Below are 57,671 nucleotides of genomic sequence, written 5' to 3'. Positions count from 1 at the left end.
TAGGAAGAACTTTACTTTCAGTTACAACCTGTTGGATCATACTAACAAAGTGGTTATAATGTAGATAAATTTCATCGTATTCTTTATCAATAAAGTATCCTACTACTTTATTAGTAATTTGTTTAACCTGAGTGAAACTTGGCTCATCTGGTATATCTCTATAACTATCAACTACATTATAGCCATTTTTTCTAAAGAATTCTGCCCCATAATTACCTATAGCAACAATACCATACTCGCTATTAGCATGTCTTTCATTAACAGTATTAACAAAGTTTCTAATAACGTTTGAGTTGAATCCTCCACATAAACCACTATCACTAGTAATTACCACATAAAGAGTTTTCTTAGCTTCTCTTTTTTCTAACATCGGGTGTTTAATACTAGAACTTTTACCAAAAATTGTTCCCATCACCTCTTGCATTTTTTGCATATATGGATTAAATTTTTGTGTATTTGATTGTGCTTTTAAAAGCTTAGAAGTTGAAACCATCTCCATCGCTTTTGTAATATGACTAGTTTTCTTAGTAGAATTGATTTTGTTTTTTATATCTCTTAGTGACGCCAATTAGTTCACCACCTTTACTCTACTACTTATCATCTTAAGCAAAAGTTTTTTTGAATGCAGCGATTACTTCATCCATAACTTCTGTTGCTGGTAAGTCTTTTGTTTCAATAATGTGCTTAACTGCTTCATTTTCATGAGCATCTAAGTATGAATATAATTCTTGTTCAAATCTGTGAATATCTTTAACTTCTACATCATCTAAGAATCCGTGAGTTAAAGCATAAAGAATCATAACTTGTTTTTCTACTGGAATTGGTTTGTGTAAGTCTTGTTTTAAAACTTCAACTGTACGTTTACCACGTTCTAGTTTTTCACGAGTCGCTGGATCTAGGTCAGAACCAAATTGAGCAAAGCTTTCTAACTCACGGTAAGATGCTAAGTCAAGACGTAAAGTACCTGATACTTTTTTCATCGCTTTAATTTGCGCAGATCCCCCTACCCTAGATACTGAAAGTCCGGCGTTAATCGCTGGTCTAATACCTGAGAAGAATAAATCTGATTGTAAGAAGATTTGTCCATCTGTAATTGAAATTACGTTTGTTGGAATATATGCAGAGATATCACCTGCTTGAGTTTCTACGAATGGTAGTGCTGTGATACTTCCTCCACCGAAATCTTCATTTACACGAGCAGCACGCTCTAGAAGACGAGAGTGTAAGTAGAATACGTCCCCTGGGTATGCTTCACGACCTGGTGGTCGTTTTAATAGTAATGATAACTCACGGTAAGCTGCTGCTTGTTTAGATAAGTCATCATATACGATTACTACATCTTTACCATTAAACATGAATTCTTCTGCCATTGCAACCCCTGCATAAGGTGCGATGTAAAGAAGTGGTGCTGGTTGAGATGCTGATGCTGTTACTACGATAGTGTAGTCTAAAGCACCGTGTTCTTTAAGAGTTTCTACAACACTACGTACTGTAGATTCTTTTTGTCCTATTGCTACATAGATACAAATTACATCTTGTCCTTTTTGAGCTAAGATTGAGTCGATAGCAACTGCAGTTTTACCTGTTTGTCTGTCTCCGATAATAAGCTCACGTTGTCCACGACCGATAGGTACTAATGCGTCAATCGCTTTAATACCAGTTTGGAACGGAACTGATACTGATTTACGTCCCATAACCCCTACTGCTGGAGATTCGATTGGACGACGTTTTGTAGTGTTAACTGGTCCACGACCATCAACTGGTTGTCCTAATGGATCAACTACACGTCCAATTAATTCTTCACCTACAGGAACGTCCATAACACGTCCAGTACGACGAACTTCGTCTCCTTCTTTAATATCAGTAGTTGGACCTAAAATTACGATACCAACGTTTGTGTCTTCAAGGTTTTGAGCAAGCCCCATAACCCCAGTTTTAGTGAACTGTACAAGCTCACCACTCATTATTTCATTAAGACCGTATACACGAGCAATACCGTCCCCTACTTCTATAACTGTACCGACATCTGTTGACTTAACTTCAAACTGATAATTTTCTATTTGTGATTTTAGTAATGAACTAATTTCTTCAGCTTTAATAGCCATTTATGTCCCTCCTTGTTTCAACTTCTTCTAGATTGAAGAAATTTTTGATTTTATAGCATTCAATTTAGCCTTAATAGTAGCATCAACTACTTTATTGTTGTAAGTAAGTTTTAAACCACCTAGAAGACTTTCATCTACAAAATTATCAATTTCTACATTTTCTAGTTGTAACTCATTTTTAATTTTTTCTTTTAGATTTTCTAACTGCACTTCAGTTAAAGGTGAAGCTGATTCAGCTTTAACAACAACATTTCTTGAATGTTTATTAAACAATTCAGTATATTGTTCTAAAACGAAATTAATTAATGAGATTTGCAGGTTACCTGCTAAGATTTTTACAACATTCACAACATATTTATTTACTCCTGCAAATGATGCATCAATCAAGTTAATTTTTTTTATTTTTTCTAAATTAGGGTTGTTCATCAATGTAACAAAATCAGAGTTCCCATTAACAACTTTTGCAACTTCTTTTAACTCATAAGAAACTTCTTCTAAAGTGTTATTTTCTTTTGCAACTTCAAATAATGAATATCCAATTTTATTAGCTAATACTGACTTACTCATTATTTCACCCCTACCTCTTTAATGACTTTATCAACATATTCACTTTGTGTTGAGCCATCTAATTCTTTTTCTAAAATTTTCGAAGCTACAAGCACTGATAAATCTGCAATTTGCTTGTTGATTTCTTCAAGCGCTCTTTTCTTCTCGTCCTCAATGTCTCTTTGAGCATTTACTTTTAATTGTTCTGCTTGTTTACGCGCTTCTTCAAGAATAGCTTGTTTTTCAACCTTAGATTGTTCACGAGCATCTTCCATCATAACTTTGATTTCTTGTTGCGCATTTCTTAATTTTTCCTGATTTTCTTCAAGTAAAATTAGTGCTTCTTTTTGATTTTTAGCAGCATCATCAAGTTGACCTTCAACTAATTTTTGACGCTCATCTAACATATCAATAAGTTTGTCCCAAGCAAATTTTTTCAGTAATACTAATAAGATTAATACAGCTACAATATTAATAGCCATATTTCCTAGATTAAAACCTTGATGAGAAGAGTGTTCAGTAGCTAAAAATACTAAATTTTCCATTTACTAAATGCTCCTATTCTTCATAGTTCTTTTGTTTACAGTATTGCACTAAATTATTTAGCTAAGATAACGAATGAAATAACGATAGCTAAGATAGGTACTGCTTCAACAAGTGCGAATAATACGAAAGCATTTGATTTTAATCTTGACTCTAATTCTGGTTGGCGAGATACACCTTCGATGAATTTACCGAATAAAAATCCGTTACCGATACCAGCACCAACTGCTGCTAAACCTGCTGCTAAACCTGCTCCAATTAATTCTACCATAATTATATTTTCCTCCTTGGATAATAAATGAATTTTATTAATTATTAGATTTTTGCACATATAGTGCGTTTAAAAAGATTAATGTTCATCACTAATTTTATGTGATAAATAAATAAATGTTAAGACAGTAAAGATATATGCTTGGATAAATCCAATGAATAGGGAGAATCCTTTCCATACTACTAATCCTGCCATACCAGCTATTGCACCAAAGAATCCTACTGTTGTAAGTGTAGCTAATAGTGCTAATAATATTTCACCTGCATAGATATTACCGAATAAACGCATTGAAAAAGTCATTAAGTTTGTGAACTCTTCAATAACTTTAAATGGCGTAATACCTATACCTGAAGAAGTATATGTACCAAAATAGTGTTTAACACCTTTATACTTAATCCCTGCAAAATGAGTAAATGCAATAATCAATAATGCAAGAGAGAAAGTAAATGTTGGATCCGCAGTTACAGAGTTGACATAGACGACTTCATTGTAACTAACTTCTATTAATACACCTATAGTATTTGCTACTGCAACAAGTGAAATAATTGTTAGAGCTGTTGCCCATAATCCTTTACCATATTTTTTCCAGTTAACATTACCTTTGATGACATTATCACTAACGAAATACGCAAGTAATTCAACCGCATTTTGACGTTTACTATCTGGTCTTAATTTTATTCTACTAGTTAGAAACATCACAATAACAAAGGTAAGTAATACTGTTATTAAAGTTGTGATTACACTAGGAATATTAACCGTTATATCATAGCCAAATAATTTGGTAATAAGATATGTGTGTTTTTCCATATATTCCCCTCACCTCTTTTCTTAAGTAACTTTTAGATTTCTAAATCTGTTGTAATATAAAATTAGAAATACATAATCATATTATAATATGATTTTGAAATATTTGCTAGCGATTTCTTAAATTTTATATGAATTGATTAAAAAATAATCTTTTATTTTGTTCCAAAGATTCTGTCTCCAGCATCTCCTAATCCTGGTACAATGTACCCGTGATCATTTAGTTTCTCGTCAAGCCCAGCGATAAAAATATCTACATCTGGATGCGCTTCGTGTAATGCTTTTACACCTTCAGGTGCTGCAATTAGACACATAAATTTAATATCAGTAACCCCACGTTGTTTTAATGAGTTAATTGCAGCAATTGCAGAACCACCAGTTGCTAACATTGGATCAACAACGATGAAATGACGTTCTTCTGGATTGCTAGGTATTTTAACAAAATACTCATGTGGTTGTAGAGTTTCTGGATCACGATATAATCCAACGTGACCTACTCTTGCAGATGGAATTAAATTCATTAAACCATCTACCATTCCTAATCCTGCACGTAGAATTGGAACGAATACAACTTTTTTACCTGCAAGACGTTTACAAGTAGTAGTTTGGATTGGAGTTTCTACTTCAACATCCTCCAGTGGAAGGTCACGAGTGATTTCATAAGCCATTAAAGAACCTACTTCATTAGTAAGTTGTCTAAAGTCTTTAGATCCTGTTCTTTTATCTCTAATGAAAGATAATTTATGTTGGATCAATGGATGATCAAAAACATGAACTTTTGACATAATTTATAGTTCTCCTTTGTATTGTTATTATATTTATTTTACTCTAATTATTTCATTTTAACAAGGGATATCCGAAAATATTTTACTCAGTTCAATAAATATTTTTTTATTAGTTTTGTTATATTACTAGACTTATACAATATAAAATATTACAATAATAAAAACAATATTTATGGAGACTTTATCATGCAAAGAAAAACATTATTAGGAATATTTTTACTTACTAGTATTTTATACTATGTTATTCCCCTACTTTTTTTGAAATTTTATAGTGGCACTAGCGATAAAGCTGGGTTCATTTTAATCTTAGTTTATGGATTTTCTTCATTTGCAATTACATTATTAATAACCCACTTATTGCAAAGAACAATTTATACACCACTACTTAGTATTATTCTAGCACTTCCGCTATTTTTCATCTTCAACTCAAGTGCTTTGGTTTTAATACTTCTTATAATAGTATTTTCTTTTGTTGCCTATGCTTTAACTGCATTAATAAAATAAATAAGGAGATCATATGACAATTTTCAAACGTAATTTTCTAATTGCAACTGGTATATATTTACTTTTTTACTTAACACCGATTTTAGCTAATCCTTTCATGGCTTTAAATCTTTTAGAAGCTGCTGTCGTTGGTGTTTTAATTTTTGGAGGATTCTATCTAAGTTATATCTTTATGTACACTAGTAAAAGCAAACTTGATGAACGTACTAAGAGTACTATAATTACAGTATTAGTATTGTTAATTGCATTGTTAATATTTTTTAATCCTTTTAAATTTCCTACTTTATTTAATATTATTATAAATAGATACTTAGCAATACTAATTCTTTTGCTAATATTAATTTTTATAATATTAATATCAAGAAAGATGAGTAATTCTATAATCATAATTTTACTTTTTGCACCATCGATTATCCAAGGATTACTCATGAGATTATCTTATAGAGCAATGTTATTCTATATCGCTAATCCTAATTTTAATTTGTACTTAATTGCCTCTATTTTTATTGGATATTATATTTATAACAATAACAAAAAATAGCCGAACATATAGAAGATATCATATATCTTAATTTATATGTTAAATCCGCTTCTATAAATATAAAAAACTGATAACCTAGATTTTATTTCTAGATTATCAGTTTTTTATTAGTTATCAATTTCTACTTTTAGTACTTTTCCTGATACGGCATCTACTACCACATCATATTCTAATCCATTCGCGCGAGCTTCTACTTCATATATGTATAAAGGCACTCCATTATTTTGCATTGCATAATCATCCTCATACTCAGGTTTAATTTTTACAAAATTAATATTCTGCTCTGGCGTCGAGATAGCTTCAGCGACTATCGAACGAATCTCCTGTGGTGATTTTGCGTTTTGTGTGTTTTGTTGAGTATTATTGTTATTATTATTTTGAACATTTGAAGGCTGGTTATTATTTTGTGGATTACTATTCAAACCATTATCTCCATTGTTGCTATTGACGTTATTGTTTCCATTATTATTATTATTTTGAGCTAACTGATTTCCGACATTTATTTTTACATTTGAGTATGCTTCTTGAATTTTAGCTCTTTGTCCTTCTTCATACTTGTCATATGCATAAGCACCTACCCCTCCCGTTACTACTACAGCTAACGCTCCAATAATTAATGGTTTTAAAAAGTTTCTTTTTCTTTTAGTTTCTGTCATTTTTCGTTTTCCTCTTTTTTCTTTATATTTTTATTATACATTTCCTTTATGAATCTTAGATGAAGATTAAGATATTATTTTTTCTAATCATCAATTTTCACTTTTAATACTTTTCCTGAAATGGCATCTACTACTACATCATACTCTAATCCGTTAGCTTTTGCTTCAACTTTATAAACATATAAAGATACTCCATTATTTTGAGGTGCATAATCATCCTCGTATTTAGGTTTAATTTTTACAAAGTTAATATTTTGTTCTGGCACTGATATTGCATCTGCTACAATTGAGCGGATTTCTTGTTGTGATTTAACATTTTGAGTATTTTGTTGTGCATTATTGTTCTGAGTATTATTATTTGAGCTATTATTTTCACTATTGTTATTGTCATTTGAATTAGTTTGATTTCCTGTATTCAACTTAATATTAGAGTAAGCATCTTGAATTTTAGTTCTTTGAGCAGTTTCATATTTATCATAAGCATAAGCTCCAACTCCACCTGTAACTACAATAGCTAACGCTCCGATAATTAATGGTTTCAAAAAGTTTCTTTTTGCTTTTTTAGGTTGTTCATTATATTGGTTATCATTTTCGATAGTTTCAACATAAGTTTCTTCAATTGTTTCGATTTCGTTGTTATTAATATTTTTTGTCATTTTTAATTTACCTCTTTTTCTTTATATTCTTATTTTATATTTCTTTTATGAACGTTAAATGAAGATTTCATTTTTGTTCTTTTCTTTTGATATTTTTATTATATCTTTGTTTTATGAATGCTAAATGAAGATTTCATTTTTATTCTTTTCTTTTGATATTTTTATTATATCTTTGTTTCATGAATCTTAAATGAAGATTTTCATTTTTGTTCTTTTCTTTTGATATTCTTATTATATCTTTGTTTCATGAATGTTAAATGAAGATTTCACTTTTATTCTTCTCTTAAGATATTTTTATTATATCTATGTTTTATGAATCTTAAATGAAGATTCATATTAATTTATAATTTTCTAAAATATAAAAAAGGAGTGACTCAACAAAATCGTTTTTTACAAAATTACGATTTTCGAGTCACTCTTCCTCATTTTTTAAAGATTAACTATAAATCTTGTTCCTTTTGGCTTATTATCTAAAACAGCTATTTTACCATCATGTAATTCCACTATTTTTTTCGTAATAGATAACCCTAACCCCGAAGAATTATCCTCTGTCGTAGTTCTAGATTTATCTACTTTATAAAATCTATCCCAAATATGTTTTTTCTCATTATCATTTATTCCTATTCCGTCGTCTGCAACTTCAAGTATTATTCTATTTCTTTTTGCTAAACAAACCTTTACTTCTGTTTGAGCATACTTCAAGGCATTAGATAATAAGTTATCTATCATTCTCATAATTAACGCTTCATTAGCATATACTTTGATATTGTCTTCTATATTTATAAATAACTTTATATTCTTATTATCAAATAATATTTTATAATCCTCTAATGTAGATTTAATTTTATCAGATAATAAAAGTTCTTCTTTTGGAATCTCTAAACGACTATCTAATCTAGCTAATTCTAGTATTTGATTTATCATTGAAGTCATTCTCTTACTCTGTCTTTCAATAACATCAAACGATTCTTTAGCATCTTCAACAGAATCTGTATATTTTGCTCCATATTCACTTTCTGCCATAATTACAGAAATCGGTGTTCGAAGTTCATGAGAAACATCCGAACTAAATTGACGTTCTCTTTTTGACGAATTTTCTAATGTTTCTAACATTTCATTAAATACTTTTCCTAATTTATGCACTTCATCCGCACCATCTTCAATAGAAATTCTTTTACTAAGGTCATTACTCTTTGCAATAACATCCGCAGTTTCAGTCATATCTCTAACCGGTTTTAATGAACTCCTAATAATTAAATATCCACCATACATTATTACTAATATAACAAAGGGACTTCCTATACTTATAATTAACGGTAATATCCAACCATTAATATTATTAGTAATTTGTACGACTCCTCTTACATATTTTCCATTTCCTAAACGGGCTGAACTTGTTTCCGAATCATAGTAAAAATATTTATTATTATTAACATCTTTATATTCAGAAATTACTCCTAAACTAAAATCATTAACTTTGAAATTTCTAGGTACAGAACCAGCAACAAGATTACCATCTTTATCATAAACAGATAAGGTCACTCCATCTTCATACGGGGTAAACTTATTAGATCCACTTGAGATTTCAGATACCTCTTCTATCAATTTCTTTTCACTATTCTTTCCAACAACACTATCACTAACTAAAAATGTCCCGACTATCAGCGATCCAATCAATAAAACTATAAATGTTGTGTACCATAAAGTGATTTTAAAAGTTAATGATACTTTTCTAAATGGAAATATCGATAATTTCTTGATTCTATTTAACAAAGTATCCTAACCCCCTTTTAGTGTAAATAATAGTCTTATCTGTACCGTTATCTAATTTTTTTCTAATATTTTTTATTATAACATCTACTATATTAGAAGCCCCGTCATAATCATAATCCCAAACGTGGTTAAGAATTTGATCACGACTTAATATGCTTTCTTTATTTTTCATAAGATATTCTAATACTTCATACTCCTTACCAGTTAAGCCAATATTTTGACCATTTCTCAACACTTGTTTTTTCGAAATATCCAAAACAACATCGTCAACTCGAATAACATTAGTTGCTAAACCATAGTTTCTCCTCATTAAAACTCTTATTCTAGCTAATAACTCATCAAACTCAAAAGGTTTAACGATATAATCATCAGCCCCACTATCAAGTCCAACTATCTTATCTTCCAACGTATCTTTTGCTGTTAACATTATAACAGGTGTATTGTTTTTACTCTCACGAAGTCTCGCTATAAACTCATAGCCATCAACATTTGGCATCATTATATCTGTAATAATCAAATCATACTCACTATAACTCACAAAATCCAATGCTTCCCCACCATCAAAACAACTGTCCACACTATAATTATTTTTCTTTAAATGTTTAGTAATTATTCTATTCAAATCGCGTTCATCTTCAACAACAAGTATTTTCATAACAATCTCCTTATACTAAATTTCTACTATATTTTACTTAATTCACAGATAAATGTAAAACAATAGTTATCAAATTCTATAGAATTTTAGATTTACATTTATTAACAAAGTCAGTATATATTATATAAATGAATTTAAAATGAAAAAACGACCTAAAATAGCAATTTATAAAATCACATATCTAAGTCGCTTTCGTTACTTTTATTCACTTTCTTCTAAATTATAAAGTAACTCGTATAATGCTTTTGCATCTAGTTTTTCTTTTTCTTCTTTACTAATATCTCGAACTAACTCTCCACGGTGCAACACAATTATTCTGTTTCCGTATTTCACCGCATCTTGGATATTATGAGTAATCATTAAAGCTGTTAAGTTTTTCTCTTCAATTTTTTCTCGAGTAAGCTCCATTATTTTTTTCTGTGTTTTAGGATCTAACGCTGCCGTGTGTTCATCAAGAAGCAAAAGTTTAGGTGTTGTCATAGTCGCCATTAAAAGCGCAATAGCTTGACGCTGCCCCCCAGACAATAATCCCATCTCACTATCTAATCTATCTTCAAGCCCTAAGTCTAAAGTTGCTAGTAACTCTTTAAAAAGTTTTCTATCTTCTTTAGTAGTTCCTGGTTTAAAACCTCTAACTTTACCACGTCGTAGTGCTAAAGACATATTCTGTGCAACAGTCATACGAGGAGCTGTTCCATCAAGTGGATTTTGGAAAACTCTACTAATAAATCCAGCTCTCTTATGTTCTACTATATTACTTACATCTTTTCCTTCGATTAAAATTTCTCCACCATCTAGTGAGAATGAACCCGCTAAGGCATTAAGAAAAGTTGACTTCCCTGCTCCATTTCCACCAAGAATAGTAATAAAATCACCATCTTTTATTTCAAGACTAACATTTTTTAAAGCATGTTGCTCTCTAATAGTTCCAGGAAAGAATGTTTTATCTATTTTATTAATTTTTATAAATGACATTTTCTACGCATCCTTTCTCTTAGCTTTTAATTTTAATTGAGGTAGAGTTAAGAAAATTGCAATTACTAAAGCTGAAACTAATTTAAAGTCATTAGCTCCAATAATATTTAATTTTAACACTCCAACTAGCAGTAATCTATAAATTATCGCACCACAAATTACACAAACTAATCTTGACGTAAAAGCCACATCTTTGAAGATTACTTCCCCAATAATAATTGCTGCTAAAGCTACTACTATAACTCCAATACCACTATTTACATCTGAATAACCATTGTTTTGGGCTAAAATCGCACCAGCTAAAGAAATAATTCCATTAGCAAGCATTAATCCTAAAATCGTCATTGTTTTTGTAGAAATACCTAATGCTGTCGCCATTTTCTCATTATCTCCTGTTGCAATTAAACTCTGACCTAATTCCGTTGAAAAGAATAAAGACATAGCAATAATAATTAATCCAGAAAGAATAATTCCAACAAATACAGTATCATAATGAGTTGGTAAGTTTAATCCTTGAATTTTACTAAAAATTGTATCTTTATTGATTAAACTTAAATTTGGTCTCCCCATAATTCTAAGGTTCACCGATAATAATGCAGTCATTGTTAAGATTCCTGCAAGTAAACTTGGAATTTTACAAACGGTAATTAAGAATCCCGTAACAAGACCTGCTAACATACCCGCCACTATCGAAATCAATGTAGCTATAATAGGGTTGATCCCATTATGTATACAAATAACACAGACAGCAGCTCCTAAAGGATACGCACCTTCTGTAGTCATATCCGCAATATTTAATACTCTAAAACTTATAAACAATCCAAGCGATAATATTCCCCACAGCATTCCCTGTGAAATCGCTGAAATAAATAAATCCATTCCGCACCTCTTTTATTTATATTTCTTCTAATTTGGTTTTATATAATTTAGAGCGACTCATAAACAATAATTTTTTCAATTGATTTGATGAGCCGCTCCTTTTTAATTATTTATTATCTTAATAGCTTCCTAATAATATAATATCAATATTATTATTTTTTATCCACTACTTTTGCTTTATCTTTAATTTCTTTTGGAATTTCAATTCCTAATTGTTTTGCTTTTGCTTCATTTAGGTAAATTACACCTTCATTAGCAAGTACGATTGGCATATCTTTAGTATCTGCGCCTTTTAATACTTTAGCAACAACTTTTGCAGTCTCAACACCGATTTGATATTGGTCAACACCTAATCCTAAAAGTCCTCCATCAGCTACCATTGTATCTGCAGATGGGAATACAGGGATTTTCTTAGCGTCTGTTACTTTTACTACTGTTGCCATTGCACTAGCAATTGTGTTATCGATTGGAACAAAGATTGCATCTGTTTGTGAAGCAAGGCTTTCTGTTACTTGTTGAATATCATTTGTGTTTGCTACTGTTGATACCTTAACTTCTAATCCTAATTCTTTAGCTAATTTTTCAGCTTCTTGAGCTTGTTTTACAGAGTTATCTTCACTAGCTGTATAAAGAATACCAACTTTTTTCATGTTAGGTAAAACTTTTTTCATGATTTCAAGTTGTTGTTTAATTGGAGTTCTATCACTAACACCAGTAATGTTATTTCCTGGTTTATTTTCGGCTTTAATTAGTCCTGCTTCAACCGGATATGTAATACCACCCATGATGATTGGTTTGTCTTTAGTTGCATTTGATAGTGATAAAGTAGCTGGTGTTGTAATACCTACTAAAATATCGTTATTATCTGTAACTAATTTTTGACCCATACTTGCTAAGTTACTTTGGTCACCTTGAGCATTTTGAAGATCAATTTTTAAGTTCTTACCAACTTCATATCCTTCTTTTTTAAGTCCATCTTCTAAACCTTTATAAATTTGGTCAAGAGCTGGGTGACTAAGTAATTGAAGTACCCCTACTTTTACTTCTTTATTATCAACTTTTTTAGTTTCTTCACCTTTTTTACTAGAGAAGAACCCATAACCTAATACACAAACTAATAATACCGCGAATGCTACAAAAATTTTATTTACTTTCATTTTAATAATCTCCTTTTACTTTTGTCTATAATAATATTTTTTGTAATCAAATTTTAGAAGCGTATCTATATAAAAAGACCACTAGCGTATATCTAGTGGTCCTTACGTATAATTTTTAATAATAAATATAAAAAACCACCTAGATATTTCTATGTGGCCTCGATTTTTTCATCACAAATAATCCACATAGATACTTACTTCTCACCTGAGAGTCGTATCTATGTTAAAAAGAAACAAGATCGACTCAGTATCTAGTGGCTTTGCCAACGAATATTTAATTGTAGCGTGTCAACTTGATACAGTTTCATAAATCTTTTTTCTCCTTTACATTTAATTCTTGGTTACATTATAGCAACTCTTTTTTTTATTGTCAATATGTTTTTTCAAAAAAAATATAAAAAATTCTGACAATTACGACTAAAAGTCACATAGTAGAACATATAACAGCCTTACAAAAAGTTTATTGGAAATAATTTTCAATAAAATATTATAAATATATTAATACAACTTTATCACATATTTCTACAAAGATTGTAGTTCTATATTTCAAAGAAAGATTTTTGAAAGCTATGAAAATAAGTCGTTTTCATAGCTGAAAAATTAATATTTTAAAATTGATACACCTCCTTAATCGTTGATAATACTGTTATATATAGGCGTAATATTATCACTAACAAATTTTATTTTATATGAAAATAAAATTGAAAATATATCATTTTTATGAAAATTTTCACTTGAAAATCTATTTTCATAGGAGTATGATAGATATATGTTATTTAAAAAAAGTTAGGAGAATTTTTATGGATAGCAATACAGCTATAGAAAAAGAAAAATTATTTAACAAAGGATTTATTACAATTACTACAATTAACTTTATTGTATTTTTAATTTATTATTGTTTTGTAGTAATTACAGCAAAATATGCAACCTCACAGTTAGGTGCTACTGCTGCACAAGCAGGTTTTGCCGCAGGTATCTATATTATTGGTACACTTGTCGCACGTCTTTATATCGGTAAAAAATTAGAAATCATTGGTCGTAAAGAAATCTTACGTTTTGGTGCTTTAGTTTATTTAATTACAACAGCTGCATATTTAATTTCATCAAATATCATTATTTTAGATACAGTTCGTTTCTTAAACGGATTTGCTTATGGAACTATTTCTACTGCAGCTAACGCAATTGTTACTGCTTATATTCCTAAAACACGTAATGGTGAAGGAATTAATTACTACGGTTTAAGTACAAGTTTAGCAGCTGCTATTGGACCATTCATCGGTATGTTATTATTACCTATCACAGGATTTAATGCGGTTATAATTCTAGCAATTGTTCTATCTATTGCTGTAACTGTAGCTTGCTTCTTATTCCCTGTTAAAAATATCGAATTAAATGAAAAACAAAAAGAATTATTAAACAGTTGGTCTCTAAATACATTTATCGAGTATAAAGTATTATTCATCTCAATAGTTGCATTCTTAATCGGTTTAGCATATTCAAGTGTACTAGGATTCTTATCAATTTATGCTGATAGCTTAAACTTATCTACTGCGGGAGCTTTCTTCTTTGTAGTATATGCACTTATTATTACAGCTACTCGTCCATTCGCAGGTCGTATCTTCGATGCTCGTGGTGAAAATGCTGTTATGTATCCAAGTTTCGTATTCTTAACTTTAGGTTTATTAATGTTAAGTTTCACAAATGGTAGCTTCATGTTACTATTCTCTGGTGCCTTAATTGGTCTTGGATATGGGACATTCATGTCAAACGGACAAGCTGTTTGTTTAAAACTTGTTGATTCTACTAAAGTAGGTATTGCACTTTCTACTTACTTTATCGGATTAGACCTTGGTCTAGGATTTGGACCTTATGCTCTAGGTACTGTTCACGGAATTCTATCATACAGAGGAATTTATATCCTTTGCGCAGTAATCACAATTGGAGTAACTGTTCTTTATGCAATGTTCTATAAAGGTAAAGAAGTACGTGTCTTAAAAACTAAAACTAGTCGATAGTAATATAAATAAAATCATTAAAAAAAGTAGCCCTCATAAAGAGCTACTTTTTTTGTGTAGATAAATTTCCATATTGCATAAAAGAGGAATGACACTACATCACACCTCTTTTTGTTTTATTTTTCTGGATATCGTCTTGCGACATCTACTAGTTTTTCTTTAATTATCTTCTTAGGATCTTCATTTAGGTGATAACACATTGCAAGAGCATAGATAAGCACGTCTGCCAATTCATCTTTTATCTCTTGAATATTATCTCCTTCTTCATCCCATTGAAAATGTTCAAGTAGCTCTGCCGCTTCTATTGAAATACTTTTAGAAAATCTTTCTAAAGTATCATACTTTTCCCATCCTCTTTTTCCTCTAAATTCCGTTATTATAGTTCTTAATTCTTCCATGTTTTACCCTTTAGATTAAACTATTATTTGTTAAATTATTATATAGATTATAAAATTCTGCTAAACTTAGAGTTTCACTACGTCTAGCTGGCTCTATATCACTATCTATACACGCATTTTGTAAGTCTTGCTTTTTATCCTTACCGTAACTTGAAATTAAGTTATTTAGTAAAGTCTTTCTACGTTGTACAAAACACGAACGTACGAATTTAAAAAATTTAGCATCAGTTTCAAATTCGCGAGTTTCTTTCGTCATGATTTTTACAACTGCACTCTCAACATTTGGTGCTGGTACAAATACTTTTTTCGGTACAGTAAATAGATATTCGACATCAGTATAATAATTTAATAAAATTGTTAATGAATTATAATCTTTTGTTCCTACTTTAGCATTTAGTCTATTAGCAACTTCTTTTTGCATCATAACTACATAACCATCAATTTTCTCAGTATTCTCGATTAAATGAGTTAAAATTGGAGTTGTAATATAGTAAGGTAAGTTTGCTACTACCATAATTTTTTCGCAATCTGACATCTTCTCAGCGATTATTTTATCAACATCAACTTTTAAAATGTCATTATTAATAATCTCAACATTAGGATAATCCGCAAGTGTCTCTGATAAAATCGGTAAAAGTCTACCATCAATTTCAAATGAAATTACTTTTTTAGCTTTTTTAGCTAATGCCTCTGTAAGAGAACCAATCCCAGGTCCAATTTCTATTACTCCTACATTCCCATTTACTCCAGCGCCATCAACAATTCTATTTAAGATATTAGCATCTATTAAAAAGTTCTGTCCTAGACTCTTCTTAAATGTAAAACCGTGTTTTTTCAGTATTTCAAAAGTTTTCTTAGGTGTTCCTATCATTATTTTATTCCTTTACTTATTTTTGTCATCTCATCTAATAATCGTTCTTTAGAAATATTATACATATTTAATTTATTTAGAAGTTGTTTAGCATTAGTATAACCTATATTTAATCTTTCACAAAGTTCTTCTCTTAGAACTTTTGAAGTAGCTCCTCCAACTAAACCTAATTCTATCAATATTTCATTACTTATATCATTTTTCACCTCATCCATCGGTGTATAATGATTTTTTATAGCGGCAATAATATCTTCTTTACTCGCAGCTTCTATTCCAATCTTCCCTTTGCTATCTACAGCTTTTTTATTTGAAATATAAGCATGTTTTGCCGTCGGGATATTTTTTTCTATTATACTTCTAATTCTTTTTCCCGCATAATCAGGATCTGTTAAAACTATTAATCCTCTTGTTTTTTCTAAAAAGATTAATCGTTCTATTTTTTTCTTAGTAAGGGCAGAGCCATTAGTTTCAAACGTATCACAATCTATTGCTTCTTTGACCCTATTGGTGTCATCTCTTCCTTCTACTACTATTATTTCTTTGATTTTCATTTTATTATCCTTTAAAAAATTCATCAGTCTATTATAACATATTTAGACAAATTTTGCTCATACTAGCATGAATATTTCAAATAGTTGTATAGTTCATGGGTAATTTCATGGTGAACTTTATACTTATATCCAGCACAAAGAAAATTCTTTTTTAATTCGAATTTATCTTTTAGCTTAATTCTTTCTAGTGCTTTTCCTTTTCTACACACCAATATTTCCCAGTATTTTTCAAATTTAACTAAGTAACAATCATAAGTCTTATCTTTTCCATATTCTCCAGCTAAATATAGAAGTCCAACAAAGTCTAATAGTATATGCCAAAATTTGACCGTTTTTCTTCTTTCTAACAAATAAACTTTCTCACTCTTAATACAATAATTATATAATTCTTCCATAATCCCCACCTCTTTATACTAATTATATCATAAAAAAATCCTCTGCAGAAAAAACTGCAAAGGAAATTTATTAGTGTATATCTTTTTTCTTAAAGTTAGCTCCACTTACCTCACTAACTGTTCCAATTGATAGAAACGCATTTTTGTCATTCTTAAAGACTATTTTTTTTAGTTTTGATTCTTCAATACGAGTAATTACACAAAAAATGATTTTTGTTTCATGACCTGAATAACCACCTTCTCCATGTAATAGAGTCACACCACGACCTAATCTATCTTGAATTTCTTGACTTATTACTTGATAGTTGCTCGTAATAACCATAACCGATTTAGAATCATTAAGCCCCTCAATAACGATATCCATCACTTTTGATGCTATGAAATAACTTATCATAGAATATAGTGCCGCTTCCCACGTGAATACAAACCCAGATGCGATAAAGATAATAACATTTATCCCAAGGACCATTTCACCTACAGAAATCGGTAATTTCTTTGTAGCATAGATAGAAAACATCTCACTTCCATCTAAGGTACCACCATTTCTAATAACTAATCCTACACCAATTCCAAGAATTATTCCACCGAAAATACATGCTAAAAATGGATCAGTAACTAGTGGTCGAATACTATGAAAATATGACGTTGCTACAGAAAGTATTACAATACCAAAAATAGATGCTATTGCAAATCCTTTACCTATTTGCTTGTATCCTAAATATAAGAATGGGATGTTGAATAAGAAAATAAACAAACCTAGTGGCAATCCAAAGTAATGACGAGCAATAATAGAAACCCCGATTACCCCGCCATCTAATATATTATTTGGAATTAAGAAAAATTCTAATCCCGCCGCAAAAATTAATGATCCAATAATTATACTTATATATTTCTTTAAAAATTCTATTCTACTATCCATTGATTCTCCTTTTTATTTTCTTTTTTGACAAATAGGACAAAAGTGACTTGAACGTCCTTTTATTGTTAAATTTTCCACCTCATGTCCTAGAGGACAAACTTTTTTCCCATAAATTTGGTGGAAGTTTTGCATATTCCCTTCTCCACCATCAGCGTGAACATAATCTGAAATAGTAGAACCACCTTCTTTTATTGCAAGCTCCAAAATATCAACCAACTCTTTAAATAAACTCTCCTTCTTCTTTTTAGAGAGTTCACTTGCTTTAGTTAGAGGGTGAATTTTTTGGCGATATAATACCTCACAATCATAAATATTTCCACAACCACAAAAAACATTTCCTTCAAGAAGTAGTGCCTTAATTGATTGATCTTTATATTTTTTTTCATCCAGTTTATTTAAAAAATATTTTTTTGCAGACTTATCAAATGGTTCTGGCGCAAGATTTACAAAAGGTTTAAATTTAGTTACATCATCAATATATCTTAGTTCTCCAAATCTTCTGATATCACTATATACTAATTTTTCTCCAGTAGAAAGTTCAAATATAACATGTCGATGATTATAATAATTTTTATTTGTAATCTCAGCTATATCCTTAACTAAAAAGAATGCTCCTGTCATTCCAAAGTGAGTAATAATATATCCTTCATTTAATGTAAAGAATAGGTACTTACCTCGACGTGATAATTTTTCTATTTTTTTACCTTTCACATGTTCTGAAAAAAAGCTAAGTTCTTGTTTAACAATAGCCATTTTATTTAATTTATGACTTTCTTTTACTACATTCGAATATTTTATATCAAGAATTTGTTTATCTATAACTCTATCTTCTAGACCAAATTTTATATTCTCAACCTCTGGTAATTCTGGCATAATGCACTCCTATTTTCTATACTTATATTTTATTTTAATATAAATATTTGAAAATTTCAAAGATTTCCATTTATTTATATAATTTATAATAATCAAGAATTACAAGTTTTTACCTCATTATTCTAGCATCAAAGAAAAATATGTAGTATAATAATAAAGTTAAATGTAAATTAAAAGGGGTCTATTATTAAATGGAAGAAAAAATGTCTAGACGAAAAAGAATCAGTTCTCCCTCATACGGAAATGGAGGAAAACCTCCTAAAAAGAGCGGATTCAAAAAAATATTAATGACGATTTTGGCGCTAGTTATAGTTGGTATAGGAGGTTTCACTGCCTATACATTCTTCAACTTTTCTAGTTCCGCTCAAAAAGGATATAAGAATGTAGATTATTTGAAAGAAGTTGATCCTAACTTCAAAAAATTCTCAGTATTAATCCTAGGTATCGATATGAATGATGATCGTAAAGCTCAAGGACAAACTCGTGAGGACAGTAGAACAGATTCAATGATACTGGCTACTGTTAATAAAGATAAAAAACGTATGGATATGGTTAGTATCCCACGTGACTCTCTAAGTCTTATGAGAGAAAAAGATGATGAAAATAACAATAGTGCTTATTTCTATGATAAAATCACTCACGCACATGCTTATAACGATGTTAAAGGAACTACTAATGCAGTAGAAAACTTATTGCATACTCCTATAAACTTTTATGTACTAATCAACTTTAAAGCATTTGAACAAACAGTAGATGCTTTCGGTGGAATAGATTTATACGTTCCTTTCGATATGGATGAACAAAATGCTAACGGTGAAATGAACACTGTTAAACTGAAAAAAGGATGGCATACTCTAAACGGTGAACAAGCACTTGCTTTTGCTCGTAGTAGATATTACGATAGTGATATTGAACGTGGTCAGCGTCAACTTCAAGCTATCCACGCTTTAATCGATAAAGCTAAAAGTCTAAACGCCTTAACTAAAATAAATGAGGTTATAAATATCGCTGGAGATAATGTCGAACATAACTTGTCTACAACTCAAATTTCTTCAGCTATTAAGATGTTTCTAAATGAAGATATGGAAATAGTATCGCACAGAATAGATGGTTATGACGTTTATTATGGTGGTGTGTATTATTACTATCCAAAACCACTATCACTACTTTATGCATCTTCAGCTTTAAGAAATAACCTTGATTTATCACTACCTAAAGCTACTGATTTACTAAATATATACTATCAAGGACATATAACAATCGGGCTTAAACAGTATAAAATAGATAATTTACGTCCAGTACAAAATTATCCAATATCAAATCTTGCAGTTATGTCTCCTGAGGATTTACTTACTAACCTACCTGATAGACTGACTAACGAAGAATTAAAAGATGACATTACAGTAAGTAATGAAAATAGACCCGATGAAAATGGCAATACTGAAAAAAATGCTAACAATAGTAATTAACAACAAAATACTACAACTGGTGTCGGTACAACAAATACTCATCAAAATACCGGTGTAAATAATAACCAAGAATAAATAATATCCCATCAAAAACTATTTTTGATGGGATATTATTTATTTACTTGAAAATTTTACATTTACAGTTCCAGTTTTTGAAGATGTGAATAATTGTTTCTTTTTATTTGAGCTATTTGTAAAATTTGATTCTTCATCACTTAATTCAGCTATAATATCACCTTCTGTTGACTTAAGAGTAATAGAATTATTTGCAGTAAGATTACTTAAAGTAATATTACCAGTAGTTGTTTTTAAATTAATATTATCTGAACTTTCACTAGGAAGATTACTTACCTTAATATTTCCTAGTTTATTAGTTATATTAATATCTTTTATTGTTGATGATGACAACTCTGTATCTCCTGTTTCATTATCAACACTAATATCTTTTAAATCATTAATATTATTTAATTTAACATCTCCTGTAGCAACATTAATTTTTAGAGAATTATTTTTACTATTTAAGTTATCTATATTTAAATTTCCAGTTGCTAATTTAATATCAGCATCTGAAGCTGAAATATTAGTTATATATACATCACCTAGTTTACTATTAATTATAAGAGATTTAATATCTAGATTCTTGATAAAATAATCTCCTAATTTATTAACTGAATTGATATCGATATTAGAAGATTTAGGTATTTTTATAATAAGTTTTCTTTTTTCAGTAAAGAAATTAAAATTAATACTCACAATATTTTTATTTTCTTTTATAGATAACTTATTTCCTATGTGCTCTATATTAACTTTACGTTCTAGAGCAGTATAGTATTCTATTTCCATATTTTTAGAAGTAGTATTCTCTTCTATGGTTACATCAGAATCAATAATATCTAAATCTAAATTTTTAACATCATCAATTGAGACAGTATAATTCTTTTTCTCGAAATTAGAAGAAAATCTAGGTATATGACCATTATTTAAGTAAGTTGCTAATCCTATCAATACTAGTCCAAAAATTATAAAACTAATAGAAATTTTTATAAATTTATTCATTTATATACACCTCTTTTTTGAAAATCTTCACAAAAATTGTTCTGATGTTTATACCATTTTGACGTGATTTTTTATATATTTTTATCAACCAGTCAATACCAATTAAACCAGTCCCTGAAATAACAAATCCAAATCCTAAAGTATCTAAGAAATACGAAATATTTCTTTCATAAATAAGATAAAATGGAGATTTTAATATTAATAAGATTCCACCAATGAAAATAGCTATAATAGAAAGTACAATACTAAATATTATAGATAGAATAACTATAAAAAGACTAGCGATTAGAGAAAATATAGTTATCCAAGCAGGAAATAATAATACGGTAATAATAAAGCCGAGTTCTGTAGGGATTTTTCGTGGTATAAACCTCCATACTAGTTTTGTTTGTTTTTTCCCAATATTATGTTCATCTAAAATTTGATCAACGATGATATTAATATCCCCTAATTGCGATACAGCTTCTTCTTCACTTAAGCCCTCATCAATACGATCATCAATCATTTCTTCGAAAAAATTGAGTGTTTTATATATCTCTTTTGGCGATAAATATGGTTTTAATTTATTTCCCAAAAGAGCGCAGAACTGTGTCTTATTCATATTTTTCATCTCCTAATATATATTTATGTGCATTACTTATTACTTTCCAGTCAATAAGAAATTCCTGAATTTTATTGAGACCAACATCTGTAATTTTATAATATTTTCTTAATCTACTATTATGTTCTACCGAATATGAGGTAACACAATCGTTTGCTTCCAAGCGTTTTAAGATTGGATATAACGTTGATTCCGATATAGGAATTACATTTGAAACATCTTTTATAATTTTATACCCATATGATTCAGAATTACGTAAAGTAGCAAGAACACATATTTCCAATAAACCTCTTTTTAATTGAGCTTCCATACAAATATCTCCTTTCACATAATACTATACATTACATAGTATAATTTGTCAAGTAGTATAATGAGAAATATATTCTAATTATTGACATTTTATTTATAATACATCATAATTAATATAGTAAATTTAGCAAATTATAAATTACAAAGGAGGTACTATGACGAAGAAATTTATTACAATCAAAGAAGATTCATACGATGAATTCATTGAAAAAAAATCTACATTTATTACTCACCTAATTAGAATCAATAGCGAAGAAGAAGCTCGAGAGTTTATTCAAAAAATGAAGAAAAAACACTACGATGCTACACATGTTTGCTCATGCTATGTAGCTGGCGATAATAATGAAATAACTCGTGCTAACGATGATGGTGAACCAAGTGGAACTGCTGGAGCTCCGATGTTAGACGTACTAGTAAAAAACGAAATAAAAAATGTCTGTGCCACAGTCATAAGATATTTTGGTGGGACTAAACTAGGAACTGGTGGTTTAGTTCGTGCATATGGTGGTGGAGTAATTAACGCGCTAAAAAATGCAATATTGGTAGAAAGAAAAGATGCTTTTGAAGTTAGATTAGAATTAGATTATAGTCTAAACGGAAAAATAGAATATGAAATTGGAAAAACTAACTTCATCGTGAACAACCTAGAATACACTGACAAAATCATTTATACAATTTATGTAATGCAAGAAGACTACGATAACTTTGAAAATTGGATTGCTAACCTAACTAACGGTCAATTCAAAATTCTATCTTCTAAAGAAAAACAACTAGAATTTGATATTAAATAAAGATAAGAAGGAATCAGAAACCATATTAAACAGTCTCTTATTCCTTCTTAGCTTATTTTTTATTCTTTCTCGAAAATTCTTCTATCCACTCTTCTAACTCACGTATAGCCTTTTCTACTATATCTTTTTTATTATTAACTGCTAAATCTAACCCTTCTACTCTTAGAACTTTTACTTTATCTATTCCTAGTACGCTAAATATCCCCCTGACATATTGAACTGCAAAGTCCAGATTAGTATATTGAATATGTTTATCAAATTCTCCCCCACTTGTTATGACAAAGGTTATTTGTTTATTAGAATTATCTAAACCTATTAAAGACTCTTCTTCACACTTAAATGTTTCATTCACTATAACTATATTATCTACATAGTCTTTAAATTTTGATACTACGTTAAAATTATGAAGAGGCATATAAATAAAAACTGCTTCAGCACTCTTCCATTGTGCCAATAACTCTTTTTGCTTAATTTTATCATTTTGTTCTTTTTCAGTTAGTTTTGCACCTTCATAGTTAAACATAAACTTATCCATGACTGGAATATGAACACTCGGATCATATAGATTTATATTTTCTATATCTTTAAATCCTTCTTCGATTAATTTTTCTTCACCAATGTTAGCTAGAATATTAGAAACTCTATATTCACCGTTATAATCAGGATGACACATAATCTGTAAAATTTTCATAAAATCACCTCAAAAAAATCTTGTTGTAAGAAATAGCTCCTCATCTAAAATAAGATAAGAAGCTATTAATATTATTTGAATTCTGAGTAAATAGTATTTATAGTTTTTTCATAATCGTTATTATGAACACCTACGATAATATTAATTTCATCATTAGTTTGTGAAATCAGTGCAATATTCACCCCAGCTTCCCCTAAAGCTTTGAATAATCTACCAGATAATCCCTTTGTATTTTTCATTTTTTCACCAACTGTAGCGATAAGTGAAATTTCGTGAGTTACATTTATCTCATCAGCTTCAAGAACTGCTTTAATTTTCGCTACTAACTCATGAATAAACGGTCTCACATTACCTGTTTCAACAACTACAGAGAACGAGTCTATCCCACTTGGAATGTGTTCAATGCTAACATTAAAGTCTTCAAAAATCTTAAGTGTTTTCCCAATTAAACCAACTTCATTTGCCATGTGACGTTTTTTAATTGTAATAATAGAGAAATCTTTTTTCCCTGCAATACCTGTAACGATTTGCTTTTCATCAAGGTGTTTATTATCAGAAATAATAGTCCCTTCTGCTGTTGGATCATTTGTATTACGAATTTGAATTGGAATATCTTTATCACGTACTGGGAAGATTGCTTCTTCATGAAGAACACTTGCACCCATATATGAAAGTTCACGAAGTTCTGTATAACTAATAACTTTAATTTCATGTGGATTTTCAATAATACGAGGGTCTGCCATTAAAATTCCAGATACGTCAGTCCAGTTCTCATATACACTCGCATTTGCAATATTAGCGACAATCGCTCCACTAACGTCTCCACCACCACGAGTCATAATCTTAATTTCTCCATTCGGTCTACTTCCATAGAAGCCTGGAATAAGAAGACGATCATACTCTTTTACAATCGCATCAAACGCTGCTTGAGTTTTTTCAAAGTCAATCTCACCTTGATAATTATAGAAAATTAAGTCTTTAGCATCAACAAAGTGATATCCTAAATATTCAGCCATTAATAATGCTGTTAAATATTCACCACGACTTACTAGGTACTCTTCATCGATTCCTTTACTAATTTCCGCTTTTAACTTAGTCAGTTCTCCTTCAATATCGAATTTTAAGTTTAATTCGTTTTTGATTGCTACGAATTTATCTTCAATCATTTTAAAGATATTATCAAAATTAATATTGTACTTAGTATGCGCATAACATAGGTATAATAAGTCTGTTACCTTATTATCTTCTTTATTTGCTTTCCCTACAGCACTTACTACAACAAAACGACGTGCATCATCAAGTTCCACAATATTCTTAACTTTTTTAAACTGTTCAGCACTTGCTACCGAACTTCCACCAAATTTTGATACTCTAACCATTTTAACTCCTTTTTCTATTAATATCATTTGTATAATTTATCACTAATATATATTATATAACTATTTACAAAAAAATCAATGAATTTTCTGAAAAATCTAAATTTTAATTTTAATAATCATTTTATTATTTATGGAATTTAGCAACAACAAATTTACTGTCTTTTTCCTTTACTTCTTCTACCATACTAATAAGTTGTTTTAATGAAATCTCTTTTGTTTTCACATAAAAATTACCTTTATATTGCTCAACACTTTCTACCAATTCCCCTGATAATTCTACAGATGAACGAACCAAATAATTTCTTCTAGTTAATTCTTCTGAATAAGATAAATCATTCTTAATTACAACATCTACTCTTGTTGAACCTTCATTAATGTCTACTATATCTTGAACAATAGCATTCCCTGTTGGGAATTTTCCTGCACCTTGTCCATAAAACTTAAGTTCGCCGATAAATGATCCATCTAAAGAAATAATGTTGTTATTTAATGGAACAGCAGCCTCTTGAGATTCTTTCCCAAATATAGACAGCATTACAGAAGTTTCATACTTACCACATTCTACATTTGTTTCTCCAATATATTTAACAGCTAAATCATATTGTTTTAAATAGTCGATATCATTTTTAGTAATGTTTCTCATAGAATATGTAGGAAAACCAGGTTGAACATGAATATCAAAAGCAAGTGCATTACTTAAGATAATCTTATTCACAACATCTCCACCATCAACATCAGCACTTGGATCAGCTTCTGCATAACCTAGATCTTGTGCTGTTTTTAATGTAGAATCAAATTCTTGATTGTTTCTATACATATTATCAAGAATAAAATTACTTGTTCCATTGAAGATACCATATACACGTTTTACTTCATCAACACGTCTAGTTCTTTCTAAGTTTACAAGCCAAGGAATTCCTCCACCTACACTTGCTTCAAAAATAAACTTCACATTATTTTTCTCAGCTAATTCAACAAATTCGTCTAAATATTTTGCAGCAACGGCCTTATTAGCTGTAACAACGTGTTTTCCATTCTCTAATGATCTTTTAATAAAATCATACGCAGGGTTAAGTCCTCCAAGACACTCAACAACTACTGAGATTTCTTCATCATTAATAATTTCATTAATATCATCGGTAGCTAAGTGCATCTTATCACGGCTTCTTGCAAAAACACTCTTTACTTCAATTTTATTTAATTCTTCTGTTTTACCGTTAGTAATAATATCATAAACTCCACTACCTACAGTTCCATATCCTAAAATTGCTATTTTCATAATTATTTTCTCCTAAATTCAATATTTATTTTCAATTATATTTAAAAGTTTATCAAGTATTTTTCCCATGTCAATTATTCAATATCAAGAATTTTCAAAAAATTTCATTTTTTTGACTATTTCGACTGTTTTTATAACCTATTTTGGTGTAAAATTATAGTTATAAAAATTTTTAAGGTTCTTTTTATAAAAAACACTTGTATTTTTACAAAGAACATTGTATCATATATACAACGATAAAGCAAGGAGATTTTAAATGATTTACGAAAGTACAAGAGATATTAATAGAAAATTAAATCCAAGTGAAGCTATTCTTCAAGGTTTAAGTGAAGAAGGTGGACTTTTCGTTTTAAGAGATTTAGGAAAGAATAAATTAGACTTAGAAAAACTAATCGGAAAAAGTTATTACGAAGTGGCTGAAGCAGTGTTACGACTTTTTGTCGATTTTAGTGATGAAGAAATAAAAAATTGTGTTGAAGCAGCATATAGAGGTAAATTTTCTCACGAAAATATCACTCCTCTAGTAGAATTAAAAGACGGACATATCCTTGAATTATTCAATGGACCTACTAGTGCATTTAAAGATGTTGGTCTATCACTTCTTCCACAACTAACGAAAACTGCACTTACTAAAGTAGAAGATAAAAATGACATTCTTATTTTAACTGCAACTAGTGGTGACACTGGTAAAGCAGCTTTAGAAGGTTTCAAGGATGTAGATAGAACAAAAATCATGGTCTTCTACCCTAACGATGGTGTAAGTACAGTACAAAAAACACAAATGCAAACTCAAGAAGGAAAAAATACGAAAGTTTGTGCAATTCACGGAAACTTTGACGATGCTCAAAGTGGAATTAAAGAACTATTTGTTGATGAAGAATTCAAAAAAGAATTACTTTCTAAAAACATTAAGTTATCAAGTGCAAACTCAATCAACATCGGACGTCTTATTCCTCAAGTAGTTTACTACGTTGTTTCATACCTAGATTTAGTAAATACAAATAAAATTAAATTAAATGATAAAGTAAACTTTGTTGTACCTACTGGTAATTTCGGTAACATTCTTGCTGGTTACTATGCTGAACAAATCGGTTTACCTGTTAACAAATTAATCTGTGCAAGCAACAACAATAATGTACTTTATGATTTCTTAACGACTGGTATATATGATAAGAACAGAGACTTCTTAAAAACAGTATCACCAAGTATGGATATCTTAATTTCTAGTAACTTAGAGCGTCTACTTTACTACGTTAGCGGTTGTGATAATGAATATATCGCTAAGCTTATGAAAGATTTAAAAGAAACTGGACGTTTCGAAGTTACAGGTGACGTACTGACTAAGATTAAAGATAAATTCCAAGCTGGATTTGCTGATGACGAACAAACTAAAGAAACTATCAAAGCTATCTACGAAAAAGATAACTATCTATTAGATACACACACTGCAGTAGCCTATAAGGTTCTTCTTGAAAACTTAGATAATGAGCATGCTAGCATCGTACTATCAACAGCGTCTCCATATAAGTTCACAGAAAGTGTCTACTCTTCTCTATTCGAAACTCAAGGTGAAGATGAATTTACTCTTATGAACAAACTTCACAAGCAAACTAAGGTAGTTATCCCTGAAAACTTAAGAGACCTTGATAAAAAAGAAATTAGACATAAAGATGTAATTAATAAAGAAGACATGAAAAAATACATTTTAGAGAAACTAGGTGATTTATAATGGTGAGTGTTCGTGTGCCTGCCACTTCAGCTAATGTTGGATGTGGATTTGATAGCCTTGGTGTAGCTTTGACACTTTACACTACATTTAAATTCGAGAAATTAGACAGTGGGCTTGAATTTGAAGGATTTGAAGAACGTTTTTCAAATAAAAATAACCTAGTATATCAAACATTACTAACTACATTAAAAAAATTAAACAAAGATATTTCTGGTGTTAGAATATCTATCGAAAATGATGTACCAATTAGCCGTGGTTTAGGTAGTAGCTCTACATGTGTAGTAGCCGGAATATACGGTGCGTACTTACTAACTGATACACCTATTGATAAACAAGAAATCTTTACAATAGCTAACGAAATCGAAGGACACCCTGATAATGTTTCACCAGCTATTTTTGGAAGTTTAAGTTCATCTTGTACTACTGATAGTAAAGAAGCGGTAACTGTAAGATACGAGGTTGATGAAAGATTTAACTTCTTAGCATTAATTCCAAACTTCGAAACTTCTACTGAAGAAGCTAGAAAAGTAATGCCAAAAGAAATTAAGCTTCAAGAGGCTATTTACTCAATGTCGCGTATTGGTTCGGTTATTAAGGCATTTGAAACTTATGATCTAGAACTTCTTAAAAAGGTTATGGGAGATAAAATCCACGAACCTTATAGAAAAGAAATAATACATGAATATCACGAAGTTAGAGAAATCTGTGAAAAGATTGATAGTTCAGCATTTTTCATTTCTGGAAGTGGCTCTACATTAATGAATATCGTTAGCGATACTAACAATATTGAAAAAATAAAAACTGAACTTGCTAAATTAAAATACAACTGGCAAGCAATTTTATTAAAAGTTGATAAAGAAGGAACAGTAGTTCTAAATTAATACGTTAAAAATTTTTGAACTTCTTCTTTTATTCCAGAGAGGGAGTTCATTTTGAAATAATTTTATATAAATAAAGGAGAAATTTTATTATGCAAAAATCAAGAGTAGCCGTACTAGGGGCAACAGGAATGGTAGGTCAACGCCTATTAGTATTATTAGAAAATCACCCATACTTCGATGTTGTAAAATTAGCAGCATCACCTCGTTCTGCTGGTAAAAAATATGGAGAACTTATGGAAAGCCGTTGGAAATTAGACCACGCTGTACCTGAATACACTAAAGAATTAGTTGTTGAAGACTTATACAAAATTGACGAAGTTTCTGAAGGAATTGATATGGTATTCTGTGCCATTAACCTTGATAAAGAAGCTTTAATCAAACTTGAAGAAGACTATGCTAAACGTGAAGTAGTTGTTGTTTCTAACAACTCTGCAAACAGAAATAAAGATGATGTACCGATGATTATTCCAGAGATTAACTCTGCTCACCTAGATGTTCTTCCTGCTCAAAAAGAACGTCTTGGAACTAAAAAAGGATTCATCGTTACAAAACCTAACTGTTCAATTCAAAGCTATGTACCTATCTTTGAAGCAATTAAAGAGTACGGTGTTAAAGAAGCATCTATCTGTACATATCAAGCTATCTCAGGAAGCGGAAAAACATTCAACGAATGGCCTGAAATGGTAGAGAACATCATTCCTTATATCGGTGGTGAAGAAGAGAAAAGTGAAAAAGAACCACTTAAAATCTTTGGTAAAGTAGTTGATGGAAAAATCGTTCCAGATGATTCTATGAAACTTTCAGCTCAATGTATTCGTGTTCCAGTTCTTGACGGACACCTTGCTTGTGTATCATTCAATTTAGAAAATGACCCTGGACTAGAAACTTTAGTTGAAAAAATAAAAAACCATGTTCCTGAAATTGCTAAACATGAATTACCACTAGCGCCAACACCATTCATTAAATACTATGAAGAAAACGATCGTCCACAACCAGTACTTGATCGTGATAACGAAAAAGGTATGCAAATAACTGTAGGTCGTCTTCGTGAAGATAACCTATTTGACTACAAATTCGTAGGACTTTCTCATAACACATTACGTGGAGCAGCTGGTGGAGCTGTTTTAACTGCAGAACTAATTAAAAAATTAGGATACTTAGATTAATATTATAAAACAATACTCCAAGAGAATTTCTCTTGGAGTATTGTTTTTATTAGTCTCTTATTTTCTATTTTACTATTTCTCTCAACTCTACTTTTCTATTTTCTTTTAAAGACAATGTACATGCATCAGCAGTCGCAATTGACTCTAGAGCTGCGACACCATTTAATAGTTTTTCATATTCTTTTGATACTTTTTCTCCATTCAAAATATTATGCAAATACAACATTTCTTTATCTATACAGCTTTGTAACCAAAGTGGACAACGTACATTAGGATTTCCATAAGCTATTCCTCCGTCCATTCCTCTACCTGTATAAATAGCCGTTCTATCATCATCTTCTTCTTTTGATTCATGGATTAAGAAATAACTCTCTTTTTCTCCTACTACTCTTAAAGTACCTTTAGTATTATATAAATCTAATTTTATAGCTCCTTTTGTACCTTCTATAAGGACATAATGTTCACCCCATCTAAATGCATTCCCATATTCAAGTACTGCATATCGTTTATTAGAAAATTCCAGATTAACTATTAAGAAATCATCTTCATCACCAAAATTTTCACCGACATGACATACATTTCCACCTATCATAGTTGCTTGCTCCGGTAGACCATCCATAATAAATTGAATACAATCAAGTTCATGAATGTGATGGTATAAGTGTCCTCCAGACTGTAATCGAATTTTTTTCCAAGAAACAGTTTCTTGTTTTTCTTCCCATCCTGTTCTTGCAGCATGACAAAATATTACATCCCCAATTTTCCCTTGCTTAATCAATTCTTTTGCGTGACGTACTCCATTAAAAAAGTTCATAATATGACCTGCCATAAAAATCACATTATTTTCTCGACAAGTTTCAACCATAACCTTACAATCTTCATAAGATAAAGCGATTGGTTTTTCACAAAATACATGTTTACCATTCTTAGCGGCTAATAATACTGGCTCACGATGTAAATTACTCGGTGTTGCGACGATAACACAATCTACCTCATCTAGACCAACCAACTCTTCCAACGACAAACAATTTTTTGCATTAAGCTCCCTAGAAACTTTCTCTCCATTTTCCGGATCAAAAACTGCAGTTACCTTCGCATCTTTTATTTTCTCTAATGAACGAGCTAAGTCTGCACCAAAATAACCTGTTCCAACAATTCCATAATTTGTCATAATAAAATCCTCTTTTCATATTCCTAAACAATTAAGAAATAATATTCTATATCCTTATATTTATTATACAACTTACTAATACAAATTTAAAGATTTATTTTCTGTTCATTTTTAATATAAATTTAAATCTTTAAATGCAAATCTCATATATTTCATTTACTTAACTTAATTTTAAACATAAAAAAACCCTAAGGACACCTCCTTAGGGTTTGGTAATATTTAAATTATTTAACGTCTAGAACTTGTCTACCTTTGTACATACCAGTTTTTCTATCAACACGGTGACCCATTACGTAGTTACCAGTTGTTGCATCGATAGTAATTGATGGTGCAGATAGTTTTTTGTGAGTTCTTCTTTTTCTTTTAGCTGTTTTTGATGTTCTTCTAAAAGGAACTGCCATAGTTAATTTCCTCCAATTATTTTAAATAATTCTTATTGTTCTTTAAATAATCCATTAAGAGCCGCAAATGGTGATTCTTTCTTTTCTTTAACATCAGTTAAAGACTCTTCAGAAATCAATTCCCAGTCGTTACCAGAAACCATCTCTAGCTCTTCTTCATCAGAAGTAGTTATTGGAATATTTAAAATTATAAGCTCATTTACTAAAGGTGTTAAGTCAATATACATATCCATTAAATTAACGTCGAATACCTCTTCGCCTGCAAATACAGACTTATCAACGTATTCTTCTCTCTCTTCAATTTCAAATGGAACAACCACTTCTTTAAGTGTTTTTCCTGAAATCATTTCGAAGCTTCCTTTAATTAATAGATCGGCATAGATTTTATCTTGTCCACCTCGAGTTAATTTTCCACTAACAACAACATCTCTAATATCTTTTAGAGAGTTATCATAGTGTTCTACTTTAACATTTATATTTTCTTCAAAAACAAAAGTATCACTATTATTTTTGAATAACGAAGATCTTAACCATTTCATTAAATATCACCTCATAAACACATTATTTATTATATATCTTTTACTTTAAGATGTCAACAAAAAAAGTTGACTCTTTTTATATTTTTTTTAGTTCATTAAATATTTCAGTATATTCGCTAACGACATTATAAATCCTACAAAAATCGTTAACTTAGCAGTTAACACCATAAATGGCGCCATTGTTGCTTTGTGATTATTAGCACTAAAACCTTTAATTATTTTTATCGCTAAAGGAATAGTAACAAACACCAGTAGATTCCACCATGAAGCATATTTAGTAACTATAAATAAAATATTTAGTAAATATACTACAATAAAGCTAATTTCCATTGTTTTAATCGCATTATTTCTTCCTACTAATATCGCATATGTTCTTCTTCCAGATTCTTTATCATTGTCTAAATCACGGATATTATTCGCTAATAAAATAGCTCCAATCATGATAAATAACGGTAGTGAAACGACAATAATATCAGCATTTACATATCCAGTTTGGAAGTAAAACGATAAAGAAATAATTATTGTCCCCATAAAGAATCCAGAAACAACTTCTCCAAAAGGAGAATAAGCTATGGGATACTTTCCACCTGTATAAAAATATCCAGCAAGCATACATACTAACCCTACTAATAGTACATAAAAACTAGTTATAAAAGTTAGAATTAATCCTAGTATAAAAGCTAGCGCATATAATACCAACGCACCTACCATAACTTCTCTAGAACTTAGATTCCCCTTCACTATCGAACCAGAAATTCCCTCAGAATCAATTTTGTCCAAACCATGCTTATAATCATAGTATTCATTAAACAAGTTGGTTGCTGCTTGAATCAACAGACATGCAAGTAAAAACAAAATAAATTTTAAAATCGAAAACTTAATCTCATATCCTAAAGCATAAGTAGCTCCAAATAAAACTGGTGCTATTGATGCTGGATAACTATGTGGTCTTGTACACATGAAAAATTCTTTTAATTTACTTTTATTCACAATATCCTCCTAGTTATCTTCTTACCTTGAATATTATACCATATTTTGAAGTGCTATGATATTAAATTTCTTTCCTTCTATTTATAATCATTTAGCATAGCGTTTTCATAGATTTGTGATATAATTAAAGAACATAAAACTATTTATTGGAGGCATTTCCTATGAAAATTGCATGGATTGGAACTGGAGTTATGGGCGAAAGTATGGCTGGTCACCTTATGGACGCTGGTCATGAACTTTTCGTCTACAACAGAACAAAGAGTAAAACTGATAACTTAGTAAGTCGTGGAGCTACACTTCTTAATGAAGTAAAAGATGCACCTATATTTGCTGATGTAGTATTTACAATAGTAGGTTATCCTAAAGATGTTGAAGAAGTTTATTTAGGAGAAAATGGACTTATTACGACAGCTAAAAAAGGTCAAGTATTTGTAGATATGACCACTTCTTCCCCTACTCTAGCTGAAAAAATTAGTAATGAATTCCTAAAAATTGGTGCATATGCACTTGATCTTCCAGTAACAGGTGGAGAGGTCGGAGCAAAAAATGCTACTCTATCAATTATGGCTGGTGGAGATAAGAAAGTATTCGAAGAAGTTGTTCTTCCACTAGTTGAAAAACTAGGTAAAAATATTACTTATTTTGGTGAAGCTGGTAAAGGACAATATACAAAACTTGCCAATCAGATCGCAATAGCCACAACTATGATTTCTGTCGCTGAGAGCTTTAAATTCGCAAAAGAAGTCGGTTTAGATTTAGACTCATTCTTTAAAACAGTATCAACAGGCTCAGGTGGAAGCTTCTCAATGACTTCATACGGACCACGTATCTTGAATGAAGATTTCAAACCTGGATTCTTTACTCATCACTTTATTAAAGATATGAAATTAGCTTTAGAAGAATGTGAAAAAATGAACATTAAACTACCTGGTCTTGAAACAGCATATAAAATTTACAACGAATTAGAAGAAGAAGTTCGTAACACAAACGGACCTCAAGCAATTTCTAAATGGTATAAACTATAAAAAGGGAGTGACTCAAAAATCGTGATTTCGTAGAAATCGATTTTGTCGAGTCACCCCCGCACAGTTTATTAGATATCTAAAAAGCTTTTATAAAGCGATTTAGATATCTATAAACCACTGCGTCTATGAGTTATCATATACACTTTTTTAAAATTTACGACCTTTTGGGTCAATCTCATTTTTAATATATATTTTCTCGCCAATTTTTAATACTTTAGAGTTTTTCGCATGTCCGACTTCTTGTGTTTTAGCTACTGCTAAAGAAAATGGAATATACTCTTGAACAAGTTCAAATAGTTCCTCTACAGAAATTTCTTTTTCAATTTTTGTAAAAGTTCCTATTAATAATCCTGAAATTTTATCAAAAACTCCAATCTGCTTTAACTGTGCAAGATGTGTAACCAATCCCTCTATAGAAGTTCCTAATCCTTCGATAAATAGAACCTTATTTTCTACTTCAGGAAAATATCTAGTACCTGCTAGTTTTAGAAAACATCTAATATTTCCTCCGATTACTTCACCTTCTATTCTACTTCCTTGCAGAAATTTCCATTTCACATCAAATAAAGTCTGTTCATTTTTCATAAAAGTATTTTCAACGCTAGTTTTAATTTCTTCACTCTCAATAATATTTAATATTTGATACAAATAATTTACTTCATTCGTTTGACTTCTCAAAACATTTAAGACTGTCGTTAAATCACTATAACCAAAGAAGGGTTTATAATTTCTTTTTATTACATCATAGTCTAAATAATCTAAAATCTCATTTGCAATATCTCCACCAGAAATATCAAAAATTACTTTTATCTCTTTATTTTTATAAAAGGACATTAACTCCTCACCTCGAACTTGTGCTTTTGCTCCGCGTCCAAACTTATCTTTGTAGATATATTTAGTAAAGACAGGCACTAAACCCATCTCTACTAAAATACTTTCTAATCTTTCTAATCTTTCTTTATCTTCAATATTTTTTCCATTAGAACATACTACTAATGCTATTTTATCATTATTATTTAATATCATTATTTACTAATACTCTCTACATAATATTTGAATCTACTCTGTCCACCTTCATATTTTTTGTTATTTAGTCGAAGGACTAACTTGCCTTTATATGAAAGATCACTTACAGAAGTAGAAATTGGAATTGTAATCTTGTCCCCTTCTATTTTCCACATATCAGGCTTACTAGGTCCATTTAAGAATATCGATCCATGCCCTCGATAAGTAGCAAGTACCATTTTATCTTTTTTAAAGAAGATTAACTCCCCTTCTTTTAAAACTTTTGAGTACTTTTCTTCGTTTCCTGTTAAATTATCGTCTATTTCTCTATAAATTAAATGTTGAGAATTTTTTAATTTATTCATTACATACTCTGTATCAACTGTTTCAGATTGTAAAGCATTATATGCGTCCACTATCTCAGTTAATCTGATAGGTATATGATTTAGCATCATCTTATCTACTTTAATATGTTTTTGCGGATCAGAAAATTGTGAAATTATTAATGACGCATCTATATCTTTAGATTTTCCATCTAATATATTTGCTGTAATTTCTGCAAATTTTGAAGCAACTTCCTTATTATGCTCTGTGTTCTTAATATCTAATTTTTTCCAAGTTAAATCTGGTTTTTTATACTTTGAAGTAACCTCTTCAGATTTCTCACCTGTATTCTCTACTTTTCCATCTTTAACTTTGTACACTCCAATAATTTCATCTACTTTTTCAAACTTAAATTTATTATAATAGCCACCTTGTTTAAATATGATTCTATCTTCATTTCCTTCTTTTTCTACTGCATAACTTATAGTTGGTGAAAATTGTTTCAACTCTGATAGAACAGCATCCGAAAGTTTTAATTCAGAATTTAAAGCATCCAAATCATTAAATGTTGATAGTTTTTCGATAATAATTGTAGTTTCTTTACTAATTTGTTTCCCATCTACACTTCCTAAATTTTGACTATTATTTACTTGAACTTTATTTTTTAACATATCATAATTTATAAGACCATATGTACACAATATCGCTAAAATTAGTATTGCGCCATAACCTAATATATATTTTATTTTCTTATTCATACGCTTCAAATTCCTTATTTCTCTTTATATATATGAAAAGACAGGAATAAATCCCATCCTTTCAATTATTTTTTTAAAATATTAATTATCTGTTCGACTTTCAATATAGTATTTAGAACGGCTTTGACCGCCTTCATATTTTTTATTATTTAGGCGAAAAACCATTTGTCCTTTAATTTTTCCACCTTCAAAATTGTTTATTAATGGAATTATTATTCTATCCCCTTCTTCAATCCATTTATCTGGTGTTGTTAAGGTCATTCCCATAGCACCACCAATTCCGCCAAATGCTGCTAGATACATTTTATCTTTTTTGAAGTAAATAACCTCTCCATTACCGATACTCTTATTATACTTAGATTCATTACCTTTATAGCTATCATCAACTTCTCTATACTTAGCTTGTTTTAGTGCAGAAACTTTTTTATAAACCTGATCTGCATTAAATATATCCGGTGATGCAGCATTATACATATCAGTGATTTCTGCCAATGACATTGGTACAATAGTAAGTCCTAATTGAGCATCTCTAACATGCTTACTAAAATCAGATGAATATGCAAAAATACCTAACATATTATCTAATCCACCACCTAGACCAACAGCAAAGTACTTATCAGCAATTGCCTTTGCAGCACCTTTGTCATGCTCTTTATTATCTAAATTTAAATTATTCCATTTTAATTTATCATTATTATTAATTTTAGAACTAATTTTTCCTAAATCATCACCTGTTGATGTTAATTTTCCACCATCAACCTTATAAGAACCGATAATTTCATTAATTCCATTGACCTTGCGATCTGCTAAATATCCACCTAAACGGAAATAAATTTTATCATAACCTTCACTATTATCAACCGTATAATAAACAGATGGTGCATACTTTTTAAGTATATCAACAACTGATTGAGATAAATGTAATTCTGAATTAAGTGCATCAATATCATTTAAAGAAGATATTTTCTCAATAATTATCGTTGTCTCTTTATCTAATTTTTTCCCATCTACACTACCTAAGTTCTCACTATTGTTGGAAGTTGAATTTTCGCGCATTTCTTCGTATTTGATAATCCCAAATACACATATTACCGCTGCAATAAATATAGCAACAAAACCTAATAAATATTTCATTCCTTTATTCATATCTTTTCTCTTTTCCTTAATTGTTTTCTCTATCAAATGTAGGAACATAGAAGTGCCTTCCTTCTAAACCAAACAATTTATCACTAAATGTACCTGGTTCTACATTCGCTAAATTTTTCTCAAACATCATCATTCTTGCATCAATATTATCGATAAAATGAATAATCTCCGCCTCTTTTATCATTGGTAATTTTGGTGAGCCAAATTCATACTTACCATGATGAGCAAGAATCATATGTCTTAACAATGTAATTTCTTCAGCTTCAATACCAAGTTTATCAGCCATTCGAGCTACTTCATCACTCATAATAACAATATGCCCTAGAAGCTCTCCCTCTAATGTGTAAGTAGTACCTACAGGTCCACTTAACTCAATAGTTTTTCCTAAATCATGTAAAATAATTCCACTATATAATAAATCTTTATTCAGTGATGGATAAATAGCTACTAAAGCTTTTGCTATTTTCAACATTGTAGTAGTATGATAAATTAATCCCGAATAAAAATCGTGGTGCATCGACTTAGCCGCAGGATAACTAACAAATTGTTTTTTATATTTATTTAACAATTCAATAGTAACTGTTCTTAAATTATCATTTCCGATTTCTTTTAAGAAATAATTCAATTCATTTATCATTACATCTTTTGGTACTGGTGCGATTTGAATATAATCTTGAATATCTATATTATCTTCATCAGTAGCCATTCTATAGTTTCTGATTTTTAGTTGTAATTTTCCACGATAATCTAGTAAAGTTCCTTCTACATAAATCATCTTACCAGCTTTTAAATTTTCACTATCTTCTTCTTTAACTTCCCAGATTTTACCATCAATACTTCCTGTTTTATCTTTTAGATAAAGTGTTAAGTACGCTTTCCCACTTGTTGAAATTCCACGTACTACATTATCCAATAATAAAAACATACTAATCTCTTGATCAGTTTTAAACTCATTTATGAACATTTCCTCACTCCTTCTTTCTAGTATATTCTTTATTTCATATTATATTTTACTTTGTATTAGAAAAAAATTCAAATAAATATGGTAATTTAGTTAATAAAACACAAAAAACTCAGGATTTCAATAGTAAATTCAAAACTAAACTTTATATTAATTTTTGAATCTCCAATCTCTATCCTGAGTATGTTAATTATTAATCAAAAAGATCTTTTGCTTTTCTACTAACTTTGTCTAAAAAGCTTTCATCTTCTTCAACTTTTTCATTATTTAATTTAGCAAGTTCTAGGTATAACTCACGTTCTTTAGTTGACAGATTTTTAGGAATTTCAATAGATACCACGATAAAGTGATCTCCTTGTCCATGCCCCATTACACTCTTAACACCTTTACCTGCCAAACGGAATTTACGTCCGTGTTGTGTTCCTGCTGGAACGTTCAATTCAATCTCACCTGTTAAAGTACGTACATCCAGTTTTGTACCAAGAGCAGCCTGTGCTGGAGAAAGTTTCAATTCTGTATAGACATCATCACCTTCTCTGTGGAAATATGAATCCTCAGCAACGATTACTTCTATGAATAAATCACCTGCTGGACCACCATTTTCTCCTGCTCCACCTTTTCCACGAAGGCGAACACGTTGTCCTGAACTGATTCCTTCTGGAATTTCTATTTCGTATTCTACTTCACGATTATTATATCCTTTACCGAAACAGTGTGCACATTTATCTTTTATGATTTTACCACGTCCTTGACATTCAGAACATGTACGTTGACTTTGCATACGTCCGAATGGAGTATCTTGGATTACGGCTTCTTGTCCACTACCATTACATCTGTGACAAGTGTTTACAGATGAAGAATCTTTCGCACCGCTTCCGTGACAGTGATCACATTCTACATCTTTACGAATTTTAATAGTTTTTTTCGTACCGAATACAGCATCTTCAAAGCTTATACGAATTCGGTGTAATAAGTCTTCTCCTTGACGAGGGGCATTTGGATTACGACGCGCTCCTCCACCTCCGAAGAAACTTGAGAAAATATCTCCAAGGTCATCAAAACCACCTGAGAATCCAGAGAAGCCTCCACCGAAACCACCAAAGCCACCATGACCTGCTCCACCTTCAAACGCTGCATGACCAAATTGATCATATTGAGCTTTTTTAGTATCGTCACTTAGCACTTCGTAAGCTTCTGTAATTTCTTTAAATTTATCTTCAGCACCTGGCTCTTTGTTGATATCTGGGTGATATTGTTTTGATAATTTACGATATGCTTTTTTTATCTCAGCTGCACTTGCGCTTTTACTTACGCCAAGTACCTCATAATAATCTCTTTTAGCCATCTTAATCTCTCCTATAATTAATTATTTAACAAAGGGCTAGCGCATAACGCTACCAGCCCTTAGACTATTTATTTAATTATTTTTTCTCAGTGAAGTCTGCATCGATTGTGTCATCATCGTTATTAGATGAAGTTGCTCCTGCGTCTGCACCTTGAGCTCCAGCCGCTGCGTTAGCTTGTTCGTAAAGTTTCATAGTCATTTCTTGAACAGCTTTGTTTAATTCATCTTTAGCAGCTTTAATTTCTTCAAAGTTATTGTTTTTAATAGCTTCTTTTAATGTATCATTTTTAGCTTTAATGTTATCTAATAAGCTTTGGTCTACTTTATCTTTAGCTTCTTCTAATGCTTTATCTGCTTGGAATGAAAGTTGATCAGCTTCGTTACGGACATCAGCTTCTTCTTTACGTTTAGCATCTGCATCTGCGTTAGCTTCCGCTTCTTTAACCATTCTATCGATATCAGCATCAGTTAATGAGCTACTTGATTCAATAGTGATTTTTTGTTGTTTTTGAGTTCCAAGATCTTTAGCAGTAACATTTACAATACCATTTTTATCGATATCGAATGTAACTTCGATTTGAGGTACTCCACGTGGTGCTGGTGGTATATCTGAAAGTTGGAATCTTCCAAGAGTTTTGTTATCAGTTGCCATTGGGCGTTCACCTTGTAATACGTGGATATCTACTGCTGGTTGGTTATCTGCAGCTGTAGAGAATACTTGTGATTTAGATGTTGGGATTGTTGTATTTCTTGGAATTAATACTGTCATAACTGATCCCATTGTTTCAATACCTAATGATAATGGAGTTACGTCTAGTAATACTACATCTTTAACATCTCCTGTGATTACTCCACCTTGGATAGCAGCACCCATCGCTACTACTTCATCAGGGTTTACTCCTTTATGAGGCTCTTTATCCATTTCTTTTTTAACAGCTTCTTGTACTGCTGGAATACGAGTAGATCCACCAACTAAGATTACTTGATCAATTTCACTTGGGTTTAGTCCAGCATCTTTAAGTGCTTGACGAGTTGGGATTAATGTTCTTTCTACTAAGCTGTGAGTAAGCTCATCGAATTTAGCGCGAGTTAGTGTGTTTTCTAAGTGAACTGGCCCGTTAGCTCCAGCTGAGATGAATGGTAATGAAATTTGAGTTGAAGTTACACCAGATAAATCTTTTTTAGCTTTTTCTGCTGCATCTTTAAGACGTTGCATTGCCATTTTATCTTGTGATAAATCGATAGCTTGTTCTTTTTTGAATTCTTCTACAAGGTAGTCGATAATAGCTTGGTCAAAATCATCTCCACCTAGTAAGTTATCTCCTGATGTAGCAAGTACTTCGAATACTCCATCTCCTAATTCTAAGATAGATACGTCGAATGTACCACCACCAAGGTCAAATACTAATACTTTTTGATCTACATCTGTTTTTTCTAATCCGTATGCTAATGCTGCTGCAGTAGGTTCGTTAATGATACGTTCTACTTCTAATCCAGCGATTTTACCTGCATCTTTTGTTGCTTGACGTTGAGCGTCATTGAAGTATGCTGGTACTGTAATAACAGCTTTAGTTACTTTTTCACCTAGGTAAGCTTCAGCAGTTGCTTTTAAGTTTTGTAAGATCATTGCTGAGATTTCTTGTGGTGAGTATTTTTTACCATTTACATCTTCTTTGTAATCTGTTCCCATATGACGTTTGATAGAAATTACTGTGTTAGGATTAGTAATTGCTTGACGTTTTGCTACTTCCCCTACTTGAATTTCGTCACCTTTAAATGCTACTACAGAAGGTGTAGTTCTGTTACCTTCTGGGTTAGGGATTACTTTAGCTTCCCCACCTTCTAATACTGATACACATGAGTTAGTTGTTCCTAAGTCGATACCTATAATTTTTGACATATTCTTGTCCTCCTTAAATTTATAATAACTATATTTTCAAATTTATTTGTTAAAATGATTTTCCACTCTAACAAAGTCTAATATTACTTTTTTATCTACGAAGTCGATACTTTCAAATCATTTCGTCACTTCGTTCCTTATTCTTTGAGTAAATATCTGCGCAGTGGCTACGCCCCAATCATTTCGTTGCTACGCTCCTCATTCTTGGTGTAGCTGCGCGATTCTTATTCCTAACTTTTTTCTTCACCTTCTAGGTTTGAAAAAACTAAGGAGTAAGAATTACGAGTTTACTTTCACCATTGCTGGTCTGATTACTCTATCTTTTAGTTTGTAACCTTTTTGGAATGTATCTAAGATTACTCCGCTTTCTTTATCACTCTCTTCTCCTTGCATTACTGCGTGGTGGAAGTTTGGATCGAACTGAGCATTTTCAGTTTCCACCAGTTCAACACCTTCTGATTTAAGCGCTGCTTGTAATCCTTCATATACCATTTGTACACCTTTTAGAACTGTTTGTACTTCTTCGTTAGTTGACTCAACTTGTAAAGCACGTTCTAAGTTATCTAAACTTGGTAAGATTTCTGTAATCACTTTTTGACTCTTATAAGCATTTATAGTATCAATTTCTTGATTTTTACGTCGTTTAAAGTTTTCAAATTCTGCGTAAAGACGTAAGTATTTATCTTCTGACGCTTTTACTTCTTCTTGCAGTTTTTCAATTTGTTCTTGTAATAACTCTTCTGCAGTTTTTTCAACTACTTCTTCTGAATCTGTCGTTGTTTCAGTTTCAACAGTTTCTTCTGTTGTTACTTCTTCTTGTAGAGTTTCTTTTTGTTCTTCAGTAGCCATCTCTACCTCCTAATTATTTTAAATTATTATTTAAATTATCACGAACACAAGCTATAAGTGTCATGATTTTTGAATAGTCCATTCTCTTTGGTCCGAATACGGCTATTACACCTTGACCTTTAGATGTGTTATAACTACTAGACACTAATGAAAGATCATCTATATTCCCAAGCTTAAGCTCAGTTCCTATTTTAATAGATGGTTTGTCTGTTACTTCATTATTATCTAAAAGCTCGACTATCTTATCATCTTCTAAGAGCGATACTACTTCTTTTAATTTTTCTACATTGTCTATATCGGGTTGTTTAAGTAAATTGTACTTACCCCCTAATGCTATAGTCTTTTTAATTTTATTTTGCAACAATCTATTTAAAGCCACCACTATCATATCGTAGTTGTTAACTTTGTTCTTTAAATATTTTTCTAACTCACCGTGAATCATTACGTGAGCTGTTGCCATATCTACATCATAAAAGTAGCTTTGTAGAAGTTTATTAATCTCGGCTATATCCTCTGCAGTGAAATCCGCATCAAGTTTATAGTTTTGTTGGAATACTTCTCCTATGTTTGTTACTAATATAACGAGAATGCTACGACTACTTAGAAGAATAACCTCTATCTTATTAATACGCCTATCCGTTTTTGTCGGGGCTAGTATCACCGCCGTACAATCCGTTAAGTCCGATAGTACTATTGCATTTTTTTCTAGATAATTATTTTCCGAGACTATATCATCACCAGAGAGTTGTTTAAGTTTTTCATTCTCACTATTTGATAATTCATAATCTTTTTTTATGTAATCTACATAATAGCGATAACCTTTTTCCGAAGGTACTCTACCTGATGAAATATGAGTCTTTTTAATCAATCCTTCTTTTTCTAGTTTACTCATATCATTTCTTATCGTTGCCGAACTGAAATCAATATTTTGAGCAATTTGCTTAGAACCTACAGGTTGATTAGTCGTAATAAAATTTTCAACTATAGATTGAAGAATGAGTACTTGTCTATCTATTAACATCGTCATCACCTATTCTCCAATTTTGTGTTTTAGCACTCTAAGTATCTGACTGCTAATCACATATATAATAATATCATTAAGGTCAAAATAAGTCAATAGATTTTTATAATTTTTTTGACTTTTTTTGACCTTTTATTTTACTATTCTACTTACCCTTGATACAATCGCATTTCTAAGAACAATTTTTGATAAAAAATTCAACTAATTATTTCGGATTATTGCTACATAATATTGAAAATAAAATAATAATCTGTAGATGAAGCAACTTATAGCAAGAATTTCTTACCTAATTTCTAAATGTATATTTAATCAAAAAGTATTATAATTTGTTCCTACCTTCCTTGTATCTTCAATAAAATTCTTGTATAATAAGTAAACGAAAGAAGTTATTAGAGGTAAAAATTTTGGAACTTATTGAACTTAGAAAAGAACTCGAAGAAATTAACAAAAAAATAACGGAATTTAAAACTTCATTAAAAATAGAAGATAAAACTGAACGAGTTGCTGAAATTGAAAATATGATGCTAGAAGCTGATTTTTGGAATGATAGCGAAGCAGCTAGTCTACTAGTTACCGAATCAAAAAGTATAAAAAAAGAACTTGATGAATTTAGTGAAATGATAGACTATTTAGAGCACTCTGAAGAGATGGTTGAATTTCTAAAAGATGAAGATGATGAAGAAATTTATCAAGATTTACTAGAAACAGTAGTCAATCTAAAATCAAGTGTCGAAGATTTTAGCTTCAGATTATTATTCTCAGAAGAATATGATAACAACACTGCTATACTTGAAATACATGCCGGTGCTGGTGGAACTGATGCAACAGACTGGTCAGAATTAATGTTACGTATGTATGAAAGGTTTTTCACAAAACAAGGATTAAAATACAGCTACTTAAACTATCAATCTGGTGATATCACTGGGGTTAAATCAGCAACTATAAAAATTGAAGGTGATTTTGCCTATGGCCTATTAAAAGGAGAAAAAGGTGTTCACCGAGTTGTACGTATCTCACCTTTCGATCCGTCTGGTAAAAGACATACGTCGTTCGCTTCAATCGATGTAATTCCAGAATTTAATGAAGATGAGATTAATATAGAAATTAATAATGAAGATTTAAAAATTGATACTTACCGAGCTCAAGGTGCTGGTGGTCAACATATTAATACTACTGACTCTGCCGTTCGTATCACGCACATTCCTACAGGTATCGTCGTTCAATCACAATCCGAACGTAGCCAGATACAAAATAAAGATGCCGCAATGAAAAACTTAAAATCAAAACTTCATCAACTTGAACTAGAAGAAAAAGAAAAAGAATTAGCAGCGATCCGTGGTGAACAAAAAGATATCGGTTGGGGATCACAAATTCGTTCTTATGTATTTACTCCATATACAATGGTAAAAGATCACAGAACAAACCATGAAGTATCTACAGTAGATAAAGTAATGGATGGCGAGATTATTGATTTTATCGATGCTTATCTACATTACAATATTAAAGAAAAAGAAGTATTATAGACAAATACACGTAAGACACTTAAATTGCCTTACGTGTATTTATTTCTATATTTAAATTATAGTTTTTCGTATTCAGCAGGAACATCAAATGGATTTTCTTTATTAATATGATCGTAGAACATAACTCCATTTAAGTGATCAATTTCATGTTGGAAACAAATTGCTGGTAAGTCTGTTAAAGTTAAAGTAACTTTCTCATCATTTTCATTATAACCAACCACTTTAATTTTTGAATAACGAGGAACATATCCCTTAATATCTTTATCTACAGATAAACACCCTTCTCCACCAGCTAAGTAACATTTTGCTGCTGAGTTCGAAATAATTTTTGGATTATATAAAGCATAAGAAACTGTATTCTCAGGATATTCTTCATCTGGAATATGTACTGCAATCATTCTTTTCGAAACATTAATCTGAGGTGCTGCTAAGCCTATACCAGGCTTTAATCCTAATTTTTCTGCTTTTTCATCATCTTGAGATGCTATAACATATTCTAATAATCCACGTAAAGTGGCTTTATCCTCTTCTGAAATCGGACTTTTAACCTCTTCAGCACGAGCTCTAAGAGTTGTATGTGGATCAATAATTATATCTTTAGTTGTAATCAAATCTTTTCTCCTTTATTTCTAATTATTTTTTCGGCATCTAAATATATATTTAATTATTTCATAAATATCTCAGAATGTCAAAGGTCAAAGTTTCCTATCCGACATTTTTTTAAGAGTTTTATTTTACATAAAATATCCCTTTAATTTTCTATCTTTATTTTTGAATTTTCTGAAAGTTATTTTTGTATTTTTATTTATTTCATGTTATCATAGTATTATTGATAATTTATAAATAAACTTTTTAGGAGGGTGTATTATGACTTTTGAAAATTACCAATATACAAGACCAAATACAAATCAAATAAAAGAACAATTAGAAACATTAAGAGAAAAATTAACTTCGGCAAGTAACGTTGAAGAAACTTTAGAAGTTTTCAACGAATATAATAAACTTCGAGATAATGTAAGTACTATGGCACAATTATCAGAGATTCGTGTAACAATCGATACTACAGATAAATTTTATGAAGCTGAACAAGAATTTTGGGATGAATTCGGTCCTGAATTAGATTCACTTTACAGCAAATTCGATGAGGCAATCTTCAATTCAAAATTTAAAGAAGAACTAAAAAAAGAAATCGGAGAACATTACTTCAATCTAATTGAAACTTCTCTAAAAGTATTCAGCGATGAAATCATTGAAGATTTAAAAGAAGAAAACAAACTTTCTTCAGAATATACAAAACTAACTTCAAGTGCTAAAATTCCATTTGATGGTGGAGAACACAACTTAAGTGGCATGGCTAAATATACACAAGATGCTAACCGTGAAACTCGTCTATTAGCAAACCAAGCTGTAGCTAGATTCTTTAAAGAAAACTTAGAGCAATACGATAGTATCTATGACCGTATGATTAAAGTTCGTACACGTATCGCAAAAAAACTTGGTTTCGAAAACTTCGTAGAAGTTGCTTACCTACGCTTACGTAGGACTGACTACAACGCAAAAGATGTAGCAAACTACAGAAAACAAATTTTTGAGGAAATCGTACCTGTTGTTGAAGAACTAAAAAAAGCTCAAGCTAACCGTCTAGGGCTTGAAAAACTTTCATTCCACGATGAAGGTGTAACATTCAAATCAGGTAACCCTACTCCAAAAGGAGATCGTCCAACACTTGTTGATTACGCAAAAACAATGTATAAAGAATTATCACCTGAAACTGATGAATTCTTCACATTTATGACTGAAAATAACTTATTAGACTTAGACACAAAACCAGGAAAAGCTGGTGGTGGTTACTGTACATTTATTCCAAATTACAAAGCACCGTTTATCTTCGCTAACTTTAACCAAACACCTCATGACGTTACAGTATTAACACATGAAGCTGGACATGCTTTCCAAGTTTTCCAAAGTAGATATCACATGCCAGATTATGTTTGGCCAACATACGAAGCTTGCGAAATTCACTCAATGAGTATGGAATTTTTAACTTGGCCTTGGATGAACCTATTCTTCAAAGATGAAACAGAGAAATTCAAATACTACCACATGGCAACATCAATCAAATTCTTACCTTATGGAGTTACTGTTGATGAATTCCAACACGAAGTATACGAAAATCCAGAACTAACTCCAAAAGAACGTCGCATGAAATGGTTAGAAATCGAAAGAAAATACTTACCATCTCGTTACTATGAAGATATTCCAGAACTTGATGAAGGTCTATTCTTCTACAGACAAGGCCACTTATTCGGTGCACCATTCTACTACATCGACTACACTCTAGCTCAAGTTTGCGCCTTCCAATTCTGGAAAAAAGCTAACGAAAATAGAGAAAATGCATGGAAAGAATACCTATACCTGTGTAAACTTGGTGGAACTAAACCATTCTTAGAGTTAGTTAAAGAAGCCAACTTAGAAAATCCATTCGAAGATGGAACTATTTCTAATATTGTACCAGAACTAAAAAAATACATTGACTCTGTTGATGCAACAAAATTCTAGTAACGTTAAAGGCGAGTAAATCTCGTCTTTAACTTTATAGAAGTATTTTTTTAATATTAGGAGGATAAAATATGAAAGAAAAAAAGATAGCAGCATTTTTTGATATTGACGGAACTCTTTATAGAGATTCTCTAATGACAGAACATTTTAAAAAATTAATAAAATATGAAGTTGTAGATGAAAAATATTGGTTAAATGGTGTAAAAGATAGTTACATTAACTGGGATAAGAGATTCAAAGACTATGATAACTACCTTTTCGGCGTTTCTGAAGCTTATGTACAAGCAATTACAGGTCTTCATAAAAAATATATCGACTTCGCAACAGAACAAGTTATGAAACTTAAAGCGGATCGTGTCTATAAATTCACAAGAAATATTATAGAAAAACACAAGAAAAACGGACACCTAATCATCTTCATTTCAGGAAGTCCTGACTACCTTGTAGAAGCGATGGGTAAAAAACACCATGCATTTTTAGCTATAGGTAGTAAATACATTATAGAAGATGAAAAATTCACAGGTGAAGTAATTCCAATGTGGGATGCTGATAGTAAAAATAAAACTATCGACAAATTAGTCGAAGAATACAACATTGATCTTGACAAATCTTTCGCTTATGGGGACACTAATGGTGATTACAACATGTTAAGACGTGTTGGAAATCCTGTTGCCATGAACCCAAGTCGTGAATTACTAAGTAAAATTAAAGAAAATAAAGAACTATCTGAAAAAGCTACTATTCTAATCGAACGCAAAGACGTTATATATAAAACAAAAGCTAATATAGATATAGTAGAAATATAAAAAAAGGGAGTGACTCGACAAAATCTTGTTTCTTAAGAAATCACGATTTTATCAAGTCACTCCCGCAAAGTTTATTAGATATCTAAAAAGCTTTTATAAAGCGAATTTAGATATCAATAAACCGCTGCGTCTATGAGTTATCATATACACGGACTTTTGGGGCAGCACCTTTCTTTACTCATTAAATACTAAGTATTATATAAGAATTCAAAACCTTCTTCACTATTAAGATTAACTCCAGAAACTAATCTATTTCCAACTTTTTTATAAAGTTGAGGTTGAGTAGTAAAAGTTAGTTTACTTCCATCTTCCTTAATAATTTTAAAACTCTTGCCATTCACAGACCATTCAATTGATGCTCCCTCATATTTTTTAAGAAGGTACCCTTTATATCGATTAACAAGATCAGAACTCATTTTTCTCGCTCCTTCTTCATCCATTGCTCCACCTATTCCTTGAGCATCAGCTGGCAATGAATTGCTATCATTTAACAATGCAGGATTCGGACCTCCCAACTCAACATCAGATCGATTTTTTTTGCGTTCTTTCTCTCTTGCTTTGTCAGCAAGTTCCTTAGCCTTTTGTGCAGCTTCCTGAGCTTTTTCATAAAGTTTAGTACCTACATCACTTAACAGTTGTTTTAGACTATTATTATTAAACTTATATTTTTCTAAAATTTGAGATAAATCTTTACTAAAATTAGCATCAGTCTTAATATTTTTTATCTCTTCTTCTGCTTTCTTATAATTTTCTATATCAGCATTTAACCAGTTAATAGCAGCTGAAAAGTTTGAATTTGTATCAAGTTTTTTAGCTCTATCTAGACTATCTTTTGCTTCGTCAACCTTTTTATCATTTAGACTAATAGACGTATTTCTAACCTCTTTAGCAACTTTTATATCAGTCTTGATAGTTGGAATAACCTTTTGAGCAACATCAGTAGTTAGAGTCTCCAAGCCTTTCGCTCCTGCTTCGAAATCATGACTGATATTAATCATATCAACATATTTTTGATACTCTTCTTTTACCTTCTTATCCTTTCCACTACCAAACATAAAATAATAAGCTGTAGCACAAATAATAAGCGCAACTATAATACTCGAAAATATAGCAATACTTTTTTTCATATATATTCTCCTGTTATCTAAAATCTCTCCACTCTTCGCTGACTATAGAATTATTATCTCATAGAAAATCGTATTTTACTAGAAATAAATTAATATAATAGATTTATCCTTTATTTATTAGCAAGCATATCAATTACATATAAAAGAAAACTGCTGACTCCTACATCTTTGCAGTAGTCAACAGCTTTAAATCTATAATTGTAATTTATTTTATTTTTCAGAATCTTTCCACACAAATAATGCTCCAACACTATTAATAATGTAGAAAATATATTTACCAACATTGGCGAAGTTTCCTTGAACTACTGCTTTTATAAGTTGAACAATATTATATAGTAACCAGAATGGCCATTGTGTAGTTAGCTTAAATGTATTTAATCCATTACCCATTAATGAGAATGCAAATGCAATTGTAGTAATATATGCAAGAGTACTCATCTTACCATGATATCCAATGTAATTTGTAGCATATGAGAATACAAATGAAAGAATCGCAATTGCTGTTAATACTGTATATAATTTTGCTTTAGACATTGTATTTGGCTTATCTGTAGATTTATTCCATACATAAATCGCACCTAGATAGATTAAAAATGTTACAGGATATGTGATAATCGCAGCCTTATTACCTAAAATATAGTCAATAACCCCTGATAATACAGCATTGATGATACCTAAGTAGTTCCCAAGTTTACTTAATTTTCCTGTAAATCTCGTAGATAACATTGAGATACCGACATTAATTACAGAAATAAGTCCAAATGGCACAAGTGCAGTCCATGGACCCCAATCAACAAATTTATCTAATCTCGTTGCTAAATAACCTGATGCGATAGCAATACTAATTACTAAAACAACCCCTAGTAAATCAAACCATTTTGATATTGCGAATATTTTTAATTTTTTTTTCATAAAGCCTTTTATTCCTTTTTAAAAGTACCGCATTAAATTAATGCAATCTTAATTTTTTAGGTTCTTAGTAGCTTTTTTATATCGCTTACTAAAAATCTACTTTCATTATACACCAAACATTTTCCACTTTCAATCGATTAATTTCATATTTTCACTAGACTATTATATAATATAAATATTTTTTTAAAATAAATTGCTATAATTCTTTTGATTTAATCAGCTAGTCTGCTATATAAAAGTAGTTAGCCCGAGAGTCTTAAATTTTAAAAAAGTGTATACGCGGTGGTTTATTGATATCTAAATTTGCTTTATAAAAGCTTTTTATATATCTAATAAACTGTGCAGAGGGGCCTCAACAAAATCTTGTTTCTTCGAAATCACGATTTTTAAGTTACTCCCAAAAAAAATTATTCACCTTGTAAAATTTTTCTTTTTTATTTATTTTGTTTCTTATCACTTTACTTTCTAACTGATAATGATTATAATTTATAATAGATTAAATTGAAAGTGAGTATATTTATTAATGAAGAAAAACAAATTACTTATGGCACTAATAGCTGGAACTATCGTAATTAGCGGATGTGCTTCTAAAACAGAGAAGAAAGAAGAAAACAAAACTGCTCAAGTTGACACTTCTAAAGGTACAAAAGAGCAACTTAAACAAGCTACTGACCTTTATAAAAAATTCGTAGAAAACCAAGTAGATACTCTACTTAAAGATACTGAAAAATTCGCTGAAACTATTAAAGCTGGAAATCTTGAAGAAGCTAAAAAACAATATCCAGTTATTCGTATGGCGTATGAACGTTCAGAACCCATCGCAGAAAGTTTTGGTGAACTAGATGTAAATATCGACTTCCGTCTTGCTGACTACTTAGAAGAAAACAAAACAGAAGAAGGATGGCGCGGATTCCACAGAATTGAAAAAATTATGTGGGAACAAAATACTACTAAAGGTACTGAACAATATGCAGAACAACTAGTAAAAGACATTAAAGAATTAAAAGCTAAAGTTGCTACTGTTGAAGTTACTCCTGATTTAATGGTAACTGGGGCTGTTGACTTACTTAACGAAGTTGCAACACAAAAAATCACAGGAGAAGAAGAAATTTACTCTCACACTGACCTATACGACTTTAAAGCTAACATCGAAGGTGCTGAAGAAATCTTCAAAATTTTCAAACCTTTAATCGAGAAAAAAGATAGTAAATTAGCTAAAGATTTAACTGAAAAATTTGCTACAATTAATAGCTTATTAGATAAATATAAAACTGATGAAAAACACTACAAACTATATACTGACCTAACAAAAGAAAATACTAAAGAACTTTCTGAAGCAGTAACAAAATTAGGAGAACCACTTTCTCAAATGGGTGTAATTTTAGACGAAGAGGCTAAGTAATTATGGAAGAATCTGGTAAAAAATGGACTGATAAAAAAATAACAAGGCGTGATTTCCTGAAAAAAGCAGGAATGACTGGAGCCGGTGCTGTTGTCGGAGCTTCTGCTCTTGGTGGATTTTTCGCAAACAAAGCTGAGAACAACCGAGCTATCGCTGATGGTGAAGAAAAAATCAGTTTCTATGGAAAGCACCAAGCTGGGATTACTACTCTTATGCAAAAATGTGTTTATTTTGTCGTGCTAGATTTACACTCTACTAAGCGTGATGATGTAATCGACATGTTTAAGGAATGGACTAAATATAGTGAAAAATTAATGAACGGTGAACTAGTTGAACCTGCTCTTAAAAACCATTATTTACCACCAAAAGACACTGGAGAAACGGTAGGGTTAAATCCCTATCGTTTAACTCTGACATTTGGGGTTAGTCCAAGTTTCTTAAAAAAAATGAACTTAGAGAATAAAAGTCTTGAAGAATTTAAAGACTTACCTCCTTTCGCTAGAGAACAATTAAAAGAAAAATATACAGGTGGAGATATTTGTATCCAAGCATGTGCAGATGATGAACAGGTAGCCTTCCACGCAGTACGTAACCTAGTTAGAAAAGCTCGCTCTACTGTAACTATGAAATGGAGCCAATCAGGTTTTGCCGCTATTGGTAATCGTCTTGAAACACCACGTAATCTTTTCGGATTTAAAGACGGTACTGCTAATGCAACTAAAGAAGACCAATTTGATAAAATTGTATGGTACGATAAGGACAACTGGATGAAAGATGGTAGCTACATGGCTGTAAGACGTATACAAATGCACCTTGAGACATGGGATAGAACAAGTCTAAATGAACAGGAAAATACCTTCGGAAGATATAAAGATAGTGGTGCTCCTTTCGGAGAAACTGATGAATTTGCACCAATTGATCCTAATAAAAAAGGTCCAGATGGCAAGCCTTTAATTCCTGTAACTTCTCATGTCCACTTAGCACATAAACCTGGTGTAGAATTATTAAGACGTTCTTATTCTTATTCAGACGGTATAAATGAAACTACTGGACAATTCGACTCTGGTCTACTATTTATCTCATTCCAAAAAGATCCAAAACAATTTATAACTATCCAGAATAGTCTAGGAAATGAAGATAAGATGAATGAATATATAACTCATATCGGTAGCGGTCTATTTGCATGTTTTGGAGGAATTAAGGAGGGAGAATATATTGGCAAAAAACTATTTGACTAAAATATTTTTAGCGTTTATCGTTCTTTTCAGTTTTAGCTCTCCATTTTTAAAAACTATTGTAGCAAAAGAATCATATAGTAATCTTTTTATTAAAATTACCGACGCTAACACTGCAATAAAAAATAACGAACAAGATAAAGCTAAAAAATTAATTGAAGAATTTAAAACAGAGTTTGAAGCAACGAAAAATTCAGATTCTGAAGCTGGAAAAAAAGTTAAACAAACATTAAAATCAAATGATATCAATGAAGAGCAACTAAGAGAGCTATCAACTACCCTACTTGCTTTTGAAAATGAACAAAATCCTTTAGACATTGAAGCCGAAAAAAAAGCATTTAAAACGAAACTTTACCCTGCTTTCGATAAATTAGAAAAAGCAATCGACACTAAAGATGTTGAAACTATGAAAGCAGAATATGTTAAATACAATGCTGCATGGGTACGTAATGAAGGTATCGTAAGAACACTTGAACCTGCTTACTACGGGAAAGTGGAAACAACAATGTCATTTCTACGTAGTTCTATGGAGATTGAACCTTATGACTATCAAACTACAAAATTATATTTAACTGATTTAAAAACTTATCTAGATGATTTCCTTGCTGGGAAAAAACTCGAACAAAATTCTGATGTTAAATCTCTCGAACAAGGGATAAAACTTCTTGAAGATAGTCTTACAGCCTTTAAAGAAGGAAACAAAGCCCAAGGTTCACAAAAAATGAAAAAATTCATAGAAGTTTGGCCTGTTATTGAAGGAGAAGTTCGAACACGAAACGCTTCACTATATACAAAAGTAGAAAGCGAAACTCCTATAATTATGGTTAAAGGTAGTGAACAAAAGTATCAAGAACAACTTAAAAACTTAATTACAGAGCTTTCTAAAATCGATACAAAATCTAACTACACAGCTATTGATTCTATGCTAATTTTACTTCGTGAAGGTGTTGAAGCATTAATAATCGTCTTATCTCTAGCAAGTGCATTAAAAGCTGCTAAACAGAAAAAAGGGTTAATCTGGATTTATGCGGGTGCCTTAGTAGGTATTCTTTCTAGTATATTTGCAGCCGTTATTTTAAAATACTCATTCCCTGCTCTATCATCTGGTACTAACCGTGAAATCATCGAAGGTGTTGTTGGTATCTTTGCAGTAATTATGATGATAGGTATTGGAATTTGGCTACATAGTAAAAGTTCTGTTAAAGCATGGAAGAAATATATGGATACAAAGTTAAATCTAGTTCTTTCAACTGGAAGTTTTATATCTATGTTCACACTTAGTTTCCTGGCAGTATTCCGTGAAGGTGCAGAAACTATTTTATTCTACGCTGGTATTATGCCATTAATTACTACAAGTAACTTACTAATAGGGATAGCTCTTGCTATTGTCGCTTTAATAATTATCGGTATAATTATGGTTAAAGCCTCTGGAAAATTACCAATTAGCAAAGTATTCCTAGTTCTATCTTGGTTAATATACATTCTAGGATTCAAGATGCTAGGAGTAAGCATACACGCTTTACAAATAACTGACATGGTCTCAAATAACATTATAGATTATCTTCCTACTATCGAAATTTTAGGAATCTATCCTAGTTTTGAAGTAATAATAGCTCAGCTAATTTATATCATTGTTGTAGCAATTAGTATATTCTATGAAAAATCTAAAAATAAATAGGTAACTTGCGATGAAATATGGAGATAAAGTTTCTACCGTGGATCATCTAACCGAACTTAGAAAGAGACTAATACTAAGCCTTGTGTTTTTTATTGTCTCTTTCATAGTAAGTTTATTATGGTCAGCGGATATTTATAAATTTTTAACTAGTAATTTTAATAATAAATTGATTGTTCTTGGACCTAATGATATACTATGGATATATCTAACTCTTGCGGGAATTTGTGCCTTCACATTTTCGATACCATTTATTTGTTATCAAATCTGGGCATTTATAAAACCTGCATTAGAAGAAAGAGAAGCTCGTGCATTATTAGCCTATATACCGGCAGTATTCATTTGTTTTTCAGTAGGCTTAGCTTTCGGGTTCTTTCTAGTAACTCCTGCTATCTTAAATGTTCTTCTTTCTATCGGGGATGATTTATTCAACACTCAATTAACAGCTCAAAACTATCTATCATTTGTCATTAATACGACGATACCGATAGCGATACTTTTTGAATTCCCTGTTATAGTTGCATTCCTAACATCATTAGGTATATTAACACCTACCTTCTTAACTAGAAATAGAAGATATGCATATTTTATACTAATTGTAATAGCAGTAGTCATTACACCTGCTGACTTTATTAGTGATATCGTTATGTCAATACCATTAATTTTAATTTATGAAATTAGCATTATTATTAGCAAGTATATTTACAACAAAAGAGGTGAAAAGTAATGGGATTTTTACGTGATATAGGAGCTCCTGGAGTCATAGTGCTTATCATAGCTGCTCTAATAATCTTCGGTCCTAAACGTCTACCTGAACTTGGAGAATCAATTGGAAAAATGTTCACATCATTTAAAAAATCAATTTCAGGATTAACAGAAGAGGAAAACTCAGGTAAAAAAGACGAAAAAAAAGATAATTAAAATTAGGGGGGCTTAAAAGTCCTAAAATTCAACAAAGTACATATGAGAACTCATAGACGCAGTGGTTTATTGATATCTAAATTCGCTTTATAAAAGCTTTTTAGATATCTAATAAACTGTGCGAGGGTGACTCGACAAAATCTTGTTTCTCCGAAATCACGATTTTTGAGTCACTCCCTGTAAAGTCTTTTTCTTTCTCTTATTTTGATAATTCAGCTAAATCATACGGTGTTTGCTGATAAACTTGGTTTAACCAGTTGTGATAGAATAAGTAAGCCACTCCACGCCATCTATTTTTAGGTGCTTTGGTATCATCATTTCCTGGGTAATAATTCACCGGAACTTCGATTGGAAGATTACTATTCTTATCACGAACATATTCATTATGAAGTGTATCTGCATCATATTCAATATGCCCTGTTACAAAAATCTTTCTAATATCTTTAGTCGCAGCTATTAATGTCCCAACCTCTTCTGATCTCGCTAATACATCAAGTTCAGAAATAGTAGGTAGTTTCTCTTCTTCTATTTTAGTATGCCTAGAATGAGGAGCTAAGAAAGTATCTGTAAATCCTCTTGTTAATGTATGATTTTCTATAAGAACATCATGTTCAAATACTCCAAATATCTTATCATCTACCTGTTCTTTTTTGACACCGAAGTGATAGTATAAACTAGCCTGAGCTGCCCAACAAATATTTAATGTTGAAAAGACATGAGTCTTACTCCAGTCAAAAATGCTATTCAATTCCCCCCAGTAATTTACATCTTCAAATTCTAGTTGTTCAACAGGAGCACCTGTAATAATAAGACCATCATAGTATTTATCTTTCACTTCATCAAATGTTTTATAGAATTTCTCTAAGTAAGACTGCGCTGTATTTTTTGCAATATGACTTGTCATATGAAGAAATTCTACCGTGATTTGAAGCGGAGAGTTTCCTAAAAGTCTTAATAATTGACGCTCAGTTTCTTCTTTTTTAGGCATTAGATTCAAAATTAAAATTTTCAATGGTCGTATATCTTGATTTTTAGCTCTATTCTCTTCTATTACGACTACTCCTTCTTCTAATAATTTATTCTTTACCGGTAATTCATTTTGAATACATATTGGCATTATTTTATCTCCTTAACTATTCTTTGTCTTAAATAAAAAAACTCGCCACTATTACAAACTTATGTAATAGGGACGAGTTTATCGTGTTACCACCCATGTTTATGGATATAAATATCCACCTTGATCGGCACGTGTTCATACCGCTGTGCTATATCGTGCACCAACGTAATTACCTATTAGATAATTATTACTCCGAGACCATTTTCAACTACATCTCTTCTTACTTTCTCACACCCACCGAAAGCTCTCTGTTGTGAATCAATTATAATCTACTTATCTCTTCAATGTTTTACATATTAATATTAATTTACTTAATAGTATAAAGAATTTAACACTATTTGTCAATAGAATTAGCTTAGACACTTCAAAGAAATTTTATGAATTACTATTCATATCTTTTTTGAATTTAAATTACCTCAATAGAGATTGTCAGTCTACTACTTAGAATTTCTTTTACGTCTCATCATTATTACACCAGCTGCTACTAACGCACCAAAAATTTCTACATTAGACTGTTTTTCACCAGTATTTGGCAATACTCCGATCTTTTTAGATTGTATCTCTGGTGTAGATTCCGATTTAGGCTCTGGCTTAGGCTCCGGTTTTGATTCCAGTTTCGGCTCTGGTTTTGGCTCTGGCTTAGGCTCTGGCTTAGGTTCCGGTTTTGGTTCCGGTTTTGGTTCTGGCTTAGGCTCTGGCTTAGGTTCCGGTTTTGGTTCCGGTTTTGGTTCTGGCT

At 30.9% G+C, this 57,671-nt stretch carries 60 protein-coding genes and 1 other annotated feature (1 of these 61 running past the window's edge); of the genes, 17 read left to right on the top strand and 43 right to left on the bottom strand.

Features of this window, described 5'->3' with window-relative positions:
- The 7 genes from atpG to upp all read right to left on the bottom strand — a co-directional run.
- Positions 1 to 568, bottom strand: the 5' portion of a protein-coding gene (gene atpG / locus ACO6OL_RS02410; RefSeq protein ID WP_314160145.1) for an ATP synthase F1 subunit gamma. It extends 305 nt beyond the left edge of the window; 568 of the gene's 873 nt are visible here — the first part of the coding sequence; its start codon is at positions 566 to 568; the stop codon falls past the left edge of the window.
- Positions 569 to 602: 34 nt separating this feature from the next.
- Positions 603 to 2,105, bottom strand: coding sequence for a F0F1 ATP synthase subunit alpha (gene atpA / locus ACO6OL_RS02405; RefSeq protein ID WP_485501990.1), 1,503 nt, complete (start codon positions 2,103 to 2,105; stop codon positions 603 to 605).
- A gap of 27 nt (positions 2,106 to 2,132) precedes the next feature.
- Entirely contained in the window at positions 2,133 to 2,672 is a 540-nt protein-coding gene (atpH, locus tag ACO6OL_RS02400; protein ID WP_485501989.1) for an ATP synthase F1 subunit delta, read from the bottom strand.
- Positions 2,672 to 3,196: a F0F1 ATP synthase subunit B gene (gene atpF / locus ACO6OL_RS02395; protein ID WP_314397338.1), complete on the bottom strand. Its 525-nt coding sequence runs from the start codon at positions 3,194 to 3,196 to the stop codon at positions 2,672 to 2,674. Before atpF ends, atpH begins: the two co-directional genes overlap by 1 nt.
- A 53-nt stretch (positions 3,197 to 3,249) precedes the next feature.
- A complete protein-coding gene (gene atpE, locus ACO6OL_RS02390; RefSeq protein ID WP_003143965.1) occupies positions 3,250 to 3,465 on the bottom strand; it encodes a F0F1 ATP synthase subunit C in 216 nt (71 codons plus the stop codon).
- Positions 3,466 to 3,543: 78 nt separating this feature from the next.
- Complete coding sequence (gene atpB, locus ACO6OL_RS02385) at positions 3,544 to 4,272, bottom strand: F0F1 ATP synthase subunit A (protein WP_314397337.1); 729 nt, start codon at positions 4,270 to 4,272, stop codon at positions 3,544 to 3,546.
- A 152-nt stretch (positions 4,273 to 4,424) separates the two neighbouring features.
- Positions 4,425 to 5,054, bottom strand: coding sequence for a uracil phosphoribosyltransferase (gene upp / locus ACO6OL_RS02380; RefSeq protein WP_314160625.1), 630 nt, complete (start codon positions 5,052 to 5,054; stop codon positions 4,425 to 4,427).
- Positions 5,055 to 5,240: 186 nt separating this feature from the next.
- Here upp and ACO6OL_RS02375 point away from each other — a divergent pair, with 186 nt between their 5' ends.
- Together ACO6OL_RS02375 and ACO6OL_RS02370 are read left to right on the top strand one after the other, a co-directional pair.
- The gene (locus ACO6OL_RS02375) at positions 5,241 to 5,558 is read left to right on the top strand and encodes a hypothetical protein (RefSeq protein WP_485501988.1); all 318 of its coding nucleotides are present in this window, start codon (positions 5,241 to 5,243) and stop codon (positions 5,556 to 5,558) included.
- Between the two features lie 13 nt (positions 5,559 to 5,571).
- The gene (locus tag ACO6OL_RS02370; protein ID WP_485501987.1) at positions 5,572 to 6,099 is read left to right on the top strand and encodes a hypothetical protein; all 528 of its coding nucleotides are present in this window, start codon (positions 5,572 to 5,574) and stop codon (positions 6,097 to 6,099) included.
- 107 nt (positions 6,100 to 6,206) lie between these two features.
- Here ACO6OL_RS02370 and ACO6OL_RS02365 read toward each other — a convergent pair whose 3' ends face one another.
- From ACO6OL_RS02365 to trpX, 7 genes are all read right to left on the bottom strand, one after another.
- Positions 6,207 to 6,755 (bottom strand): PepSY domain-containing protein, encoded by a 549-nt coding sequence (locus tag ACO6OL_RS02365; protein ID WP_485501986.1) that lies wholly within the window; start codon positions 6,753 to 6,755, stop codon positions 6,207 to 6,209.
- Between the two features lie 83 nt (positions 6,756 to 6,838).
- On the bottom strand, positions 6,839 to 7,411 hold the full coding sequence (locus ACO6OL_RS02360) for a PepSY domain-containing protein (RefSeq protein WP_485501985.1): 573 nt from the start codon (positions 7,409 to 7,411) through the stop codon (positions 6,839 to 6,841).
- Between the two features lie 429 nt (positions 7,412 to 7,840).
- Complete coding sequence (locus tag ACO6OL_RS02355; RefSeq protein WP_485491125.1) at positions 7,841 to 9,184, bottom strand: sensor histidine kinase; 1,344 nt, start codon at positions 9,182 to 9,184, stop codon at positions 7,841 to 7,843.
- On the bottom strand, positions 9,174 to 9,839 hold the full coding sequence (locus ACO6OL_RS02350) for a response regulator transcription factor (protein ID WP_485491126.1): 666 nt from the start codon (positions 9,837 to 9,839) through the stop codon (positions 9,174 to 9,176). Before ACO6OL_RS02350 ends, ACO6OL_RS02355 begins: the two co-directional genes overlap by 11 nt.
- Positions 9,840 to 10,040: 201 nt before the next feature.
- Positions 10,041 to 10,814, bottom strand: a complete 774-nt coding sequence (locus tag ACO6OL_RS02345) for an ABC transporter ATP-binding protein (protein ID WP_371451377.1) — start codon at positions 10,812 to 10,814, stop codon at positions 10,041 to 10,043.
- 3 nt (positions 10,815 to 10,817) lie between these two features.
- Positions 10,818 to 11,693: an ABC transporter permease gene (locus tag ACO6OL_RS02340; protein WP_314160633.1), complete on the bottom strand. Its 876-nt coding sequence runs from the start codon at positions 11,691 to 11,693 to the stop codon at positions 10,818 to 10,820.
- Positions 11,694 to 11,845: 152 nt separating this feature from the next.
- The gene (gene trpX / locus ACO6OL_RS02335) at positions 11,846 to 12,850 is read right to left on the bottom strand and encodes a tryptophan ABC transporter substrate-binding protein (protein WP_314160634.1); all 1,005 of its coding nucleotides are present in this window, start codon (positions 12,848 to 12,850) and stop codon (positions 11,846 to 11,848) included.
- Positions 12,851 to 13,650: 800 nt separating this feature from the next.
- On the opposite strand from trpX, the gene ACO6OL_RS02330 reads away from it, so the two are divergent.
- Positions 13,651 to 14,865, top strand: coding sequence for an MFS transporter (locus ACO6OL_RS02330; RefSeq protein ID WP_485501984.1), 1,215 nt, complete (start codon positions 13,651 to 13,653; stop codon positions 14,863 to 14,865).
- A gap of 116 nt (positions 14,866 to 14,981) precedes the next feature.
- Here ACO6OL_RS02330 and ACO6OL_RS02325 read toward each other — a convergent pair whose 3' ends face one another.
- From ACO6OL_RS02325 to mutM, 6 genes are all read right to left on the bottom strand, one after another.
- Positions 14,982 to 15,263, bottom strand: coding sequence for a nucleotide pyrophosphohydrolase (locus ACO6OL_RS02325; RefSeq protein WP_314160636.1), 282 nt, complete (start codon positions 15,261 to 15,263; stop codon positions 14,982 to 14,984).
- Positions 15,264 to 15,273: 10 nt separating this feature from the next.
- Entirely contained in the window at positions 15,274 to 16,134 is an 861-nt protein-coding gene (gene rsmA, locus ACO6OL_RS02320; RefSeq protein WP_314160637.1) for a 16S rRNA (adenine(1518)-N(6)/adenine(1519)-N(6))-dimethyltransferase RsmA, read from the bottom strand.
- Positions 16,134 to 16,685 (bottom strand): ribonuclease M5, encoded by a 552-nt coding sequence (gene rnmV / locus ACO6OL_RS02315; RefSeq protein ID WP_485501983.1) that lies wholly within the window; start codon positions 16,683 to 16,685, stop codon positions 16,134 to 16,136. The genes rsmA and rnmV overlap by 1 nt, the downstream gene beginning before the upstream one ends.
- Before the next feature lie 62 nt (positions 16,686 to 16,747).
- On the bottom strand, positions 16,748 to 17,080 hold the full coding sequence (locus ACO6OL_RS02310; protein ID WP_485501982.1) for a hypothetical protein: 333 nt from the start codon (positions 17,078 to 17,080) through the stop codon (positions 16,748 to 16,750).
- Positions 17,081 to 17,150: 70 nt separating this feature from the next.
- Positions 17,151 to 17,999, bottom strand: a complete 849-nt coding sequence (locus tag ACO6OL_RS02305) for a YitT family protein (RefSeq protein ID WP_485501981.1) — start codon at positions 17,997 to 17,999, stop codon at positions 17,151 to 17,153.
- Between the two features lie 12 nt (positions 18,000 to 18,011).
- The gene (mutM, locus tag ACO6OL_RS02300) at positions 18,012 to 18,872 is read right to left on the bottom strand and encodes a bifunctional DNA-formamidopyrimidine glycosylase/DNA-(apurinic or apyrimidinic site) lyase (protein ID WP_485501980.1); all 861 of its coding nucleotides are present in this window, start codon (positions 18,870 to 18,872) and stop codon (positions 18,012 to 18,014) included.
- A gap of 191 nt (positions 18,873 to 19,063) precedes the next feature.
- Between mutM and ACO6OL_RS02295 the strand changes: the two genes are divergently transcribed.
- Positions 19,064 to 20,341 (top strand): LCP family protein, encoded by a 1,278-nt coding sequence (locus ACO6OL_RS02295; protein WP_314160642.1) that lies wholly within the window; start codon positions 19,064 to 19,066, stop codon positions 20,339 to 20,341.
- A gap of 114 nt (positions 20,342 to 20,455) precedes the next feature.
- Here the strand turns inward: ACO6OL_RS02295 and ACO6OL_RS02290 are convergent, their stop codons facing one another.
- Genes ACO6OL_RS02290 through ACO6OL_RS02280 form a run of 3 tightly spaced genes read right to left on the bottom strand, consistent with a single transcriptional unit; the run spans position 20,456 to position 22,308 of the window.
- Positions 20,456 to 21,397, bottom strand: a complete 942-nt coding sequence (locus ACO6OL_RS02290) for a DUF4097 family beta strand repeat-containing protein (protein ID WP_485501979.1) — start codon at positions 21,395 to 21,397, stop codon at positions 20,456 to 20,458.
- A complete protein-coding gene (locus tag ACO6OL_RS02285; protein WP_485501978.1) occupies positions 21,390 to 21,998 on the bottom strand; it encodes a DUF1700 domain-containing protein in 609 nt (202 codons plus the stop codon). The genes ACO6OL_RS02290 and ACO6OL_RS02285 overlap by 8 nt, the downstream gene beginning before the upstream one ends.
- Entirely contained in the window at positions 21,991 to 22,308 is a 318-nt protein-coding gene (locus ACO6OL_RS02280) for a PadR family transcriptional regulator (RefSeq protein ID WP_060913527.1), read from the bottom strand. The genes ACO6OL_RS02285 and ACO6OL_RS02280 overlap by 8 nt, the downstream gene beginning before the upstream one ends.
- Positions 22,309 to 22,462: 154 nt before the next feature.
- On the opposite strand from ACO6OL_RS02280, the gene ACO6OL_RS02275 reads away from it, so the two are divergent.
- Positions 22,463 to 23,098, top strand: coding sequence for a YigZ family protein (locus ACO6OL_RS02275; protein WP_485501977.1), 636 nt, complete (start codon positions 22,463 to 22,465; stop codon positions 23,096 to 23,098).
- A 52-nt stretch (positions 23,099 to 23,150) separates the two neighbouring features.
- Here ACO6OL_RS02275 and ACO6OL_RS02270 read toward each other — a convergent pair whose 3' ends face one another.
- The 3 genes from ACO6OL_RS02270 to ACO6OL_RS02260 form a co-directional block, all read right to left on the bottom strand.
- Positions 23,151 to 23,789, bottom strand: coding sequence for an NAD(P)H-dependent oxidoreductase (locus tag ACO6OL_RS02270; RefSeq protein ID WP_485501976.1), 639 nt, complete (start codon positions 23,787 to 23,789; stop codon positions 23,151 to 23,153).
- A 71-nt stretch (positions 23,790 to 23,860) separates the two neighbouring features.
- Positions 23,861 to 25,168 (bottom strand): aspartate kinase, encoded by a 1,308-nt coding sequence (locus tag ACO6OL_RS02265; RefSeq protein WP_314160417.1) that lies wholly within the window; start codon positions 25,166 to 25,168, stop codon positions 23,861 to 23,863.
- Between the two features lie 124 nt (positions 25,169 to 25,292).
- Complete coding sequence (locus ACO6OL_RS02260) at positions 25,293 to 26,447, bottom strand: homoserine dehydrogenase (RefSeq protein WP_485501975.1); 1,155 nt, start codon at positions 26,445 to 26,447, stop codon at positions 25,293 to 25,295.
- A gap of 256 nt (positions 26,448 to 26,703) precedes the next feature.
- Here ACO6OL_RS02260 and thrC point away from each other — a divergent pair, with 256 nt between their 5' ends.
- The 3 genes from thrC (at position 26,704) to asd (ending at position 30,223) form a co-directional block, all read left to right on the top strand.
- The gene (gene thrC, locus ACO6OL_RS02255; RefSeq protein WP_485501974.1) at positions 26,704 to 28,176 is read left to right on the top strand and encodes a threonine synthase; all 1,473 of its coding nucleotides are present in this window, start codon (positions 26,704 to 26,706) and stop codon (positions 28,174 to 28,176) included.
- Positions 28,176 to 29,057, top strand: coding sequence for a homoserine kinase (gene thrB, locus ACO6OL_RS02250; RefSeq protein WP_485501973.1), 882 nt, complete (start codon positions 28,176 to 28,178; stop codon positions 29,055 to 29,057). The genes thrC and thrB overlap by 1 nt, the downstream gene beginning before the upstream one ends.
- A gap of 89 nt (positions 29,058 to 29,146) precedes the next feature.
- Positions 29,147 to 30,223: an aspartate-semialdehyde dehydrogenase gene (gene asd / locus ACO6OL_RS02245; RefSeq protein ID WP_485501972.1), complete on the top strand. Its 1,077-nt coding sequence runs from the start codon at positions 29,147 to 29,149 to the stop codon at positions 30,221 to 30,223.
- 64 nt (positions 30,224 to 30,287) lie between these two features.
- Here asd and ACO6OL_RS02240 read toward each other — a convergent pair whose 3' ends face one another.
- The 4 genes from ACO6OL_RS02240 to ACO6OL_RS02225 form a co-directional block, all read right to left on the bottom strand.
- Positions 30,288 to 31,394, bottom strand: a complete 1,107-nt coding sequence (locus ACO6OL_RS02240) for a Gfo/Idh/MocA family protein (protein ID WP_485501971.1) — start codon at positions 31,392 to 31,394, stop codon at positions 30,288 to 30,290.
- A gap of 224 nt (positions 31,395 to 31,618) precedes the next feature.
- A complete protein-coding gene (rpmF, locus tag ACO6OL_RS02235; RefSeq protein ID WP_003147267.1) occupies positions 31,619 to 31,795 on the bottom strand; it encodes a 50S ribosomal protein L32 in 177 nt (58 codons plus the stop codon).
- Between the two features lie 32 nt (positions 31,796 to 31,827).
- The gene (locus ACO6OL_RS02230) at positions 31,828 to 32,334 is read right to left on the bottom strand and encodes a YceD family protein (RefSeq protein WP_485501970.1); all 507 of its coding nucleotides are present in this window, start codon (positions 32,332 to 32,334) and stop codon (positions 31,828 to 31,830) included.
- A gap of 87 nt (positions 32,335 to 32,421) precedes the next feature.
- Positions 32,422 to 33,324 (bottom strand): 1,4-dihydroxy-2-naphthoate polyprenyltransferase, encoded by a 903-nt coding sequence (locus ACO6OL_RS02225; protein ID WP_485501969.1) that lies wholly within the window; start codon positions 33,322 to 33,324, stop codon positions 32,422 to 32,424.
- Positions 33,325 to 33,485: 161 nt separating this feature from the next.
- Here ACO6OL_RS02225 and ACO6OL_RS02220 point away from each other — a divergent pair, with 161 nt between their 5' ends.
- Positions 33,486 to 34,349, top strand: coding sequence for an NAD(P)-dependent oxidoreductase (locus ACO6OL_RS02220; protein ID WP_485501968.1), 864 nt, complete (start codon positions 33,486 to 33,488; stop codon positions 34,347 to 34,349).
- 147 nt (positions 34,350 to 34,496) lie between these two features.
- Here the strand turns inward: ACO6OL_RS02220 and ACO6OL_RS02215 are convergent, their stop codons facing one another.
- From ACO6OL_RS02215 to hrcA, 8 genes are all read right to left on the bottom strand, one after another.
- A complete protein-coding gene (locus ACO6OL_RS02215) occupies positions 34,497 to 35,375 on the bottom strand; it encodes a S66 family peptidase (protein WP_485501967.1) in 879 nt (292 codons plus the stop codon).
- Complete coding sequence (locus tag ACO6OL_RS02210; protein WP_314160426.1) at positions 35,375 to 36,436, bottom strand: hypothetical protein; 1,062 nt, start codon at positions 36,434 to 36,436, stop codon at positions 35,375 to 35,377. Before ACO6OL_RS02210 ends, ACO6OL_RS02215 begins: the two co-directional genes overlap by 1 nt.
- An 81-nt stretch (positions 36,437 to 36,517) precedes the next feature.
- Positions 36,518 to 37,582: a hypothetical protein gene (locus tag ACO6OL_RS02205; RefSeq protein WP_314160427.1), complete on the bottom strand. Its 1,065-nt coding sequence runs from the start codon at positions 37,580 to 37,582 to the stop codon at positions 36,518 to 36,520.
- A 16-nt stretch (positions 37,583 to 37,598) separates the two neighbouring features.
- Complete coding sequence (locus ACO6OL_RS02200) at positions 37,599 to 38,546, bottom strand: HD domain-containing protein (RefSeq protein WP_314160428.1); 948 nt, start codon at positions 38,544 to 38,546, stop codon at positions 37,599 to 37,601.
- A 190-nt stretch (positions 38,547 to 38,736) separates the two neighbouring features.
- Complete coding sequence (gene dnaJ, locus ACO6OL_RS02195) at positions 38,737 to 39,888, bottom strand: molecular chaperone DnaJ (protein ID WP_314160429.1); 1,152 nt, start codon at positions 39,886 to 39,888, stop codon at positions 38,737 to 38,739.
- A gap of 76 nt (positions 39,889 to 39,964) precedes the next feature.
- On the bottom strand, positions 39,965 to 41,788 hold the full coding sequence (gene dnaK / locus ACO6OL_RS02190; protein WP_485501966.1) for a molecular chaperone DnaK: 1,824 nt from the start codon (positions 41,786 to 41,788) through the stop codon (positions 39,965 to 39,967).
- A gap of 279 nt (positions 41,789 to 42,067) precedes the next feature.
- Entirely contained in the window at positions 42,068 to 42,637 is a 570-nt protein-coding gene (grpE, locus tag ACO6OL_RS02185; protein ID WP_314160431.1) for a nucleotide exchange factor GrpE, read from the bottom strand.
- A 13-nt stretch (positions 42,638 to 42,650) separates the two neighbouring features.
- A complete protein-coding gene (gene hrcA, locus ACO6OL_RS02180) occupies positions 42,651 to 43,658 on the bottom strand; it encodes a heat-inducible transcriptional repressor HrcA (protein WP_485481183.1) in 1,008 nt (335 codons plus the stop codon).
- Between the two features lie 404 nt (positions 43,659 to 44,062).
- On the opposite strand from hrcA, the gene prfB reads away from it, so the two are divergent.
- On the top strand, positions 44,063 to 45,181 hold the full coding sequence (gene prfB, locus ACO6OL_RS02175; RefSeq protein WP_485501965.1) for a peptide chain release factor 2: 1,119 nt from the start codon (positions 44,063 to 44,065) through the stop codon (positions 45,179 to 45,181).
- A gap of 56 nt (positions 45,182 to 45,237) precedes the next feature.
- On the opposite strand, the gene def is transcribed toward prfB, so the two are convergent.
- Complete coding sequence (gene def, locus ACO6OL_RS02170; protein WP_485501964.1) at positions 45,238 to 45,792, bottom strand: peptide deformylase; 555 nt, start codon at positions 45,790 to 45,792, stop codon at positions 45,238 to 45,240.
- Between the two features lie 256 nt (positions 45,793 to 46,048).
- Between def and ACO6OL_RS02165 the strand changes: the two genes are divergently transcribed.
- Entirely contained in the window at positions 46,049 to 47,740 is a 1,692-nt protein-coding gene (locus tag ACO6OL_RS02165; RefSeq protein WP_485501963.1) for a M3 family oligoendopeptidase, read from the top strand.
- 71 nt (positions 47,741 to 47,811) lie between these two features.
- The gene (locus ACO6OL_RS02160; protein WP_485501962.1) at positions 47,812 to 48,546 is read left to right on the top strand and encodes an HAD family hydrolase; all 735 of its coding nucleotides are present in this window, start codon (positions 47,812 to 47,814) and stop codon (positions 48,544 to 48,546) included.
- Between the two features lie 188 nt (positions 48,547 to 48,734).
- Here the strand turns inward: ACO6OL_RS02160 and ACO6OL_RS02155 are convergent, their stop codons facing one another.
- Together ACO6OL_RS02155 and pnuC are read right to left on the bottom strand one after the other, a co-directional pair.
- Entirely contained in the window at positions 48,735 to 49,673 is a 939-nt protein-coding gene (locus tag ACO6OL_RS02155) for a hypothetical protein (RefSeq protein WP_485501961.1), read from the bottom strand.
- A 210-nt stretch (positions 49,674 to 49,883) separates the two neighbouring features.
- On the bottom strand, positions 49,884 to 50,585 hold the full coding sequence (gene pnuC, locus ACO6OL_RS02150) for a nicotinamide riboside transporter PnuC (protein ID WP_485501960.1): 702 nt from the start codon (positions 50,583 to 50,585) through the stop codon (positions 49,884 to 49,886).
- A gap of 523 nt (positions 50,586 to 51,108) precedes the next feature.
- On the opposite strand from pnuC, the gene efeO reads away from it, so the two are divergent.
- The 5 genes from efeO to ACO6OL_RS02125 are packed head-to-tail and all read left to right on the top strand — an operon-like array spanning position 51,109 to position 55,818.
- On the top strand, positions 51,109 to 51,987 hold the full coding sequence (gene efeO, locus ACO6OL_RS02145) for an iron uptake system protein EfeO (protein ID WP_485501959.1): 879 nt from the start codon (positions 51,109 to 51,111) through the stop codon (positions 51,985 to 51,987).
- Positions 51,988 to 51,989: 2 nt separating this feature from the next.
- Positions 51,990 to 53,225, top strand: a complete 1,236-nt coding sequence (gene efeB, locus ACO6OL_RS02140) for an iron uptake transporter deferrochelatase/peroxidase subunit (RefSeq protein ID WP_485501958.1) — start codon at positions 51,990 to 51,992, stop codon at positions 53,223 to 53,225.
- A complete protein-coding gene (locus ACO6OL_RS02135; RefSeq protein WP_485501957.1) occupies positions 53,203 to 54,900 on the top strand; it encodes an FTR1 family iron permease in 1,698 nt (565 codons plus the stop codon). Before efeB ends, ACO6OL_RS02135 begins: the two co-directional genes overlap by 23 nt.
- Before the next feature lie 10 nt (positions 54,901 to 54,910).
- Complete coding sequence (tatC, locus tag ACO6OL_RS02130; protein WP_485501956.1) at positions 54,911 to 55,624, top strand: twin-arginine translocase subunit TatC; 714 nt, start codon at positions 54,911 to 54,913, stop codon at positions 55,622 to 55,624.
- Positions 55,624 to 55,818, top strand: a complete 195-nt coding sequence (locus ACO6OL_RS02125) for a twin-arginine translocase TatA/TatE family subunit (RefSeq protein WP_314160762.1) — start codon at positions 55,624 to 55,626, stop codon at positions 55,816 to 55,818. Before tatC ends, ACO6OL_RS02125 begins: the two co-directional genes overlap by 1 nt.
- Before the next feature lie 199 nt (positions 55,819 to 56,017).
- Here ACO6OL_RS02125 and ACO6OL_RS02120 read toward each other — a convergent pair whose 3' ends face one another.
- A complete protein-coding gene (locus ACO6OL_RS02120; RefSeq protein WP_314160763.1) occupies positions 56,018 to 56,935 on the bottom strand; it encodes a homoserine O-succinyltransferase in 918 nt (305 codons plus the stop codon).
- A gap of 65 nt (positions 56,936 to 57,000) precedes the next feature.
- Positions 57,001 to 57,229 (bottom strand) — a binding site (T-box leader).
- 143 nt (positions 57,230 to 57,372) lie between these two features.
- Positions 57,373 to 57,671, bottom strand: a 299-nt coding sequence (locus ACO6OL_RS02115) for an LPXTG cell wall anchor domain-containing protein (protein WP_485501955.1), incomplete at its 5' end; no start/stop codon positions are given.

The sequence above is a fragment of the Gemella sp. genome (assembly GCF_057272915.1).
This window is presented reverse-complemented; position numbering and strand designations above follow the sequence as displayed.

What these genes read in the sequence shown, in the direction of transcription:
- ACO6OL_RS02370 (WP_485501987.1), top strand. Translation starts at nt 5,572, where the DNA reads ATGACAATTTTCAAACGTAATTTTCTAATTGCAACTGGTATATATTTA.
- ACO6OL_RS02285 (WP_485501978.1), bottom strand. Translation starts at nt 21,998, where the DNA reads ATGAATAAGACACAGTTCTGCGCTCTTTTGGGAAATAAATTAAAACCA.
- trpX (WP_314160634.1), bottom strand. Translation starts at nt 12,850, where the DNA reads ATGAAAGTAAATAAAATTTTTGTAGCATTCGCGGTATTATTAGTTTGT.
- grpE (WP_314160431.1), bottom strand. Translation starts at nt 42,637, where the DNA reads ATGGCTACTGAAGAACAAAAAGAAACTCTACAAGAAGAAGTAACAACA.
- tatC (WP_485501956.1), top strand. Translation starts at nt 54,911, where the DNA reads ATGAAATATGGAGATAAAGTTTCTACCGTGGATCATCTAACCGAACTT.
- ACO6OL_RS02265 (WP_314160417.1), bottom strand. Translation starts at nt 25,168, where the DNA reads ATGGTTAGAGTATCAAAATTTGGTGGAAGTTCGGTAGCAAGTGCTGAA.
- ACO6OL_RS02325 (WP_314160636.1), bottom strand. Translation starts at nt 15,263, where the DNA reads ATGGAAGAATTAAGAACTATAATAACGGAATTTAGAGGAAAAAGAGGA.
- atpH (WP_485501989.1), bottom strand. Translation starts at nt 2,672, where the DNA reads ATGAGTAAGTCAGTATTAGCTAATAAAATTGGATATTCATTATTTGAA.
- ACO6OL_RS02210 (WP_314160426.1), bottom strand. Translation starts at nt 36,436, where the DNA reads ATGAATAAGAAAATAAAATATATATTAGGTTATGGCGCAATACTAATT.
- ACO6OL_RS02280 (WP_060913527.1), bottom strand. Translation starts at nt 22,308, where the DNA reads ATGGAAGCTCAATTAAAAAGAGGTTTATTGGAAATATGTGTTCTTGCT.
- ACO6OL_RS02295 (WP_314160642.1), top strand. Translation starts at nt 19,064, where the DNA reads ATGGAAGAAAAAATGTCTAGACGAAAAAGAATCAGTTCTCCCTCATAC.
- rpmF (WP_003147267.1), bottom strand. Translation starts at nt 31,795, where the DNA reads ATGGCAGTTCCTTTTAGAAGAACATCAAAAACAGCTAAAAGAAAAAGA.
- rsmA (WP_314160637.1), bottom strand. Translation starts at nt 16,134, where the DNA reads ATGATAGGAACACCTAAGAAAACTTTTGAAATACTGAAAAAACACGGT.
- ACO6OL_RS02375 (WP_485501988.1), top strand. Translation starts at nt 5,241, where the DNA reads ATGCAAAGAAAAACATTATTAGGAATATTTTTACTTACTAGTATTTTA.
- ACO6OL_RS02125 (WP_314160762.1), top strand. Translation starts at nt 55,624, where the DNA reads ATGGGATTTTTACGTGATATAGGAGCTCCTGGAGTCATAGTGCTTATC.
- upp (WP_314160625.1), bottom strand. Translation starts at nt 5,054, where the DNA reads ATGTCAAAAGTTCATGTTTTTGATCATCCATTGATCCAACATAAATTA.
- rnmV (WP_485501983.1), bottom strand. Translation starts at nt 16,685, where the DNA reads ATGAAAATCAAAGAAATAATAGTAGTAGAAGGAAGAGATGACACCAAT.
- asd (WP_485501972.1), top strand. Translation starts at nt 29,147, where the DNA reads ATGCAAAAATCAAGAGTAGCCGTACTAGGGGCAACAGGAATGGTAGGT.
- ACO6OL_RS02350 (WP_485491126.1), bottom strand. Translation starts at nt 9,839, where the DNA reads ATGAAAATACTTGTTGTTGAAGATGAACGCGATTTGAATAGAATAATT.
- ACO6OL_RS02205 (WP_314160427.1), bottom strand. Translation starts at nt 37,582, where the DNA reads ATGAATAAAGGAATGAAATATTTATTAGGTTTTGTTGCTATATTTATT.
- dnaK (WP_485501966.1), bottom strand. Translation starts at nt 41,788, where the DNA reads ATGTCAAAAATTATAGGTATCGACTTAGGAACAACTAACTCATGTGTA.
- atpA (WP_485501990.1), bottom strand. Translation starts at nt 2,105, where the DNA reads ATGGCTATTAAAGCTGAAGAAATTAGTTCATTACTAAAATCACAAATA.
- ACO6OL_RS02345 (WP_371451377.1), bottom strand. Translation starts at nt 10,814, where the DNA reads ATGTCATTTATAAAAATTAATAAAATAGATAAAACATTCTTTCCTGGA.
- ACO6OL_RS02305 (WP_485501981.1), bottom strand. Translation starts at nt 17,999, where the DNA reads ATGGATAGTAGAATAGAATTTTTAAAGAAATATATAAGTATAATTATT.
- ACO6OL_RS02310 (WP_485501982.1), bottom strand. Translation starts at nt 17,080, where the DNA reads ATGGAAGAATTATATAATTATTGTATTAAGAGTGAGAAAGTTTATTTG.
- thrC (WP_485501974.1), top strand. Translation starts at nt 26,704, where the DNA reads ATGATTTACGAAAGTACAAGAGATATTAATAGAAAATTAAATCCAAGT.
- ACO6OL_RS02330 (WP_485501984.1), top strand. Translation starts at nt 13,651, where the DNA reads ATGGATAGCAATACAGCTATAGAAAAAGAAAAATTATTTAACAAAGGA.
- atpE (WP_003143965.1), bottom strand. Translation starts at nt 3,465, where the DNA reads ATGGTAGAATTAATTGGAGCAGGTTTAGCAGCAGGTTTAGCAGCAGTT.
- atpB (WP_314397337.1), bottom strand. Translation starts at nt 4,272, where the DNA reads ATGGAAAAACACACATATCTTATTACCAAATTATTTGGCTATGATATA.
- ACO6OL_RS02270 (WP_485501976.1), bottom strand. Translation starts at nt 23,789, where the DNA reads ATGAAAATTTTACAGATTATGTGTCATCCTGATTATAACGGTGAATAT.
- ACO6OL_RS02240 (WP_485501971.1), bottom strand. Translation starts at nt 31,394, where the DNA reads ATGACAAATTATGGAATTGTTGGAACAGGTTATTTTGGTGCAGACTTA.
- ACO6OL_RS02215 (WP_485501967.1), bottom strand. Translation starts at nt 35,375, where the DNA reads ATGATATTAAATAATAATGATAAAATAGCATTAGTAGTATGTTCTAAT.
- thrB (WP_485501973.1), top strand. Translation starts at nt 28,176, where the DNA reads ATGGTGAGTGTTCGTGTGCCTGCCACTTCAGCTAATGTTGGATGTGGA.
- hrcA (WP_485481183.1), bottom strand. Translation starts at nt 43,658, where the DNA reads ATGTTAATAGATAGACAAGTACTCATTCTTCAATCTATAGTTGAAAAT.
- ACO6OL_RS02160 (WP_485501962.1), top strand. Translation starts at nt 47,812, where the DNA reads ATGAAAGAAAAAAAGATAGCAGCATTTTTTGATATTGACGGAACTCTT.
- atpF (WP_314397338.1), bottom strand. Translation starts at nt 3,196, where the DNA reads ATGGAAAATTTAGTATTTTTAGCTACTGAACACTCTTCTCATCAAGGT.
- efeB (WP_485501958.1), top strand. Translation starts at nt 51,990, where the DNA reads ATGGAAGAATCTGGTAAAAAATGGACTGATAAAAAAATAACAAGGCGT.
- ACO6OL_RS02155 (WP_485501961.1), bottom strand. Translation starts at nt 49,673, where the DNA reads ATGAAAAAAAGTATTGCTATATTTTCGAGTATTATAGTTGCGCTTATT.
- ACO6OL_RS02200 (WP_314160428.1), bottom strand. Translation starts at nt 38,546, where the DNA reads ATGTTCATAAATGAGTTTAAAACTGATCAAGAGATTAGTATGTTTTTA.
- ACO6OL_RS02290 (WP_485501979.1), bottom strand. Translation starts at nt 21,397, where the DNA reads ATGAATAAATTTATAAAAATTTCTATTAGTTTTATAATTTTTGGACTA.
- ACO6OL_RS02365 (WP_485501986.1), bottom strand. Translation starts at nt 6,755, where the DNA reads ATGACAGAAACTAAAAGAAAAAGAAACTTTTTAAAACCATTAATTATT.
- ACO6OL_RS02165 (WP_485501963.1), top strand. Translation starts at nt 46,049, where the DNA reads ATGACTTTTGAAAATTACCAATATACAAGACCAAATACAAATCAAATA.
- ACO6OL_RS02275 (WP_485501977.1), top strand. Translation starts at nt 22,463, where the DNA reads ATGACGAAGAAATTTATTACAATCAAAGAAGATTCATACGATGAATTC.
- efeO (WP_485501959.1), top strand. Translation starts at nt 51,109, where the DNA reads ATGAAGAAAAACAAATTACTTATGGCACTAATAGCTGGAACTATCGTA.
- ACO6OL_RS02360 (WP_485501985.1), bottom strand. Translation starts at nt 7,411, where the DNA reads ATGACAAAAAATATTAATAACAACGAAATCGAAACAATTGAAGAAACT.
- ACO6OL_RS02220 (WP_485501968.1), top strand. Translation starts at nt 33,486, where the DNA reads ATGAAAATTGCATGGATTGGAACTGGAGTTATGGGCGAAAGTATGGCT.
- ACO6OL_RS02120 (WP_314160763.1), bottom strand. Translation starts at nt 56,935, where the DNA reads ATGCCAATATGTATTCAAAATGAATTACCGGTAAAGAATAAATTATTA.
- ACO6OL_RS02230 (WP_485501970.1), bottom strand. Translation starts at nt 32,334, where the DNA reads ATGAAATGGTTAAGATCTTCGTTATTCAAAAATAATAGTGATACTTTT.
- dnaJ (WP_314160429.1), bottom strand. Translation starts at nt 39,888, where the DNA reads ATGGCTAAAAGAGATTATTATGAGGTACTTGGCGTAAGTAAAAGCGCA.
- mutM (WP_485501980.1), bottom strand. Translation starts at nt 18,872, where the DNA reads ATGCCAGAATTACCAGAGGTTGAGAATATAAAATTTGGTCTAGAAGAT.
- ACO6OL_RS02340 (WP_314160633.1), bottom strand. Translation starts at nt 11,693, where the DNA reads ATGGATTTATTTATTTCAGCGATTTCACAGGGAATGCTGTGGGGAATA.
- ACO6OL_RS02260 (WP_485501975.1), bottom strand. Translation starts at nt 26,447, where the DNA reads ATGAAAATAGCAATTTTAGGATATGGAACTGTAGGTAGTGGAGTTTAT.
- pnuC (WP_485501960.1), bottom strand. Translation starts at nt 50,585, where the DNA reads ATGAAAAAAAAATTAAAAATATTCGCAATATCAAAATGGTTTGATTTA.